Source organism: Bradyrhizobium sp. Ken51 (assembly GCF_055807435.1).
This window is the reverse complement of the sequence record NZ_JBVVPB010000029.1, coordinates 1-54099: the sequence shown is the minus strand read 5'-3', so window position 1 is coordinate 54099 and position 54099 is coordinate 1. Positions and strand designations below refer to the sequence as shown.

Annotated in this window: 58 protein-coding genes and 2 pseudogenes (1 of these 60 only partly in view); 27 read left to right on the top strand and 33 right to left on the bottom strand. The window is 64.1% G+C overall.

Annotation, left to right across the window (positions count from 1 at the left end):
• From rnr to rpmG, 5 genes and pseudogenes are all read left to right on the top strand, one after another.
• On the top strand, positions 1–1322 hold the 3' portion of the coding sequence (gene rnr / locus AC0L27_RS33165; protein ID WP_275167917.1) for a ribonuclease R. 1036 nt of this gene lie to the left of the window's left edge; 1322 of the gene's 2358 nt are visible here — the last part of the coding sequence; its start codon lies beyond the left edge, outside the window; its stop codon occupies positions 1320–1322.
• Entirely contained in the window at positions 1316–1750 is a 435-nt protein-coding gene (locus AC0L27_RS33160) for a DUF983 domain-containing protein (protein ID WP_275167918.1), read from the top strand. Before rnr ends, AC0L27_RS33160 begins: the two co-directional genes overlap by 7 nt.
• Positions 1751–1782: 32 nt before the next feature.
• Entirely contained in the window at positions 1783–2529 is a 747-nt protein-coding gene (locus tag AC0L27_RS33155) for an NUDIX hydrolase (protein ID WP_354210721.1), read from the top strand.
• 245 nt (positions 2530–2774) lie between these two features.
• Positions 2775–4099 (top strand): annotated as a pseudogene (locus AC0L27_RS33150) (LLM class flavin-dependent oxidoreductase).
• 124 nt (positions 4100–4223) lie between these two features.
• Positions 4224–4391 carry a 50S ribosomal protein L33 gene (rpmG, locus tag AC0L27_RS33145; RefSeq protein ID WP_007603295.1) on the top strand — a complete coding sequence of 56 codons (168 nt, stop codon included), beginning with the start codon at positions 4224–4226 and terminating at the stop codon, positions 4389–4391.
• A 95-nt stretch (positions 4392–4486) separates the two neighbouring features.
• On the opposite strand, the gene AC0L27_RS33140 is transcribed toward rpmG, so the two are convergent.
• Both AC0L27_RS33140 and AC0L27_RS33135 read right to left on the bottom strand, forming a co-directional pair.
• Positions 4487–5131: a hypothetical protein gene (locus AC0L27_RS33140; protein ID WP_275167921.1), complete on the bottom strand. Its 645-nt coding sequence runs from the start codon at positions 5129–5131 to the stop codon at positions 4487–4489.
• Positions 5132–5141: 10 nt separating this feature from the next.
• Positions 5142–5381, bottom strand: a complete 240-nt coding sequence (locus AC0L27_RS33135; protein ID WP_275167922.1) for a DUF378 domain-containing protein — start codon at positions 5379–5381, stop codon at positions 5142–5144.
• A 176-nt stretch (positions 5382–5557) separates the two neighbouring features.
• On the opposite strand from AC0L27_RS33135, the gene AC0L27_RS33130 reads away from it, so the two are divergent.
• From AC0L27_RS33130 to AC0L27_RS33120, 3 genes are all read left to right on the top strand, one after another.
• Entirely contained in the window at positions 5558–5788 is a 231-nt protein-coding gene (locus AC0L27_RS33130) for a hypothetical protein (RefSeq protein ID WP_354210719.1), read from the top strand.
• A gap of 955 nt (positions 5789–6743) precedes the next feature.
• Positions 6744–7361, top strand: a complete 618-nt coding sequence (locus tag AC0L27_RS33125; RefSeq protein WP_473321880.1) for a helix-turn-helix domain-containing protein — start codon at positions 6744–6746, stop codon at positions 7359–7361.
• A 130-nt stretch (positions 7362–7491) separates the two neighbouring features.
• On the top strand, positions 7492–8715 hold the full coding sequence (locus AC0L27_RS33120; RefSeq protein ID WP_354210718.1) for an acyltransferase family protein: 1224 nt from the start codon (positions 7492–7494) through the stop codon (positions 8713–8715).
• Positions 8716–8754: 39 nt separating this feature from the next.
• Here the strand turns inward: AC0L27_RS33120 and plsY are convergent.
• The 3 genes and pseudogenes from plsY to AC0L27_RS33105 all read right to left on the bottom strand — a co-directional run.
• A pseudogene (plsY, locus tag AC0L27_RS33115) lies at positions 8755–9375 on the bottom strand (glycerol-3-phosphate 1-O-acyltransferase PlsY); the annotation flags it as partial.
• 76 nt (positions 9376–9451) lie between these two features.
• On the bottom strand, positions 9452–9829 hold the full coding sequence (locus tag AC0L27_RS33110; protein ID WP_354254979.1) for a hypothetical protein: 378 nt from the start codon (positions 9827–9829) through the stop codon (positions 9452–9454).
• Positions 9830–10003: 174 nt separating this feature from the next.
• Positions 10004–11242 (bottom strand): MFS transporter, encoded by a 1239-nt coding sequence (locus AC0L27_RS33105; RefSeq protein WP_473321853.1) that lies wholly within the window; start codon positions 11240–11242, stop codon positions 10004–10006.
• Between the two features lie 129 nt (positions 11243–11371).
• On the opposite strand from AC0L27_RS33105, the gene AC0L27_RS33100 reads away from it, so the two are divergent.
• A complete protein-coding gene (locus tag AC0L27_RS33100) occupies positions 11372–11980 on the top strand; it encodes a TetR/AcrR family transcriptional regulator (RefSeq protein ID WP_354058853.1) in 609 nt (202 codons plus the stop codon).
• A 417-nt stretch (positions 11981–12397) separates the two neighbouring features.
• Here AC0L27_RS33100 and AC0L27_RS33095 read toward each other — a convergent pair whose 3' ends face one another.
• Positions 12398–12595: a hypothetical protein gene (locus tag AC0L27_RS33095; protein WP_354209405.1), complete on the bottom strand. Its 198-nt coding sequence runs from the start codon at positions 12593–12595 to the stop codon at positions 12398–12400.
• 284 nt (positions 12596–12879) lie between these two features.
• Between AC0L27_RS33095 and AC0L27_RS33090 the strand changes: the two genes are divergently transcribed.
• Positions 12880–13251, top strand: a complete 372-nt coding sequence (locus AC0L27_RS33090; protein WP_354218050.1) for a hypothetical protein — start codon at positions 12880–12882, stop codon at positions 13249–13251.
• Positions 13252–13499: 248 nt separating this feature from the next.
• Here the strand turns inward: AC0L27_RS33090 and AC0L27_RS33085 are convergent, their stop codons facing one another.
• Together AC0L27_RS33085 and AC0L27_RS33080 are read right to left on the bottom strand one after the other, a co-directional pair.
• The gene (locus tag AC0L27_RS33085; RefSeq protein WP_018455158.1) at positions 13500–14873 is read right to left on the bottom strand and encodes a PleD family two-component system response regulator; all 1374 of its coding nucleotides are present in this window, start codon (positions 14871–14873) and stop codon (positions 13500–13502) included.
• Positions 14874–14887: 14 nt separating this feature from the next.
• Positions 14888–15253: a response regulator gene (locus AC0L27_RS33080; RefSeq protein WP_007603272.1), complete on the bottom strand. Its 366-nt coding sequence runs from the start codon at positions 15251–15253 to the stop codon at positions 14888–14890.
• Positions 15254–15494: 241 nt separating this feature from the next.
• On the opposite strand from AC0L27_RS33080, the gene AC0L27_RS33075 reads away from it, so the two are divergent.
• Genes AC0L27_RS33075 through AC0L27_RS33065 form a run of 3 tightly spaced genes read left to right on the top strand, consistent with a single transcriptional unit; the run spans position 15495 to position 17499 of the window.
• Positions 15495–15806, top strand: a complete 312-nt coding sequence (locus AC0L27_RS33075; protein WP_275167934.1) for a DUF3572 domain-containing protein — start codon at positions 15495–15497, stop codon at positions 15804–15806.
• On the top strand, positions 15803–17092 hold the full coding sequence (locus AC0L27_RS33070; protein ID WP_354209403.1) for a DNA polymerase IV: 1290 nt from the start codon (positions 15803–15805) through the stop codon (positions 17090–17092). The genes AC0L27_RS33075 and AC0L27_RS33070 overlap by 4 nt, the downstream gene beginning before the upstream one ends.
• Entirely contained in the window at positions 17092–17499 is a 408-nt protein-coding gene (locus tag AC0L27_RS33065) for an ACT domain-containing protein (RefSeq protein WP_354255076.1), read from the top strand. Before AC0L27_RS33070 ends, AC0L27_RS33065 begins: the two co-directional genes overlap by 1 nt.
• A gap of 41 nt (positions 17500–17540) precedes the next feature.
• Here AC0L27_RS33065 and AC0L27_RS33060 read toward each other — a convergent pair whose 3' ends face one another.
• Both AC0L27_RS33060 and AC0L27_RS33055 read right to left on the bottom strand, forming a co-directional pair.
• Entirely contained in the window at positions 17541–17942 is a 402-nt protein-coding gene (locus AC0L27_RS33060) for a RidA family protein (protein ID WP_085351382.1), read from the bottom strand.
• A gap of 66 nt (positions 17943–18008) precedes the next feature.
• Entirely contained in the window at positions 18009–18854 is an 846-nt protein-coding gene (locus tag AC0L27_RS33055; protein WP_354209402.1) for a cell envelope integrity EipB family protein, read from the bottom strand.
• Positions 18855–19089: 235 nt separating this feature from the next.
• Between AC0L27_RS33055 and AC0L27_RS33050 the strand changes: the two genes are divergently transcribed.
• Genes AC0L27_RS33050 through AC0L27_RS33035 form a run of 4 tightly spaced genes read left to right on the top strand, consistent with a single transcriptional unit; the run spans position 19090 to position 22086 of the window.
• Entirely contained in the window at positions 19090–19557 is a 468-nt protein-coding gene (locus AC0L27_RS33050; RefSeq protein WP_007611287.1) for a RidA family protein, read from the top strand.
• Positions 19558–19562: 5 nt separating this feature from the next.
• Positions 19563–20309 (top strand): glycerophosphodiester phosphodiesterase, encoded by a 747-nt coding sequence (locus AC0L27_RS33045; RefSeq protein WP_275167940.1) that lies wholly within the window; start codon positions 19563–19565, stop codon positions 20307–20309.
• A 54-nt stretch (positions 20310–20363) separates the two neighbouring features.
• Positions 20364–21605 carry a GNAT family N-acetyltransferase gene (locus AC0L27_RS33040; protein ID WP_354209410.1) on the top strand — a complete coding sequence of 414 codons (1242 nt, stop codon included), beginning with the start codon at positions 20364–20366 and terminating at the stop codon, positions 21603–21605.
• A gap of 52 nt (positions 21606–21657) precedes the next feature.
• Positions 21658–22086, top strand: coding sequence for an HIT domain-containing protein (locus AC0L27_RS33035; RefSeq protein WP_354209401.1), 429 nt, complete (start codon positions 21658–21660; stop codon positions 22084–22086).
• A gap of 117 nt (positions 22087–22203) precedes the next feature.
• Here AC0L27_RS33035 and tsaA read toward each other — a convergent pair whose 3' ends face one another.
• The 5 genes from tsaA to AC0L27_RS33010 all read right to left on the bottom strand — a co-directional run bounded on the left by tsaA (position 22204) and on the right by AC0L27_RS33010 (position 25545).
• Positions 22204–22695 carry a tRNA (N6-threonylcarbamoyladenosine(37)-N6)-methyltransferase TrmO gene (gene tsaA, locus AC0L27_RS33030; protein WP_354058846.1) on the bottom strand — a complete coding sequence of 164 codons (492 nt, stop codon included), beginning with the start codon at positions 22693–22695 and terminating at the stop codon, positions 22204–22206.
• A gap of 31 nt (positions 22696–22726) precedes the next feature.
• Positions 22727–23077: an AzlD domain-containing protein gene (locus tag AC0L27_RS33025; RefSeq protein ID WP_007603256.1), complete on the bottom strand. Its 351-nt coding sequence runs from the start codon at positions 23075–23077 to the stop codon at positions 22727–22729.
• Entirely contained in the window at positions 23074–23814 is a 741-nt protein-coding gene (locus tag AC0L27_RS33020; protein WP_275167943.1) for an AzlC family ABC transporter permease, read from the bottom strand. The genes AC0L27_RS33025 and AC0L27_RS33020 overlap by 4 nt, the downstream gene beginning before the upstream one ends.
• A gap of 99 nt (positions 23815–23913) precedes the next feature.
• On the bottom strand, positions 23914–24468 hold the full coding sequence (locus AC0L27_RS33015) for a hypothetical protein (RefSeq protein WP_354058843.1): 555 nt from the start codon (positions 24466–24468) through the stop codon (positions 23914–23916).
• A gap of 129 nt (positions 24469–24597) precedes the next feature.
• Complete coding sequence (locus tag AC0L27_RS33010; protein WP_354209399.1) at positions 24598–25545, bottom strand: lytic transglycosylase domain-containing protein; 948 nt, start codon at positions 25543–25545, stop codon at positions 24598–24600.
• A gap of 114 nt (positions 25546–25659) precedes the next feature.
• Here AC0L27_RS33010 and AC0L27_RS33005 point away from each other — a divergent pair, with 114 nt between their 5' ends.
• Positions 25660–26712: a TRAP transporter substrate-binding protein gene (locus AC0L27_RS33005; protein ID WP_354254981.1), complete on the top strand. Its 1053-nt coding sequence runs from the start codon at positions 25660–25662 to the stop codon at positions 26710–26712.
• Between the two features lie 55 nt (positions 26713–26767).
• Here AC0L27_RS33005 and AC0L27_RS33000 read toward each other — a convergent pair whose 3' ends face one another.
• Complete coding sequence (locus tag AC0L27_RS33000) at positions 26768–26968, bottom strand: hypothetical protein (RefSeq protein WP_354209397.1); 201 nt, start codon at positions 26966–26968, stop codon at positions 26768–26770.
• Between the two features lie 606 nt (positions 26969–27574).
• Here AC0L27_RS33000 and AC0L27_RS32995 point away from each other — a divergent pair.
• Positions 27575–28213: an HAD family hydrolase gene (locus AC0L27_RS32995; RefSeq protein ID WP_354254982.1), complete on the top strand. Its 639-nt coding sequence runs from the start codon at positions 27575–27577 to the stop codon at positions 28211–28213.
• Between the two features lie 4 nt (positions 28214–28217).
• Here the strand turns inward: AC0L27_RS32995 and AC0L27_RS32990 are convergent, their stop codons facing one another.
• A complete protein-coding gene (locus tag AC0L27_RS32990; RefSeq protein ID WP_473321846.1) occupies positions 28218–29258 on the bottom strand; it encodes a phenylacetaldoxime dehydratase family protein in 1041 nt (346 codons plus the stop codon).
• Between the two features lie 26 nt (positions 29259–29284).
• A complete protein-coding gene (locus AC0L27_RS32985) occupies positions 29285–30301 on the bottom strand; it encodes a carbon-nitrogen hydrolase family protein (RefSeq protein ID WP_354209394.1) in 1017 nt (338 codons plus the stop codon).
• A 195-nt stretch (positions 30302–30496) separates the two neighbouring features.
• Here AC0L27_RS32985 and AC0L27_RS32980 point away from each other — a divergent pair, with 195 nt between their 5' ends.
• Positions 30497–31453 carry an AraC-like ligand-binding domain-containing protein gene (locus AC0L27_RS32980; protein WP_354209393.1) on the top strand — a complete coding sequence of 319 codons (957 nt, stop codon included), beginning with the start codon at positions 30497–30499 and terminating at the stop codon, positions 31451–31453.
• A gap of 24 nt (positions 31454–31477) precedes the next feature.
• Here AC0L27_RS32980 and AC0L27_RS32975 read toward each other — a convergent pair whose 3' ends face one another.
• Together AC0L27_RS32975 and AC0L27_RS32970 are read right to left on the bottom strand one after the other, a co-directional pair.
• On the bottom strand, positions 31478–32380 hold the full coding sequence (locus AC0L27_RS32975) for an amino acid ABC transporter substrate-binding protein (protein ID WP_354209392.1): 903 nt from the start codon (positions 32378–32380) through the stop codon (positions 31478–31480).
• A 19-nt stretch (positions 32381–32399) separates the two neighbouring features.
• The gene (locus AC0L27_RS32970; RefSeq protein ID WP_354209391.1) at positions 32400–33722 is read right to left on the bottom strand and encodes an aspartate aminotransferase family protein; all 1323 of its coding nucleotides are present in this window, start codon (positions 33720–33722) and stop codon (positions 32400–32402) included.
• Between the two features lie 221 nt (positions 33723–33943).
• Here AC0L27_RS32970 and AC0L27_RS32965 point away from each other — a divergent pair, with 221 nt between their 5' ends.
• The 4 genes from AC0L27_RS32965 (at position 33944) to AC0L27_RS32950 (ending at position 37815) form a co-directional block, all read left to right on the top strand.
• Entirely contained in the window at positions 33944–34849 is a 906-nt protein-coding gene (locus AC0L27_RS32965; RefSeq protein WP_473321843.1) for a LysR substrate-binding domain-containing protein, read from the top strand.
• Between the two features lie 119 nt (positions 34850–34968).
• Positions 34969–35994 carry an aldo/keto reductase gene (locus AC0L27_RS32960; RefSeq protein ID WP_354209388.1) on the top strand — a complete coding sequence of 342 codons (1026 nt, stop codon included), beginning with the start codon at positions 34969–34971 and terminating at the stop codon, positions 35992–35994.
• Positions 35995–36083: 89 nt separating this feature from the next.
• On the top strand, positions 36084–36245 hold the full coding sequence (locus AC0L27_RS32955; RefSeq protein ID WP_275167956.1) for a hypothetical protein: 162 nt from the start codon (positions 36084–36086) through the stop codon (positions 36243–36245).
• A 148-nt stretch (positions 36246–36393) separates the two neighbouring features.
• The gene (locus AC0L27_RS32950; protein ID WP_354254983.1) at positions 36394–37815 is read left to right on the top strand and encodes an MFS transporter; all 1422 of its coding nucleotides are present in this window, start codon (positions 36394–36396) and stop codon (positions 37813–37815) included.
• A gap of 46 nt (positions 37816–37861) precedes the next feature.
• Here AC0L27_RS32950 and AC0L27_RS32945 read toward each other — a convergent pair whose 3' ends face one another.
• The 5 genes from AC0L27_RS32945 to AC0L27_RS32925 form a co-directional block, all read right to left on the bottom strand.
• Positions 37862–38407 (bottom strand): cupin domain-containing protein, encoded by a 546-nt coding sequence (locus AC0L27_RS32945; RefSeq protein ID WP_354209386.1) that lies wholly within the window; start codon positions 38405–38407, stop codon positions 37862–37864.
• A gap of 81 nt (positions 38408–38488) precedes the next feature.
• On the bottom strand, positions 38489–40894 hold the full coding sequence (gene clpA / locus AC0L27_RS32940) for an ATP-dependent Clp protease ATP-binding subunit ClpA (RefSeq protein WP_275167959.1): 2406 nt from the start codon (positions 40892–40894) through the stop codon (positions 38489–38491).
• A gap of 293 nt (positions 40895–41187) precedes the next feature.
• Entirely contained in the window at positions 41188–41520 is a 333-nt protein-coding gene (gene clpS, locus AC0L27_RS32935; protein ID WP_018455182.1) for an ATP-dependent Clp protease adapter ClpS, read from the bottom strand.
• A gap of 479 nt (positions 41521–41999) precedes the next feature.
• Positions 42000–42143 carry a hypothetical protein gene (locus AC0L27_RS32930; protein ID WP_354058829.1) on the bottom strand — a complete coding sequence of 48 codons (144 nt, stop codon included), beginning with the start codon at positions 42141–42143 and terminating at the stop codon, positions 42000–42002.
• A 161-nt stretch (positions 42144–42304) separates the two neighbouring features.
• Positions 42305–42643 carry a phasin family protein gene (locus tag AC0L27_RS32925; protein WP_275167961.1) on the bottom strand — a complete coding sequence of 113 codons (339 nt, stop codon included), beginning with the start codon at positions 42641–42643 and terminating at the stop codon, positions 42305–42307.
• 388 nt (positions 42644–43031) lie between these two features.
• Here AC0L27_RS32925 and AC0L27_RS32920 point away from each other — a divergent pair, with 388 nt between their 5' ends.
• A complete protein-coding gene (locus AC0L27_RS32920) occupies positions 43032–44876 on the top strand; it encodes a D-alanyl-D-alanine carboxypeptidase (RefSeq protein ID WP_275167962.1) in 1845 nt (614 codons plus the stop codon).
• Positions 44877–45099: 223 nt separating this feature from the next.
• Here AC0L27_RS32920 and AC0L27_RS32915 read toward each other — a convergent pair whose 3' ends face one another.
• The 4 genes from AC0L27_RS32915 to AC0L27_RS32900 all read right to left on the bottom strand — a co-directional run bounded on the left by AC0L27_RS32915 (position 45100) and on the right by AC0L27_RS32900 (position 48894).
• Positions 45100–45825 (bottom strand): DnaJ domain-containing protein, encoded by a 726-nt coding sequence (locus AC0L27_RS32915; RefSeq protein WP_473321841.1) that lies wholly within the window; start codon positions 45823–45825, stop codon positions 45100–45102.
• 70 nt (positions 45826–45895) lie between these two features.
• Complete coding sequence (locus AC0L27_RS32910) at positions 45896–46645, bottom strand: vWA domain-containing protein (RefSeq protein WP_354209385.1); 750 nt, start codon at positions 46643–46645, stop codon at positions 45896–45898.
• 120 nt (positions 46646–46765) lie between these two features.
• On the bottom strand, positions 46766–47626 hold the full coding sequence (locus AC0L27_RS32905; protein ID WP_354209384.1) for an alpha/beta fold hydrolase: 861 nt from the start codon (positions 47624–47626) through the stop codon (positions 46766–46768).
• A 344-nt stretch (positions 47627–47970) separates the two neighbouring features.
• Positions 47971–48894: a division plane positioning ATPase MipZ gene (locus tag AC0L27_RS32900; protein ID WP_018455186.1), complete on the bottom strand. Its 924-nt coding sequence runs from the start codon at positions 48892–48894 to the stop codon at positions 47971–47973.
• A gap of 274 nt (positions 48895–49168) precedes the next feature.
• Between AC0L27_RS32900 and panC the strand changes: the two genes are divergently transcribed.
• Positions 49169–50020, top strand: coding sequence for a pantoate--beta-alanine ligase (gene panC / locus AC0L27_RS32895; protein WP_473321836.1), 852 nt, complete (start codon positions 49169–49171; stop codon positions 50018–50020).
• Here the strand turns inward: panC and AC0L27_RS32890 are convergent.
• The 4 genes from AC0L27_RS32890 to AC0L27_RS32875 form a co-directional block, all read right to left on the bottom strand.
• Positions 50017–50457, bottom strand: coding sequence for a DUF1489 family protein (locus tag AC0L27_RS32890; protein ID WP_275167966.1), 441 nt, complete (start codon positions 50455–50457; stop codon positions 50017–50019). The two genes, panC and AC0L27_RS32890, sit on opposite strands and share 4 nt — an antisense overlap.
• 42 nt (positions 50458–50499) lie before the next feature.
• Positions 50500–51468: a hypothetical protein gene (locus tag AC0L27_RS32885; RefSeq protein ID WP_354209381.1), complete on the bottom strand. Its 969-nt coding sequence runs from the start codon at positions 51466–51468 to the stop codon at positions 50500–50502.
• A 159-nt stretch (positions 51469–51627) separates the two neighbouring features.
• Positions 51628–51831 (bottom strand): hypothetical protein, encoded by a 204-nt coding sequence (locus AC0L27_RS32880; RefSeq protein ID WP_007611353.1) that lies wholly within the window; start codon positions 51829–51831, stop codon positions 51628–51630.
• Between the two features lie 386 nt (positions 51832–52217).
• Positions 52218–52880, bottom strand: a complete 663-nt coding sequence (locus AC0L27_RS32875) for a glutathione S-transferase family protein (RefSeq protein ID WP_354209380.1) — start codon at positions 52878–52880, stop codon at positions 52218–52220.
• A 124-nt stretch (positions 52881–53004) separates the two neighbouring features.
• On the opposite strand from AC0L27_RS32875, the gene AC0L27_RS32870 reads away from it, so the two are divergent.
• A complete protein-coding gene (locus AC0L27_RS32870; protein ID WP_354058823.1) occupies positions 53005–53721 on the top strand; it encodes a DUF599 domain-containing protein in 717 nt (238 codons plus the stop codon).
• Positions 53722–54099: the final 378 nt, after the last annotated feature.

Genomic DNA, 54099 nt, shown 5'->3' with positions numbered 1-54099 from the left:
TGTGCTCGCTGGTGCCGGGCGAGCCGCGCGGCGCGCTCGCAGTGCGGATGATCATCGGCCCCGACGGGCGGAAACGCTCGCACAGCTTCCATCGCATCCTGATGCGCTCCGCAGCCAAGTTGAACTATGCCCAGGCGCAGGCCGCGATCGACGGCCGGCCGGACGACACCACGGGCCCCCTGCTCGATCCGATCCTGCGGCCGCTCTATGCCGCCTATGCCTGCGTCAAGCGCGCACGAGACGAACGCGATCCGCTCAATCTCGACCTGCCCGAGCGCAAGATCCTGTTGAAGAGCGACGGCACCGTCGACCGCGTCGTCGTCCCCGACAGGCTCGACGCGCACAAGCTGATCGAGGAGTTCATGATCCTCGCCAATGTCGCGGCAGCCGAGATGCTCGAGAAGAAGTCGCTGCCGCTGATCTACCGCGTGCATGACGAGCCGACCCTGGAAAAGGTCCACGCGCTTGCGGAATTCCTGGAGACGCTGGACGTTCCGTTCGCGAAAGGCGGCGCGCTGCGCCCCGCTCTGTTCAACCGCGTACTGGCGCAGCTCGAAGGCCACGACCACTTTCCGCTGGTGAGCGAGGTCGTGCTGCGCGCCCAGGCGCAGGCCGAATATTCCTCGGAGAACTACGGTCATTTCGGCCTGAACCTGCGCCGCTATGCGCATTTCACCTCGCCGATCCGCCGCTATGCCGATCTCGTCGTGCACCGTGCGCTGGTTCGCGCGCTCGGGCTCGGCGAAGGCGCGCTGCCCGACACCGAGACGCCGGAAACCTTAAGCGAGGTCGCAGCCCACATCTCGGTCACCGAGCGGCGCGCGATGAAAGCGGAGCGCGAGACCGTCGACCGCCTGATCGCGCACCATCTCGCCGACCGCATCGGTTCGAGCTTCCAGGGCCGCGTCTCCGGCGTCACGCGCGCCGGCCTGTTCGTCAAGCTCGCCGAGACCGGCGCCGACGGCCTGATCCCGATCCGCTCCCTCGGCACGGAATATTTCAACTATGACGAGGGCCGCCATGCCCTGGTCGGCACGCGCAGCGGCACCATGCATCAGCTCGGTGACGTCGTTGACGTCCGCTTGATTGAAGCAGCCCCCATCGCAGGCGCGCTACGCTTCGAGCTGCTGTCGTCATCGTCCGGCGAGACCGCGCCGCGGGGCCGCAGGTCATCCGGTCCGCAGCGCCGCCCCTCGTTCAAGGCGCACCCCGGGCGCAGTCCCGACAAGAAGCGCAAGCCGGACAAGCCGAAGAAACCCGGCAAGGGCAAAAAGGCCAAGGGAAAAAGCAAGGGCAAGGGCCAGAAGGGCAAGGCATGGTGAGCGCAGCCCCGAAGATCTGGACGCGCGAGACCGGCCTCGTCGAGAAGCGTGACGTCTTTGCTGCGATGAGGCGCGGCTTTCGCGGCCGCTGCCCGCGCTGCGGCGAGGGAAAGCTGTTCCGCGCCTTCCTGAAGACCGCGGACAATTGCTCGGTCTGCGGCCTCGATTTCACGCCGCATCGCGCCGACGATTTGCCCGCCTATCTCGTCATCGTCATCGTCGGGCACATCGTGGTGCCGGCTATTCTGTGGATCGAGACCAACTACACCACGCCGGTCTGGATCAGCTTCGCGGCCTATCTGCCCTTCACCTTCGTCGCCTCGCTCGCCCTGCTGCAGCCGGTGAAGGGAGCCGTGGTAGGATTGCAATGGGCTCTGCGCATGCATGGGTTTGACGAGAACCCGACCGATGGTATTCCGCCGGTGTAAGCAAAATAAGCAAAAGTGGTTTGGGTGAGGACATGACGGATACGGCGCAGGCAGAAAAGGCGAAGATCCACGAGGGCAAGGAAGCCGACCATCATCCCTATTTCCGCCCGCGGGATGCGGCGACACTGATCCTGGTCGATCGCAGCGGCACAACTCCAAAAGTCCTGGTCGGCAAGCGCCACGACAACGTGGTGTTCATGCCCGGAAAGTTCGTCTTCCCCGGCGGCCGTGTCGACAAGGACGATTATCGCGTGCCGTGCGCGGCGCCGGTCACCGCCGAGTTGGAAGCCAATCTCGCCAAGGGCAGTCCGAAGACGCCGGCCTCGCGCGCGAAGTCGCTCGCGGTTGCCGCGATCCGCGAGGCCTGCGAGGAAACGGGTCTCTGCCTGGGACGCAAGGCGGAGATGAAGGCCAAGCTCGAAGGCCCCTGGAAGCCGTTCGCGGATGCGGGACTGTTGCCCGATCCCTCCAGCCTGTTCCTGATCGCGCGCGCGATCACCCCGCCCGGCCGCGTCAAGCGGTTCGACACGCGCTTCTTCACGGCGGACGCCTCCGCGATCGCTCATCGCGTCGACGGCGTGATCCATGCCGATGCCGAGCTGGTCGAACTGGTCTGGGTCGAGCTCGGCTCGAAGCCACTCGCCGACCTGCATCCGATGACGCGCAACGTGCTCAACGAGCTCGACGCGCGCCTTGCCACCGGCCCGCTCCGCCATGATGCGCCGGTGCCGTTCTTCCATTTCTACGGCGGCAAGATGCAGAAGGATATTTTGAGCTGACTGGCCGCGCGGGCCCACGTCTCTCCTCCGTCATTCCGGGGCGCGCGAAGCGCGAACCCGGAATCCATTCATCACCGTCCTTGCTGCTCGATGATTCCGGGTTCGCCGCTACGCGGCGCCCCGGAATGACGGGAATGTGCTGAGCGGCCACTCAAAAACAAAATAATCTTCCCGCCTCCCCCGATGGCGGAGTTCCAGGGCATGCCTATGTCTTCCGGAACGACACCAAGAACGGACACCGGGCGATGGCACAACGGCAACTCAAGCTTGGCGCGTTCATGCGCCCGATCAGCATCCACACCGGCGCCTGGCGCTATCCCGGGGCCTGGCCGGACGCCAATTTCAACTTCGGCCACATCAAGACGCTGATCCAGAAGCTGAGGCCGGCAAGTTCGACGCCTTCTTCATGGCCGATCACCTCGCCGTCTTGAACATGCCGGTCAATGCGCTCAAGCGCAGCCACACGGTCACCTCGTTCGAACCTTTCACGCTGTTGTCGGCGCTCTCCGCCGTCACCGAGCGGATCGGCCTGATCGCGACGGGCTCGACCACATTCGACGAGCCCTATCACGTCGCGCGGCGCTTCGCCTCGCTCGACCATCTCAGCGGCGGCCGTGCGGGCTGGAACATCGTCACCACATCGAACCCGGATGCGGCGCTGAATTTCGGTCTCGACGACCACATGGAGCACGCCGAGCGCTACAAGCGCGCCCGCGAGTTCTACGACGTCGTCACCGGCCTGTGGGATTCCTTCGCCGACGACGCCTTCGTGCGCGACGTCGAAAGCGGCGTGTTCGTCGATCCCGCCAAGATGCATGTGCTCGACCACCAAGGCAAATATTTGAAAGTGCGCGGTCCCCTCAACATCGCCCGGCCGGTCCAGGGCTGGCCGGTGATTGTGCAGGCTGGCGCCTCCGAGGACGGCCGGCAGCTCGCCGCCGAGACCGCGGAAGCCGTCTTCACCGGCGGCGGCAGCCTTGCCGACAGCCAAAAGCTTTATGCCGACGTCAAGGGCCGCATGGCGCAGATCGGCCGCGACCCTGAGCACCTCAAGATCCTGCCCGGCGCCTTCGTCGTGGTCGGCGACAGCGTCGACGAGGCCAGGGAGAAGCGCGCGCTGCTCGACAGCCGCGTGCACTACGACAGCGCCATCGCCTCGCTTTCGGTCGTTCTCGGCACCGATGCCTCCGGCTTCGATCCGGATGGACCGCTTCCCGAAATCCCCGAGACCAATGCCAGCAAGAGCGGCCGGCAGCGCATGGTCGACCTCGCCGCCCGCGACAAGCTCACCGTGCGCCAGCTCGCCCAGCGCGTCGGCGGCTATGGCGGGCTGTCCTTCGTCGGCACGGCCAAAACCATCGCCGACCAGATGGAGGAATGGCTGGTCGGGCGCGGCTCCGACGGCTTCAACATCATGTTCCCGTTCCTGCCCGCCGGCCTCGACGATTTCGTCGACAAGGTGGTCCCGGAGCTGCAGCGCCGCGGGATTTTCCGGAAAGAGTACGAAGGGCCCACTTTGAGAGAGAATCTGGGCCTGCCCCGGCCTAAAAACCGGTTCTTCGAGGCGTAATCGGGCCGATTTGAGCGGTTTCCGACCCCTAAAATCTTGACATCAAGCCGTTTCTGGCTAGGTTGCCGGCCAACGCGGGCCATTTGGCCGGCTCCAGATTCCCTTCATTCCTGAGGTTCTGAACATGGCCAAAGCGGTCACCATCAAGGTCAAGCTCGTGTCCTCGGCCGACACCGGCTTCTACTACGTCGCCAAGAAGAATTCGCGCACCATGACCGACAAGCTGGTCAAGAAGAAGTACGACCCCGTCGCGCGCAAGCACGTCGAATTCCGCGAAGCCAAGATCAAGTAAGCAAGATCGCGGAACGTAGAAGACTTTCGCGGGGCCCTTTCGGGCCCCGTTTCATTTTGCGCCCAGCCTCTCGGGTGCCGGACGCGCTGCGGCCGTTACCCGGCCATCCATCGTCGCTGCAACCACGGGCTCAGCCCGAGCACGCCGAGGTGACCAAGCGGCAGTTCGACGACGTTCTTCGTAGGCAGGTATCGACGCGCCCTCTCCGCTAACGCCTGGCTGCGGGCTCGCGGAACGAGACGGTCAAAACGTCCAACGACAATCCGGCTATCCCGGTGGACACTGTGGATCGAATCGATCGGGTTGAGATTCCTGAGCGCGATAGAGAAATCATTCCGCGAAAATCCCATGCGCACCGCATCGCGCTGGACCGTACGCGCAGCCGGGCTCGACCATATCATGAGGTCCCCCCTGTCAGCCGACGCGAAGCTCCAGAGCGGTACGCCGAGCGCTGCAGCGACAAGCGTCGCCGGAACTGTCCCCATGCTGTAGCCCACGACGGCCCGCGGCAGGTCATGCAAACGTGCACGCCGAACCGCAATGTCGACCATGTCGCCGATGCGAGCCGCACAGATCAGGGGATTTGGGCAGACCACATCGTCTGGCAGGCGGTAACAGGCGGCGAACGCGGAGTTCGGAATTAATCCGACCTTCTGCGCCAGCCCAAACCCCGTTCGCCACGGCAGGAAGTAGATCGGCCCTGTCCGGGCGCTGCCTTCCAGAATTGCGAACTGGTCCACCGGCCCGCGTTCACCGATAACTGACTTGTCGGTCCGCCGACGCTGTACGTGCGAGCGCTCCAATCTGCCAGATCGCCGAGAGCGCCACGACCACATAGATCACGCGGGATGCTGCCGACGATGTCGCGGTCTCTGCCGCGCCGTTGCCGAAGATGGCACTCACGAGATCAAAGTCGAAAAGTCCGACCAGGCCCCAGTTCACACCGCCGACGATAACCAGAAGCAAAGAGATGATGTTGACTGCGCGCATTATTGACCTCCGAGCTAAAAAACACGCGCAGTCAAAGCACCCGGCCAGCCACCGTTCCTGAGAACACCAACGCGCATTAACTTGGATCAAGCAAGAACCTGGATCAAAGGACCTGCTTCAGCGGTCTTGCCTCGGCCATTTTGTTCCTGCTGACGATGATCGCGGGTGGGCTGGATGTGATCATTCCCCACAATGCAGTGCTCGCGTTGTTCGGAACGGCAACAGCGTTCGGCGGATTCGGTCTCGTCATTGCCGCCACTGTGCTCGTGATCTTCGACGCGTCCTACAGCCAGCGCCAGCTCGACACCGAATTGCTGGACGTGCCTGATCTTGCAAACAAGACCGGACAGAAGCCCGGCAAGGTTGCGCGTCAGCAGCCTCGGAATATCGCCAAGGTGCGCGACTGACCAGCTGACCTCAGATTGGCAAGCCCAAAAACCTCGCCGATCTGTTGGCCACGATGCCGGCTCTCGCGTGTCGACAGGAATATCCTCTCTACCCCCGGTTGCTCGGCGCAAAATGTATGTTACCGTGCACTTGCCGGGCAGAATGTCCGTCCCGGCTTTGGAAGGACATGGTCATGAGATTCTCATCAAGCCTTGTCGTGCCTTCAGCCGTCGCTGCCTTGTCAACAATCTTGCTGTGCGCGCCGGCAGCGTCGCAAATCCCAACCGGCTCCGCCGCCACGATTCCCCCTGTCACGGTCGACGCGCCGAAACAGGTGGCAAGGCCGCACGTGCTGGTGCGGGGTGCAAACACAATTGCGCCGCGTCGGACTGCGCCAACAGCTCAAACGTCAGCCGCGCGCACGCCTTCTTACGCGCCGGGTTCTGTGATGGGGAGAATTGCCAGCCTGGAGAAAGTCGCCAGCAGCTGCAACGGTGGCTGTGCATCGAGCTTTCCGAAAGGCAAGGAGCCTTGGATCGGATGTAGCGAGTCGGGCGGCCAACTAGACTACGGACCCTTCTCACCAACCTGCCGAGACACCATCACCCACACATCTTACCTGGGTTGCGTCGAAACAAAGACGTTCTTGGGCGAAGGCCGCAACAAGGCCCACTGGTTGTGCAGCAGCCTGGCCGCCGGCAACAGGTTTAAGGTCGCCGATCTCAAGCGGTCAGGACGCACGCGTTAGTTCATACCGCTGGCGTAGCGAACAACGAGCCGCCAGCCTGCCCAAAAGCTGGCGGCTTTTCATTTTGCCTTGCTGCAGTACCGCTGCGCTCATTGCATCGAATTTGATCTCCCTCAATCTTGCTTGCCGATTTTTCCCATAGCCTCAGTTGGGTTCCGCGCAAGCGGGGGAGGAACGATGCTCGTAAGAAAGCAACAAATTGTGCCTCAACGGCCAAGCTCGAGCGAATTGAATGCGCTCGCCGGGCACGCTGTGTTTTGCAGCGAATTCAATATCGACGCGGCACCGAGATCTTCGGAGAGGCGGAGCCGATCCAATATCTTTACCAGGTCAAGAGCGGGGCGGTTCGAAGCTATAAATTGTTGGCCGACGGTCGGCGGCAGATTATGGCCTTTCATCTGCCGGGTGACATCTTCGGCGTCGAGAACGGTGCAGTTCACCGATTTACCGCCGAGGCGATTGTGGAAACGATTGTCCGCCTGACCGACCGCCAGAATGTCGCCGAGCACGAGCGTGGCAGTGCGACCGTGACCAACAACGTGCTCAGGCTCGTCACCGGCAGCCTTCAACATGCCGAAACTCACATGCTGTTACTCGGGAGGAAAACGGCAATCGAGAAGGTCGCGGCTTTCTTGATCGAGATGGACGTCCGCTTGACTGCGGCCGGAATTATGAGCCTCCCCATGAACCGTCGCGATATCGCCGACTATTTGGGGCTGACGCTGGAGACGGTGTCACGTGCTCTGTCACAACTCAGGGATCGTGACATTCTCAGCTTCATCGGGCAGTCCCAGCGACAAATCATATTGCGGGATCGAGCAAAATTGACCGAGTTCGATCAATGAGCGGAATTGATGCATTTGGCCCGGGACAGACCAAGTGTGACCCACCTCGCAGAGCGCCGTGACCGGTTTCAATATCTCCAGCGGGATCGTTGCATGAACCTGGTCCATTCCCGTGAAGAGCCATTTGCCGTTGCTGGATCCGCTGCGCTTCGCCGCCGCCCTCGGCGTCGCCATGTTTCACCAGATGTTCTGGTCCTGGGCTTGGACCTCGATCGGCGTCCCGGGTTTCGAGCGCACCGTCGCCGCCGATGTTCTCTACCCGTCCGCCGCGCCCTACACATGGTTCGGCTGGGTCGGCGTTGAAATCTTCTTTGTCATTTCCGGTTTCGTCATCGCGAATTCCGCGAGCACATCTTCGCCGGGCGAGTTTCTCCTTGGCCGCGCGCTCAGGATTTATCCGGCGGTCTGGGTTTGCGCCACCGCGACCTTCCTCGTTCTGCTCCTCTTCGGAAGCGGACCCGCATCCGAATTCATTCTGCCCTATATCCACGCCATGCTGATGGTCCCGAAGGGCGTCACAGGCCAATGGCTTGACGAGGTCTACTGGACGCTGGCCGCCGAGACGGCATTTTATGGTCTCGTGTTCTGCGCGATGCTCACGAAGAGGATCACCCTGCGGCACCTGGCCTGGGGGCTCACCATCTACAGCGCAATCTTCAATGCCGTCGCGCTGCTCGTGCTGTCTTGCACGACGCCGTCCGACTTGCCTTATCTGGTCATTCTCATGTTCCGGGTGCCGTGCGCGGCGTTCCTGCTGACGCATGGCTGCTTCTTTGCGCTGGGGATCTGGCTGTTCATCTCCGCGAACAGACAATTGACGGTGCTCGAACAGATCGCAATTGCCATCACGTGCCTTTCGGGCGCGGCGGAAATCTGCTTCTTTGCCTCGTTTTTCTTGACGTCCATCCCCGCCATCGCGGATCAATCAGCCCTAGTGCCGATCATGGTGTGGGCGGCTGCGGTGCTCCTCATTGCCCTCGCCGCGAACCGGCACCGGCGCTCTGCGGGCATCGCGTCCCCCAAGACGCCAGCCTATCTGAGAACGCTCGGACTGATCACCTATCCGCTCTATCTCACGCACAACGTCATTGGCACCGCGATCATTCGGGCTCTGGTCGATGCCGGGCTGGATGCCACCTCGGCCGTCTGGATCGCGCTGGGCCTGCTTGTTCTGGTCTGCTGGGCTATTTGCGCGAAGATCGAGCCCGCCGTCAGAGGCGCGCTGATGCAAACTCTTTCGTATTTCGGAAAGCTGCCGGAAAGGCAGCCGGCATCGCGCCGCCCGGCACTGGCGCGGGGACTGCGACTGTACCCCGCACGTTCCCTCTCCCGTCCCGGACGCGCTGCAGCGTGAAACGCTGCTGCGCAGAGCCGACCCCAAACAAGTCCCGTGCTAAACTTGCGCCTCCGCTTTCGCACCTTGGCCATTTCGAACCAAACGGGGCTCCGTCCCGGCCAACAGCCTTTGTATGTTCGCACGATGGCGGATGATCACGTAGAGGCCGCCTCCGATCACCAGCAACCGGTACGGGAATGGGTGCTCGACCGCGCAGACAAGAACGATTGCCGTCAACGCCGCGAGCATCGAGCTCAAGGAAACGATCCGGGTGATAGCCAGCACGAAGCCAAAGGCGGCTGCAGCCCCCAATCCAACGGGCCAGGACATCGCCAGCAACACACCGAGTCCGGCGGCAGCCGACTTGCCGCCCGTGAAGTTCAGCCAGATCGATCGGCTATGTCCCAACAGCACGGCAATTCCAGCCAGACAAACAGCCCACGGCACCCACAGCTGCAGATCAGACGCTGTCGGCGGCGTGGCTAATTCTGCATAGAGCCAAGGACAGAACGAGCGCGCGACGATGATGGCCCCCACGCCCTTCAGCACATCGCCGACGAGCACGAACAAGGCAGGCCCTTTGCCGAGAGTGCGCAAGACATTCGTTGCCCCGGTGGACTTGGAGCCATGCCTTCGGATGTCGATACCCCTGAGCAGTTTCCCCGCCAGATGTCCGGTTTACCGCCAACATCGGCCGCAGACCTGAAGGCCTTCGAGGTCGCAGATGGGCCAAATGCAGACCTCGCCGGGTTACTTAACCTAAGGCGACCTGTTGCCTTTTGCGGAAATAGAACCAAGCCGCCTTCACAGCAGCGCTTGCCATGAATAACGATCCGCCAAGAATCACTGTCCAGAAATTTATCGCATACCCGAGCAGGACATCGAGACTTTCATTTGGCTTAGCGGCCTCAATATCGACCGCCTCTCCCATGACCCAAACCGCCGCGCCAATGAGCACGACCGCGAGCAAAACCACACGGAACAGCCATCTAAAATTCGGGACCATCATCGCGACCAATGGCGATAACAGCCCGGCGCACAGTACAGCTTTTGCAATTGTGTTTGGAGAGGGCACAACATTCCTCGCAAAGAGAACCCAAAACAGCCGGTTCAGGCCACAATCGAGCGTCACCGTAGCTGCCCCAGAGCATCCAACGATAACCGAACGTGTCAACGACAGACCTCAGTCAAACGCTAAATTTTGATCAAATGGTGAGGTCAGCTACGGGCCACAAGCGGCCGATCACGGCCAAGCAGCGCGGCGTCCGCTGTAAACTCCAAAGCGGACGCTCATGAGGACGCGTCCCTACGCAGTCCGCAACACCGGCGTCGGCGGCTGCGACGGCCGGATCAGCGCGAACGCCACCTGCACGATGCCGCCGGCCAGCCCCAGCGCGACGCCGATGCGCCAGGCCATCGTATATGAGCCGAGCGCGTCGTAGAGCACCCCTCCCCCATACGCTCCGAGGAAGCTGCCGATCTGGTGGCTCATGAAAGCGAGGCCCTGGATCATCGCCTGCCAGCGCAGGCCGAACATCTCGGCGACCGCGCCCGCGACCAGCGGGCCGACACCCATCCACAGGAAGCCCATGATCGCGCCGAACAGCAAGGTCGAGGCAGGCGTCGCCGGCAGCATGAAGTACCAGGCCAGCGCGAGTGAGCGGAAGATGTAGATTCCGCCGAGCAGCGCGAGCTTGTTCCAGCGCTGGCCGGCCCAGCCGAAAAACAGCGAGCCGAGCACGTTGAAGCCGCCGATCATGCCGAGCGTCTGCGCGCTCAGCATCGGATCGAGGCCGCAGATCGCGAGATAGGACGGCAGATGCGTGGTGAGGAACACGAGCTGCATGCCGCAGACCAGATAGGCGCAGGTCATCACCACGAATGACGCGTTGCCGAACGCGGTCTTCGCCGCGATCATGGCCGTGGCATCGACGATCTCGTCAGTCGCGGGCTTCGGCAGCGGGACCGCGTCGACGCGCCCGGCATACCAGGCCGCCGGGATCATCAGCACCGACATCACCACGAAGCCGGCGAGCCCGACGCGCCAGCCGAATCCCTCGTTGAGCATCTGCCCGATCGGCGCCGATAGCAGCGCACCGAGCGAGCCCGCGCCCGAGACGATGCCGAGCACGGTGGAACGCACCGTTGCGGGCACTGCGCGCGCCGCCACCGACATCGCGATCACCGCCGCGGTGCAGGCCAGCGACGTCCCGATCAGCACGCCGGCGCCGATCATGATGGCGACGAGGCCGTTCGCGGTTGCCATCAGCACCAGGCCCGCGATGTACATGAACGAGCCTGCGATCATGATGGGACGGAAGCCGTAGCGCGTGGTCATCGCGCCGGCGAGCGGCTGAAGAAAGCCCCAGGCGAGGTTTTGCACGGCGAGCGCCAGTGTGAAGTCGGAGATTGACAAATGGATGTCGTGGGTCAGCGGCTGCATGAAGATGCCGAGGCTCTGCCGCAGCCCCATGCTCAGCGTCAGCATGATCGAGGCGCCGATCAGGATAGGCAATGTCGGGCGCAGGACCTGCAACAGGGGCATTTTCTTCTCCCTCATCGGCGCGGCGGGGGCGCCGTCGTCTGCAATATCGGTTGATTTTGGTTACACAGACCTGTGTACTTAGGCTATGGATAGCGTGCGCTGTCAAGCGAACAGGACATTCACCGCCGCATGGCTCCCCCGCCCGCCCCACAGACGATGAAAGAGCGGATCCTCGAGACCGCCGACAGGCTGTTCTATCTGCAGGGCATTCGCGCCATCGGCGTCGACACCATCGCGGCCGAGATCGGCATCTCCAAGCGCACGCTCTACAACCACTTCCCCTCCAAGGACGCGCTGATCGCGGCCTATCTGGAGCGCCGCTTCGTGCAGCCCCGCCCCTCCGACAAGCCTCCGGCCGAGCAGATCCTCGCAACATTCGATTCGCTGGAGCGCCGCTTCGCCGCAAAAGACTTTCGCGGCTGTCCGTTCGTGAATGCGGTCGCCGAGCTTGGCCCGGCCGACCGCGCCGTGAAGAAGATCGCAATCGCCTTCAAGGAAAGCCGCCGCATCTGGTTTCGCGACCGCCTCAACGAGCTCGGCGTTGCGAACGCGGAGGCGCTCGCAACGCAGCTCGTGCTGCTGGTCGACGGCTCGATCGCGCAGGACCTCGTCCGCGACGACCCCGCAATGGCCCGCGCCGCCAAGGAAGCGGCGACGGTGTTATTGCGGAATGCGGGGGTGGATGTGGGCAATGAGGCTGCGGTGAAGCCAGGGGAGCGGGCGGCCCGGCATCCCTGACGCAGCCGAAGGACCAGAACCCGATCCGCTCGCCGCAAAAAGGCCGGAGGCGAGCACGCACCGCAATGTCTGTTGAAGGAAGTGAACTGAAAGGAACCATCGCCATTTCGGCGTAGTTGACCTTCTTTACATGGAGAAGGTCATGAATCGAAAAACGCTTCTTCTTACAGCCGCGCTGTCCTTCGCTGTTGCCGCCCCCGTCCTCGCACAAGGCGGCGGAGGAGGAGGTGGTGGTGCCGGCGGCGGCGCGGGTGGCGCGGCCGCGAGCGGCGGCGCGTCCGGATCATCCGCGAGCTCAGGCGCAGGTACTGGCACGTCTGGCGCCGCTAGTGGAGGCCCCTCGGCGCCATCCGGCATGGGCACAAACGGAACCTCAACCGGCGCTCACACCAACAACTCTCCAACCAACCCGAACGTTCAGCCCCCGACGCCGAACGGCAATACCGCGAGCACACCGGCCGCACCGGGCAGCTCGGGCACGAGCGGCACCGCGTCCGGGTCGACACAGACGGGCACGCAAAACGGGAGCGACAGGTCCGGCATCACGGCGACCAACGGTGCCAACAGCGACAACAGGGGCCAGATGAGCCCCGCCGAGCAAGCAAGGACGGGCATCAAGACGCTTCCGCAAGATCAAACTCCTGGAGCCGTCAGTGCGCCGGGCGTTGGCGTCGGTCATGCGGCGAACGGCTTGCCGATCGGTACGCCAGGTTCGGGGACCAGCAACGTCGATCAGAAGTAATCCGGACTTTGTCCATCTCCACAGGGCCCGCTACGGCGGGCCTTTTCTGTGACGTGCTGAAGGGAGTGGAAGGCCAAGGGCTGCGAGGGGGAGACATGGGGTAAACTTGGCATCAGGCGGCCCTGCCGATACACTGGTTTCTTTTTGGGGCGTGCCCATGATTAGATTTTCGTCGTTGCTACCAATTTCATTTCTGATCATCGGCACCCAGGCCTGGGCCGACGAGATGAATATCCAATTCACGTTTGGACCTCCGCGGCCCTGCACCACCGTCTTTCCAAATCCCGAAATCAAGATGAAAAGTGTTCCGCCCGGCACGCGCACGATCGTCGTCAAGTTTCGCAGAGAGAAGAACTACGAGATGGGGGGCCAGGAGATCCCATTTCCTTCAGATAACATCGTGAAGCCGGAGAGCTTACGAACCTGGGGCCCCTGCAATTCCGGCCTGTACACTTACGAAATCATCGCAAAGTCCAGCACCGGCGCGGCCCTGGCCAAGGCAGAATGGTCGGAGCCGTATCCTGCCTGACTTGAAGGGTGGACGCCCGCTTGTCCCGCCGTGGCGTGCTGGATTCCTCGCCTGCGCGGGGAATGACGGCGGAGTTTTTGGGATGTTCGGGATGCTACCAGCATGCTCCTGTTTTGCCCGACGAGTCAAACGGCCTGCCGCCTGCTTCAGCCGTTTTGCCACCCGCGTAAGCTATTGACTTAGCTGGCGTCTGCTACTGTGCATGGGGTTGTTTTCGCGTTTTTTTGCGCCGGCCTGTGCGAGCGGCCTCACGCCGCGTGCGACACCACGCGATTGCGGCCGTCGTGCTTGGCACGATAGAGCGCGGTGTCGGCGCGCTTGAGGACGTCGCCAACCGCCTCGCCCTTCTGCTCCAGCGTGGTCAGGCCGATCGAGATCGTGACCTCGATGCGCTTGGTGCCCTTGTGGATCGCAAAGGGCTCGCCGGCGATCGAGCGGCGCAGGCGCTCGGCCACCATGCCGGCGACGTGGAGATCGGTCTCCGGCATCACGATCACGAATTCCTCGCCGCCGTAGCGGCAGGCCAGGTCGATGCCGCGGATCGACTTGCGCACCCGCACGGCGAATTCTCGCAGCACGTCGTCGCCGGCGTCGTGGCCGTAATTGTCGTTGATCGATTTGAAGTAGTCGATGTCCAGGATCATCAGCGCCAGCGGCTTGCCGCGGGTCGCGGCCTGCTCGGCCAGCGTCGCCAGATGGCTCTCCATGTAGCGGCGATTGTGCAGCCCGGTGAGCGCATCCGTGATCGCCATCTCGATCGAGTTCTGCACGTTGTCGCGCAAATGGTCGGTGTAGCGGCGGCGGCGGATCTGGGTGCGGGCACGCGCCAGCAGCTCGATCTTGTCGATGGGACGCAGCAGATAGTCGTTGACCCCGATTTCGAGCCCACGCAGCAGCCGCGTCGCGTTCTCGGGGTCGGCGATCGCCAGGATCGGCACATGCCGCGTGCGCTCCAGCGAGCGCGCCTGGCTGCACAGCCGCAGGCCGTCGAAATTGTTGAGGTCGAGCGAGACGATCAGCAGGTCGTAGTTGCCCTCGGCGGCGTGGAACAGCGCCTCCGTCGGGTTCGGCTCGACGTCGATGGTGTGCTCGGCGGCGAGGATCGTCGCCAGCCGCTCATAGGAAGACTGGCGGTCGTCGACCAGCAGGATGCGGCCGCCCTTGCCGGTGTCCGAGATTGCACTGCGCTCGGGCGCCTGCATACCGATCTCGAGCGAGGTGATGGCGCGCATGCGCAGCTCGTCGGTCATCATCTTCAGCCGGGTCAGCGAGCGCACGCGCGCGATCAGCACGACATCGGAGACGGGTTTTGTCAGGAAATCGTCGGCACCGGCCTCCAGCCCGCGGTTGCGGTCGGACGGGCTGTCGAGCGCGGTGACCATCACGACCGGAATGTGATGGGTGGCCGGATCGGTCTTGAGGCGGCGGCAGACCTCGAAACCGTCCATGTCCGGCATCATGACGTCGAGCAGGATGATGTCGCATTCGGCGCGGGCGCAGATCGCCAGCGCCTCGGTGCCGTTTGCGGCGGTCATCACGTCGAAGTATTCGGCGGATAGGCGGGCTTCGAGCAGCTTGACGTTGGCTGGGACGTCGTCGACGACGAGGATACGCGCGGACACTGTGAACTCACTTCCTATCCGATGAAACGTCGGACCGTCTCAATGAATTTGCCGACCGAGATCGGCTTGGACAAATAGGCTTCGCAGCCGCCCTCGCGGATGCGCTCTTCGTCGCCCTTCATCGCGAACGCCGTGACGGCGACGACGGGAATACTGCGCAGCTCCGGATCGTCCTTGATCCAGCGCGTCACCTCCAGGCCCGAGACCTGCGGCAATTGGATATCCATCAGCACGAGGTCGGGCCGCATCTTGCGAACGAGGTCGAGCGCCTCGTAGCCGTTGCTGGTACCGGTGGTCTGGTAGCCGTGCGCCTCCAACAGGTCGCGGAAGAGCTTCATGTTGAGCTCGTTGTCTTCCACGATCAGGACGGTCTTAGCCATCCCGCCCTCCTGATTGGTCCGCAGACCGATGCATGTGACGCCTCAGGCGCCGGTCGCCGGCGCTTCGAAAACTGGATTCAAACTAGCCTCGAATTCGCTTGAGTTTCGTTAAACCCGAGGGCCGACTTTCTGCGATGTGGTTTCCAGTTGCTTGTCGGGGGTCGCAAGACTCAGGAACGAGACTCGGGCATGGTGGCCCCAAAGTAGACACCGAAAGTTAACGGAAAGGCAAACCGGCCACGTGAAAAAGCCTGTTCACAACCCCCGCGAAGTCGCTGAAATCGTTGCGCTTCAGGCGCTGTCTTTCGTCGCGGCCGAACCCGAGCGGCTGGGCCTGTTCCTGGCCGAGACAGGGGTCGGCCCCGAGATGCTGCGCAATGCCGCCTCGGACCCCAATTTCCTCCTCAGCGTGCTCGATTTCGTGATGCGCGATGACGCCACGGTGAAGGCCTTTGCCTCGTCCGCGGAACTGCATCCGACCAACGTTGCCGCAGCGCGGCAGGTTCTCGGCGACGCGCTCGGCGACCCCAATTGGGAGCGCGACGTGCCGTGACCTCCCTGCAGACGGCCGGGCCCCGCTGCTTCTGCCGGGATTGTTCGGCCGATCTGGATATGGGCGTGCGGCGCTGTTCCGCCTGCGGTTCCCCCCGCCTCGCCCGCCACCGCGCGCTCGCAAGCCTGACCATCGCCCATATCGACTGCGACGCCTTCTACGCGACCGTCGAGAAACGCGACAATCCCGACATCGCCGACAAGCCCGTCATCATCGGCGGGGGCAAGCGCGGCGTGGTGTCGGCTGCCTGCTATATCGCGCGCACCTACGGCGTGCGCTCGGCCATGCCGATGTACAAGGCGCTGGAAGCCTGCCCGCATGCCGCTGTGATCCCGCCGGACATGGCGAAATATGTCCGGGTCGGGCGCGAGGTGCGCCAGGCCATGCAGGCGCTGACGCCGTTGGTCGAGCCGCTCTCGATCGACGAGGCGTTCCTCGATCTCTCCGGCACCGAGCGGGTGCACGGCATGATCCCGGCCAAGGTGCTGGCGCGGTTCGCACGCAACATCGAGCACGACATCGGCATCAGCGTCTCGGTCGGCCTCTCCTGCAACAAGTTCCTGGCGAAGATCGCCTCCGACCTCGACAAGCCGCGCGGGTTTGCCGCGCTCGACCAGGAGGAAGCGCGCGCGATGCTGGCTTCGAGGCCGGTCGGTTTCATTTTCGGCGTCGGCCCCGCGACGCAGGAGCGTCTGGTGCAACGCGGCTTCCGCATCATCGCCGACCTGCAGAAGGCCGACGAGATCGAGATGATGCGGCAGTTCCCGAGCGACGGCCGCAGGCTGTGGCGGCTGGCGCGCGGCATCGACGACCGCCGCGTCGAGCCCGATCGGGGCGCCAAAACGATTTCGAGCGAGACGACGTTCGAGACCGACATCCGGGATTTTGCGACGCTGGAGAAGATCCTGTGGCGGCTGTGCGAAAAGACGTCGTCTCGCCTCAAGAGCAGCGAGCTCGCCGGCCTGACCGTCACGCTGAAGCTGAAGACCGCGGATTTCCGCCAGCGCACGCGCTCGCAGTCGATCACGGCCCCGACGCAGCTTGCCGCGAAGATCTTCTCGATCTGCCGCGAGATGCTGGCGAAAGAGATCGACGGCACCGCCTTCCGCCTGATGGGCGCCGGCGTCAGCGCCCTGCGCGAGGGCTCGGTTGCCGACGACACCGACATGCTCGACCGCCGCGCCGCCCATGCCGAGCGCGCGGTGGACAGCCTGCGCAAGAAGTTCGGCAGCGCCGCAGTGATCCGCGGCATCGCGTATGAGGGGCCAGAAAAGGCGCAGGAGTGATGAAAGGCGAATGCGATCTCGACGCGCTGCTGAGAGACATGAAGCCGGATCGGCGGCCGGGCATTTTCGTGTTCTGCGCCATCCCGACAAACCAGCCGATCCCCGCGGCGCTCAGCCCTTTGCTGACGTTCCGCGAGCAGGAAGGAACGACGCTCGTGATCCCACGCGAACAGGCCGAAGCGGCGGGACTACGGTACGCATTCGCATCGTGCCTGATCACCCTGACGGTTCACTCCGCACTCGATGCGGTGGGCTTCCTGGCGGCGATCACGGCGCGTCTCGCCACAGCCGGCATCAGCGTGAACGCCGTTTCGGCGTTCCACCACGATCATCTGTTTGTGCCGGCTGACAGGGCGGACGACGCGATGGCTGTCCTGCAAGAGATGTCCAAGAAGACTTACTCGTAACCCGGATTACGCTTCGCTCCATCCGGGCTACGGGAAAGACCTCAATCCGCGACCGCGACCGCCTCGATCTCGATCATCCATTCCGGCGCGGCGAGCGCCGAGACGCCGACGAGCGTCGAGGCCGGCGGCTCCATGCCTTCGAAGAAGGCCGAGCGTGCCTTGCCGATGATCGGGCGCAGCTCCGGCTTGTAGTTCACGACGAAGGTCGTGATCTTCACGATATTAGCGTAGCTCGCGCCGGCTGCTTTCAGCGCGTGCCCGAGATTCTGCATCACCTGCGTGGTCTGCGCGGCGATGTCGCCCTCGCCGACGATCCGCCCCTCCTCGTCCACCGACACCTGGCCGGAGATGTAGATCGTCCGCGCACCGGTGGCGGTGACGACATGCGAATAGGCGGGATTGTGATGCAGGCCGCTGGGGCGGAGATGATCGAGCTTGGGCATGATGAGCCTCCCGGTTGTTTGTGTTTGGGAGGGAGCGTAGCCAGAGACCGCGTTGCAGACCAGCCCTCAATTGCAGGGCTTGCTGTCCTTCGCGTCGAACTTGCCCATCGCGCCCGAAATCACAAAATCGTTGTAATCGAGCACAAGCTGGCGCGAGACACCGTTCTCGTAGAGCTCGAACGCCATCGCGTAGACCGGCGTCTGCTCGCCTTCCTTCCGCTGGGCCTCGCGGTCGAAATAGCTGACGGTGACGGGCCAGCGCTTGAGCGCCTTCATGTGCTCGTCGGATGTCGACGGATCGGGCGGGCCGGCGCGCTCAGCGGGGATCGGCTGGCCGATCACGGTCAGCGTGTTGTAGACCTTCTGGCCATCGTCGGAGCCGTCATAGACGGAGAGCTCGAGCAGCGACTTGCCGTCCTTGGCAGCGGCAATGATGCGCTGGATCTGTTCGGTCGGGAATACGATCTTGCCGTCGAGCGTAAAGCTCTTCGGCGCCGGCAGCTTCAGCTTGACGTTGATGTGGTCGCCGTCGCGCTCCGCCGAGCCGTCGACCCGGCCGGCATCCGCCTCGTTCATCCGCGTCTCGATCTTGAAGCGGTAGCTTTTGCCGCCGGCGTCCTCCCAGGAATTGGAGCGGAGGTCGCTGAGCGTGACCTTGCCCTCGCCGCTGTCGAGCTCGGAGACCTGGCGGAATTCGGAGGTGTAGCCCTCGCACGAACTTCCGGTGAAATTGTAGAGGATGCGGCCGCGCGCGCTGTTGATCGAATTGGAGCGCGATTTCACCAGGCTCAAATCATAGAGCGCCTGATGCGCGAGGAACGGACCGTTCGCGGCCAGCGCCCCGCCTCCGGGGCCGAGAGCGGCCGCCGCGAGCGCCGTCACACCGAGCGAAGTCCGGAAAAGGTGCAGCATGTCTGGTCCCTTGGGGAAAGCGCAGATTCGACATTTTAATGACCGTTCCATTGCGTCGCAACTGAGGCCGTTTCACGTAAAGTTGCGGCCCCTGGGTTGAACCTTCTGCCCCGCCTCAACAAATTGCCACCCCCGAGGGTTGCTTGCATGTGGCGGCACGATGGGCGAAACAGGGCTCGCCCGCGCTGCAACAGATGCGCCCGGGCGGATGGATTTTGGACAACGAGGGTCGGACATGGCGGGCACGGTCGAGCAGAAGCTGGCGGAACAGGGCATCAAGCTACACGAGGCCCCCACCCCGGTAGCCAATTACGTGCCGTTTGTGCGCACCGGTAATCTGCTGTTCGTCTCGGGCCAGGTTTGCTTCGATCCCGCCGGCAAGCTGATCGCCAAGGGCAAGCTCGGCGCCGGCGTGACCATCGAAGACGGCGCCGCAGCCGCCCGCGGCTGCGCCGTCAACCTGCTGGCCCAGGTCAAGGCGGCGCTCGGCGACCTCGACAAGGTCGTGCGCGTGGTGCGCCTCGGCGGCTTCATCAACTCGGCGCCGGACTTCCTGGACGGGCCGAAGGTCCTCAACGGCGCCTCCGACCTGATGGTCGCTGCCTTCGGTGACAAGGGCCGCCATGCCCGCACCACCGTCGGCGTCGCCTCCCTGCCCGCGGATGCGGCGGTCGAGGTCGAAGGCGTGTTCGAGGTCGCCTGAGGCGAATGCGCGCTCCTGATTGGCTGACAGCCCGCCCGGTCGCCCATCGCGGCCTGCACGACATTGCCCGCGGCATCGTCGAGAACATGCCGGGCGCGGTACAGGCCGCGATTGCGGGCAATTTCTCGATCGAGGTCGACATCCAGCTCTCCGCCGACGGCGAGGCCATGGTGCATCACGATCATGCGCTCGGCCGCCTCACCGAAACCACCGGGCCGCTGGTCGACAAGACCGCCGCCGAGCTGAAGGCGCTCACCTTCAAGGACACGGCCGAGCGGATGATGTCGCTCAGCGATCTCTGCGGCCTGGTCGCCGGCCGCGTGCCGCTGGTGATCGAGGTCAAGAGCCATTTTGACGGCGACCGCAAGCTGGTGAAGCGGATGGCCGAGGTGCTGGCATCCTATGACGGCCCCGCCGTCGGCATGTCCTTCGACCCGGACCAGGTACTGGCGCTGCGCGAGCTGTTGCCCTCCCGCCCCCGCGGCATCGTCGCGCAGCGGAGCTATGAGGACGAATACTGGGCTTACCTGACCCAGCAGCAGCGCGACAGCATGCTGTACCTGCGCCACGGCTTCCAGACCCAGCCGGATTTCGTCGCCTTCAGGGTCGACGACCTGCCCGCCCCCGCCCCCTGGATCGCCCGCAATGTGTTCGGCTGCGCTCTGCTCGGCTGGACCGTGCGTACGACCGAGCAACGGACGCGGGTCACACAATATGCGGATCAGATGATCTTCGAGGGCTTCGTGCCGTAGGCTTGATGTTCCCCACTCTTGAAGTCGCTGCTGCAATGCACGATCTTGGGCATGATGGCACCATCCGAAATCACCCTTGAGGCCGTACCTTCCATTGGCGAAGTATCGCCGGACGACTGGGACGCCTGCGCCAATCCCGGCAAGTCCTGTAACGGGCATGGCAAGGGAACCTCATCCGGGCTTCCAGGCGATTCCCTCGGCCTCTCAAAGCCTGCCTATAACCCTTTCGTCTCCCACGCGTTTTTATCCGCCGTTGAGAAATCGGGTTCGGCAACGATCCGCACCGGCTGGGGGCCGCGGCACCTCGTGGCCAAGATCGACGGCCGCGTCGCCGGCGTCGTGCCCTGCTATCTGAAATCGCACTCGCAAGGCGAATACGTCTTCGACCGCGGCTGGGCGGACGCCTACGAGCGCGCCGGCGGGCGTTACTATCCGAAGCTGCAGGTTTCAGTTCCCTTCACGCCGGCGACGGGACCGCGGCTGCTGGTTCGCGACGGCGTCGACGGCGAGCGCATCACGGAGGCGCTGGCGAGCGGGCTGGTGGCGCTGTGCGGCGTCAGCAAGGCTTCCTCGGTGCACGTCACTTTCGCGCGCGAGGCGGAGTGGAAGCTGCTCGCCGAGCACGGCTTCCTCCAGCGCACCGACCAGCAGTTCCATTGGCACAACGAGGGCTTTGCGAGTTTCGACGATTTCCTGGCGACGCTGAACTCCCGCCACCGCAAATCGATCAAGCGCGAGCGGCGCGATGCGCTGGCTGCCGGGATCACCATCCACTGCCTCACGGGCAAGGACATCACCGAAGACGCATGGGATGCGTTTTTCATGTTCTACATGGAGACCGGCTCGCGCAAATGGGGCCGGCCATATCTGACGCGGGAATTCTTTTCGCTGATCGGCGAGACCATGAGCCAGGACGTGCTGCTGGTCATGGCACGCCGCAACGATCGCTGGATCGCGGGCGCGATCAACTTCATCGGTTCGGACACGCTGTTCGGCCGCAACTGGGGTGCGGTCGAGCATCATCCCTTCCTGCATTTCGAGGTCTGCTATTATCAGGCGATCGACTTCGCCATCAAACGCGGCCTGGGGAATGTCGAGGCCGGCGCGCAGGGCGAGCACAAGATCGCACGCGGCTACCTGCCGCGGACCACCCACTCCGCTCATTTCATCGCCGATCCGGGCTTGCGCCGCGCCATCGACGATTACCTCAAGCGCGAGCGCGCCTATGTTGCGGAAGCCGGATGGGAGCTGGCCGAGCTCGGCCCGTTCCGCAAAGGCGCCGACGAGGCGCCTTGACGGTTCGTTGCGGCTGGTGACAGTAAGCGCAAAATTCCAGGGAGCCGCCGCCATGACAGCCTACGACCCCAACAACATCTTCGCGAAGATCCTGCGCGGCGAGTTCTCCTGCCACAAGGTTTACGAGGATGAGCACGTGCTCGCGTTCCTCGACATCATGCCGCGGGTACCGGGCCACACGCTGGTGATTCCAAAAGCTCCTGCCCGCAACATCCTCGACATCAAGCCTGATGACTACGCCCATGTCGCCCGCGGCGCGCACAAGATCGCTGCCGCAGCGATGACGGCGTTCAGGGCCAACGGCATCACCGTGCAGCAGTTCAACGAGGCGGCCGGCGGACAGGTGGTGTTTCATCTCCACATGCACGTGATGCCGCGCCACGACGGCGTGGCGATGCTTCCGCCCGCCAGCCGCAAGGAAGACGTCAAGGTGCTGGAAGAGAACGCGACCAAGCTGATCGCAGCGTTGAAGGCGGGCTGACGCTCTCCACCCGTCATTGCGAGCGCAGCGAAGCAATCCAGACTGCCTCCGCGGCTACAGTCTGGATTGCTTCGTCGCAAGAGCTCCTCGCAATGACGGTGGGGCGGAGCGCGCCTCTCATTCCGTCTGGAAATCCCCCGGCTGCGGCGCGGCAAGCGGCGTGAACTCGCAACGATCCGGCTTGATGTCGATCAGCGGCGTGTTGTCGAGGCAATCGAGCCCGCGCACCAGAATCGCGTTGCCCTCAATGCCGACCAGCTTCACGATCGAGGTGCCGATCGGATTGGGGCGCACCGGCGAGCGCAGAGAAAACGTGCCGCGGGTCTTCTCGTTGTTCTTCGGGCTTTGCAAGATGATGTCACGGCGCGACTTGTCGAGCCAGTAGAGCACTTCGAGATTGCTGTAGAAATCGACACCCTTGATCGCCGGCACGAACGGCTCGAAGATCTCGAGGCGGCATATCGGGCCGTCTGTCCGGCCCTGGCGCGGGGTCTCCATCCGCGAGCTCCAGGGCGTGCGGATGCGGCCGATGAAGACGAGGCCGGCATCCTGCGTCGGCGGCAGCTCGATAGAGACTTCACCCTCGCGGAGCTCGTTTTCGCGAACCATATTTCCAATTCCCTGCTGTTCGCCGGCGGTTTTAGCCCAACCACCACTTGCCGGCCAGCATGAAGACTTCACCCGCGACCACGCCCGCGAAGATCGAGCGGCGGGTCAATAGGAAGACGACGAGGCCGGCGCCGACCGCACCGTAGCGTAAGGCATCCGGCACACTCGCAAGCGCCCCGGGCGGCTCCACCACGATCTGGGCGATGACGCCGGCCAGGATCGCGGTGGCGACCGCCCGCACCCAGACCAGAAGCTCGGAGCCCTCGTCGATGCCGCCCCCGAACCACAGGCCCAGCATGCGCCATATCTGGTTGGGAACAACGCCGGCGACGAACAGCACCGCCAGCGCGTGCCAGTCGCCAATGAGTTGCGCAAAGCTCATGCGCGCACCTCCCGCCACCAATGCACGCCATAGGCGATCGTGCCAGCCACGAGGCCGCTGACGAGAATGTCGAGGCCGGAGTTCATCTTCGCGGCCAGTGGATAGAGCAGGATCCCGAGCGTCAGCGCGACGACGTCGGCGACCTCACGGCTGTTGCGTGCGGTCGAGAACAGGAACGACAACGGCGTCAGCAAAAGGATCGCCGCGCCAAGCGTCTGGGTCAGGTTGGCGGCGAGGAAATAGCCGACCGTGTTGGCGGTGAGACACACCGAGACAAGACCGAAGCCAAGTCCGTTGACGAAGGCGATCCGGCGTTCACGCGGCACCTGCGGCAGGAAGCGATGGCATTCGACCCACAGTGTCACCGCGGTGAGATGCGCCGCAAAAAACAGCTCGCGCCGTTTCGTCGTGGGCGTGCGCATCAGCGGCAGCACCGAAACCACCATCGGAAACAGCCGGATCGCACTGACGGTGACCGCGATCGCGGACTGGACGATTGTTGCACCGGAGCCAAGCGTGGTGATCAGGATGATCTGCGCCGGACCTGCCCAGACGAACAGCGTCGAGCAGAGCGCCCATAGCAGGCTGAAATGGGTATCGTGCGCGAGCGCGCCAATGCCGAGATAGGTCGCGAACAGGACCAGAGTGAGGATCGTCTGCGTGATCGAGCGCAGCCCCCACGCAAAGGCGCGCCACGGACTTTGCCATTGAGGTGAATCGAGCGGAGGAAGCGCCACGGGAGTCTTGGCTGGGAGGAATCGTGCCCCATAACGGGCAATACAGCGGTTCGCGTCAAGAAAGCGTGCGGCGGGGCTGGCATGCACCGTCAACGTTGCCTAGCGCCAGGCGATGCCCGGAGAGATCACATCGAACAAGCCGGTCCACACCATGATCGCACACGGGCCCAATGAGCCTGCCAAGGATAGCCGTTCAAAAGCATGAATGGACGCCCGCCTGGTCACGATGAAATATGCGAGAGCGATGGCGATCAATGGCAGCTTGAAAGTGTACAACAGCGTAAGCGGCACCGACTGGACAATCAGTTTGGCGACGGGCAGATCAAAAAACTTGATGTCGACAACGCTGGAGCCGATCCAGGCAACGAGAGTGACCGCCAACAGCGCCAAAACGGCGGTCATTCTTATCTGGTACCGGTGGCAGATGAGCCAGAACGCCAACGAGCTCCAGCCGAGGCAGATGACGACCTTGCTCACCCCGACGGTTCCGCTGATCGGATGCCCTTCCAGCTTCGCAGCCCACAATAGAGCGTTGGAGAAGTCTGCATTCAAGGCAAGCCAGAGCACTAGGCTCGCCACACAAGCGCACGCCAGAGCAATTCTTTGGACCGTTCCGGCGGAATCTGCGGGTGTTGCGTCGCCGATCACCTGCATCAGGTTCCGAAGCTCCACTCTCCGCGGTCTGTTCGCGCGTCGATTGTCCTTTCACACGGTTGCATCCAACGCGCAAGATCAAGCAATGCTTGACCTCGCTCCTCACCACGGAGCAGCTCCAGCTCTCTCCTACCCGCTCACACCGCGGTTCTTCAGCACGAAGCACGCCCCGCCAGCCTTGCGGATGCGACCGCAGAGTTCATCCGCCTCGCTCCGCGTATCGGCGCCGATGCGCACCTGGTAGAAGGCGCGCGTGCCGCGGCTGCGCATCACTGAGCTGAGCAGGCTCGGATCACGTGCGCCGATCACGGCGCTCAGCCGCGTGACCGCACGGGAATACATCGCCAGCGCCCGGTTGCGGTCAAAGCCCGCGGCGAGCTGCACGCCCCAGATCTTAGCGGCCGCGAGCTCCACATGCTGCTCGAGCTCGGCGACGAAGGCATTCGGCGCGCGCTTCAAAAGCGCCATCAGATCGCGGCAGCTCGTCGGTGGCGCACTCGGCGGCCCCTTGCCGGTCGCGCCCGCCTTGGCCCAGGCATCGACGCTCGTGCCAGTGATGGCAAGAACGTAATTGCGGGTCTGCTCCGGCATGCCGCCGGTGCCGGCGAGCCATTCCTGCACCCGGCGCGGCCCGGCATTGTAGGCGGCGGCGGCCAGGCCGAGATTGCCGAACTGGTTGCGCAGCTCGTTCAGGAATTCCGCCGATTTCGGCAGCGCCTGCACCGGATTGAAGGGATTGAGCAGCCCGCGCTCGCTCGCGGTGCCCGGCATGAACTGCGCGATCCCCTGCGCCCGCTCACCGCTGCGCGTCACCGGCCCGACCGCATCGGTCTGGAAGCGGCTCTCCTGCCAGATCACGCGGGCGAAGAACTCCAGCGGCAGATTGGCATCGCGCGCCGCGGCCTCGATAATCAGGCAGATCGACTCCCGCGTGTCGCTCTCGCGCGCATCCGCGGGCTTCGCCGGCGGCATCGCGAGCTCTTCGACGCTGGGGACGGCGACATCGGTCTTGGCGGGCGAACTGTCCCACGCCGCCGCCCGTGTCACCGAGACAAGCAACGCGGGGATGATGCACATCGCAATCTGCACCCATCCTGTGCAGGCATGGCGGTGGCGCGCCTCGGCGCGGCATGCGACAGTGCGTTCAACAATGTTGTGGCATTGTGCCATGGTTTGACGAGTCGCCAATATATGCTGCCTGACCTGTTTCTCCCAATGCGTTACCCCGCCAAACGGATCCGCGCGATCCTTGTCCTCGCCGCACTCATCCTGAACGTCGCGCCAGCGGCCGCGCAGGTGACGTCTCAAGTCGCGTCTCAAGTCACATCCCAGGTCACCTGGCGGATGACCACGGAATACCCCGAGAATAACATCTCCGGGATTGGACTCACGACCTTCGCCAGCCGCGTCTCCGAGCGTACCCACGGTTTCGTGACCGTGATGAACGCCTTCGACAACCAGCTCAAGATCAACTCGGGCGAGATGCCGCGCGCGACGCTGGACGGCCGGATCGCGGGCGGCGATGCCTTCGCGGGCGCGCTCTCGGGCCTCGACCCTGTGTTCGGATTGTCTACCCTGCCCTTTCTGGTGCAATCGGTCGATCTCGCCCGCGCTACCAATCTGCGGGCGCGCCCGCTCTATGAGAAGGCGCTCGCGGCGCGCGGCCTCAAGCTGCTCTATGTGACGATCTGGCCGGCCACGGGCCTCTGGTCGGAACGGTGGCTCGATGGTGCCGACGATTTGCCGAAACTGAATTTGCGAACCTACGATGCCAATTCCACCGAGGTCATGCGCGCGGCCGGCGCGAACGCGCAATTCCTGCCGATGGACGCGGCGCTCGCCGGACTGAAGGAGCACCGGCTGAATGCCTTCCTCACCTCCGGCGACGGCGGCGCGGGGCGCAAATTGTGGGACTTCCTGCCGCATTTCACGGCCATCAACTACGCGATGCCAATCTCGATCGCCTTCGTCCGCAGCGATGCCTTTGCCGAACTGTCCGAGCCGATGCAGCGCGAGGTGCTGGCCGCGGCGGCCGAGACAGAACAGAGCCAGCTCGCACTACTGACCCACCGCACCATCGAGAACTATGCGCGCATGCGCGACAATGGCGTCCATATCGCCGAGCCGGCGCCTGCGTTCCTTGTCACGGAGCTGCGGAAGGCAGCAAAGGACGCGATCGCCGCCTGGGAAACCCGGGCAGGCGCGGAGGCGACCGCCATCGTCGAATGGGCGAGACAGCAATGAGGGAGCGCTAGCGGCATCAGCAATGAACGCTCCGCCGGTGTCGCTGCCTACTGCCTTAGTTTTTGACCGGAACCGGGACTTCGCCCCGGATGGCGCGGTCGAGGGAATCGATCAGCGCCTGGATCTCGATGAACTTGTTACGCGCTCGCTCGGCGGTGTCGCGCACAAAGGGGGCGGCCAGCACCTTCGCATGCGCGTCCCTGTCCTCGATCATGCGATCACGGGCCTTCTTCAGAGTTTCAAGTCGCTCGCTCATCCGGCCTCTCCTGAAAATTGTCTCGATCTCTCGTCCGGGTTCGCCGATCAACGAGAACGCGGCGAACGAGCAACCCTCAACAGCCGCGGCAGATGTTCTTCAGCTTCGCTGCCGTTCTGGCCTCTTCCGCCACGAACGGGTCCTTGTAGGCAGCACGGGACCCATCGCCCTCCGCAGCAGCGGGCTTTTTTTCCTTCGGAGGAAACGCAGCATCGTAGCAGGCGAGACGTCCGCTCGTGCTTTCGATCGCCCGGCAGTCCGGTCCTGCCGCGACAGCGCCTTGCAACAATGTGCCAAGTATCAATGTGCCAAGTATCAATGCGAGAAGAAGCGCTCTCCGGCGGATCCAGTCGACCAGACGAACTCGAGTCATGCACGCTCCTGCTCAGTCGGCGGGAGCGCTGGTGACCCTCAGTCACCGGTCGATGCCAATGGAAGGCGGTGATGGCGCCACTCTACGCTTCCCTCCCGCGAATAGCGAGCTTTAAGGGATAGGCCATATCAGGAGGGCCGGATTTCGGCGTGACAATGGTTGCGCGTTTGCCTTGGTCCGCGGCCTCGTTTAGGTCTGGCAATAGGCGGCGGTATCAACACAGGCGCGGCAATATGGTGACACTCTATTTCGATCTCGACGGCACGCTGACCGACCCCAAGCCAGGGATCACGCGCTCGATCCAGTACGCTCTGGAGCGGCTCGACGTCGCGGTGCCGAGCGAGGACGAACTGACCTGGTGCATCGGGCCGCCGCTGCATGCCAGCCTGCAAAAGCTCACGGGCAGCGCGGAACTCGCCGACCGGGCGCTGCTGCTCTATCGCGAACGCTTCAGCGATGTCGGCTTGTTCGAGAACGAGGCCTATGCCGGCATCATGGATACGCTGACAACGCTTGCCGCGACAACACCGCGCATGTTCGTGGCGACCAGCAAGCCCGCGGTCTACGCCACCCGTATCGTCGAGCATTTTGGCCTAAAACCGTATTTCGAGCGCGTATTCGGCTCCGAGCTCGACGGCACGCGCGTCGACAAGCGCGACCTGCTGCGCTACGCGCTCGACGAAACCAAGGTCGATCCCGCCAGCGCGATCATGATCGGCGACCGCAGCCATGACGTGGTCGGCGCCCGCACCAACGGCATGACCGCGATCGGCGTGCTCTATGGCTACGGCAGCGAGGCCGAACTGCGGGACGCCGGCGCGCATCACATCTGCGCGGCGCATCCCGAGCTGCTCGGCCACTGCGTCATTTAGTCGATCAAGCGTGGGCTGTCTCCACCGCCGCCAGCATGCCGGTCTTGGCGTGACAATTCAGATATTCGAAGAGCTGCTCGTCGGCAGTTGCCACGGTGACCTCGTGATAGAGCCGCAGTTTTGCCGAGGGGCCGAGCGTCGACAGGTACTTCATCGCGGCGCCGAATATCCTGACGTGGGTCGGATGCGATTCCGCCCACCGCTCCAGCGCAGCCAGGCTCTTCCACCAGCTTTGACCGTAGGATTTTTCACTCGCGTCCCCGTCGGCTGCAAGCACGCGCATGTAACGGTTGGCGTAGCAGCCGATGCCGAGGCCGTCATCGCGCAGGAAGTCCATGCCCTCGCGCAACACCGGTTCGACCTCGTCCAGATAGAGCTTTCGCTCCGACGACTCGGTATCGCTCCAATCCTGGCCTGATCGGATCAGGCAGAGATTGTCGTGCGCCTTCACGCGCAGCCGCGCGCCGTCGCGGATCAATTCGGGATTGCCGCCGGGCGACATCGGATCGGTCTGCGACAGCGGGATGCGGTCGCGCATGCCGCCCCAATAGGCGTGCTCCTGCACCTCGCCGCTCATGCCGCCGGCGATTGCGGCGACGCCCTCGGGCCGGTCGAGCGAGGAAAACAGCGTCTCGTGCCGGGCCACCGTGGGGCGCAGCACCTCGATGAACGTGCCGATACCCTCGGTCGCCTTTCCGGTCCAGGCCTCGCGCGCCGGTGCAAACCATTTGTCGAACCGCGCAATGTCGTCCCAATAGGCCACCGAGACGACGTTCTCATAGCCAGCCTGATCAACATATTGCGCGCGGTCCCAATGTGAAGGACCGCCTTCAGCGGCAAACCGCACCGCGATGTCAGAGAGCGCGTCCGTCGCAGCCGCCGGCGCCGTGCCGCGATACTGCAGGCCGAAATAGGCCATCACGACGCGGTTCACGGCAGGCTTATAGCGCGCCACGAAGGACGGGTATGGCGGCTGATAATCGTCCGGCACGCGCTTGTGGCGCGTGCGGGGGCTCTCGAGATGCAGAGGAATTGCGGATTCCATGAGCGTGCCTCCCTCGATTGCGGCGATCAGCTCGCCGCCGCGGCAATGTCCGTGGGCTCGACGGTGTCGACCGGCAACGCAAACTGCTCGACGCGCTGATATCGCTTCTTGTTGAGCAGGAGCCGGGTCACGTCGGGGCGCGAATAGTGCCCGGCCGGATCAGCGGCGTTCTTGGCGACACCGATGGCGCCAAGATCGATCTCGGCGATCAAGAGGCCTTCCTGGTCCGGCGCGAGCTTGTCGCCAATCTGGCTGCCATCGGGACCGTAGATCGCAGCGAAGCCACCGCCGGCATGCAGCAGCGCGTGCTTGTCCGGCCGGTCACACAGCTCGTCGATCATCGCTTGCGAGACCGTTGCGCAAGGCGCGAGCACGAAGCAGGAGCCCTCCACCGCATAAACGCGCGAGGCGGCGTTGTTCACCTCGGCGCCGAGCGCCGGCGCGAAGGGATCGTAGAGCGAAAAGCTCGGCCAGGCCGCGACATGGACCTGCTCGTTCTGGGCGTACATGGCGTATTTCGACAGCGGCTGGAGATGCTCCCAGCAGCACAGTGCGCCGATGCGGCCGATGTCGGACCGCGCGTGCACGGCGAGATCGCTGCCGTCGCCCTCGCCATAGACCGTGCGCTCGGCATGGGTCGGCCGCAGCTTGCGGCGCTTTGCGATGGTCTCGCCATCGGGCCCGATCAGCCATTGCGCCAGATAAAGACTGCCGCCCTCGCGCTCGGAGAGGCCCAACACGGCGGTGAGCCCTGCCTTGCGCACGGCATCGCGCAGCCGCTCGGCCTGCGGACTGTCATAGGACAGCGAATTGTCGAAATAGCGCTGCACGAAGCCGCGGCCGATGGCCCAGGCGGGCGAATCCATCCAGATGTGCCAGGGGTAACCGGGGATGAAGGCTTCCGGAAAGGCGATCAGCTTGGCGCCCTTCTCGGCGGCGTCCCTGATCAGGGCGATCGACTTCTCGATCGAGGCGTCGAGATCGAGCCAGGCGGGCGCCGCCTGCACCACGGCGACCTTGTATTTCGGATGTTCGATGCCCATTGCCACCTCTTGCCGGTTGATCGAAAGCCAGGTCCGATGCAGTCTATTTGACCCAGTCGGGCGACGGGCGCTCGACCGCGGCGGAACAAAAACTCGACCGGACGGGATCGCCGGCCCGGTACGGGATTTGCCTCCGGTCAGACGAGACCTGCGCCAACACGCGATGTTGCGGGATGTGAAAGGGAGGCTCTGCAGATGCCAATCCAGTTCACCACGGACGACAGCCCAGGCCATCGCCGCCTTGCGCTCTGGCAGGATATCGTCTGCGACGTCTTCGTCGGGCTCGACTGCAAGTCCGATCTCGGCAGCGCCTTTCGTGGCTCGGTCACCCGGGCACCACTGGGCAAGGCGGAATGCTCCGAGGTCTGCTCCGACCGTCAGCACGTGTTGCGCACGCCCTCGCGCATCGCGCGCTCGGATCAGGATTTCATCCTGATCGCGCTCGGCAATCGCGGCACCGGCGGCGTGGTGCAGGACGGCCGCGAGGCCGTGGTGCATCCGGGAGAGTTTGCGCTCTATGACACCACGCGGCCGTACGAGCTTAAATTCGACGGCACCTTCACGCAGACCATCTTCAAGGTGCCGCGCGAGATGCTGCAGCGCCGGCTCGGCGCGACCGAAAACCTGACTGCCAGCTCTTTCGGACCAGACTCGCCGCTGCAGAGGATCGCCTACGATTTCATCTACCGGCTCTGCCAGAGCGCAGATCAGATCGATCCGCACCACGCCGCCGCTCTGTCGGAACAGGCCGTCGATGTCCTGGCGATGGCACTGGGCGAGCGGCTAGGCAAGACGCCGCTGCCGTCCTCGACCCATCGCTCCGCCCTGCTCTACCGGCTGAAGGCGCATATCCGGGCTCATCTTGCCGATCCCGACCTCTCGCTGTCCGAGACCGCCGCGGCGCTCGGCATCTCCTCCCGCTATGTCAACGATCTCCTCGCCGACGCCGACACCTCGTTCCAGCGCTACGTCCTCGGTGAGCGCCTCACTCAATGTCGGCGCGACCTCGCCTCCCCCGTACTCGCCCACCGCCACATCAGCGAAATCGCCTTTGCCTGGGGCTTCAACGACGTCTCGCATTTCGGCCGCGTCTTCCGCGAGCATTTCGGGATGTCACCGCGCGACTTCCGGCAGAGCCAGTCGCGGCATTGACGCAAGGTTTGCCGAGAGCATCGCCTACGGCACAAGCGCATCGCTGGGGGATGCGACGCGGGCCTTCATCGCTTCGCTCATGGGAAGCTGGAGGTTCTGCCCTTTCGGCGGAATCGGCGACTCGAACCACTTCGCGTAGAGCCTCCCGAATTCACCGGACACCATCTTCTCCTTGATCGCGGCATCGACGACGGCCTTGAACTCGGGATCTTCCCTGCGGGTCACTAGCCCATAGTAAGAAGGCGCATAGGTGGCCGCCAACATCCGGAAAGCCCTGGGATCGGAGGCGTTCGCGACGAGACCGGCAACCAGGATATCGTCCTCGAACCACGCGGTGGCGCGACCCGTTCCCAGCATGAGGAGCGACTCGGCGTGGTCCTTGGCCTGCACGATCGTCACATTCAGCTTCTGGTCATCGAGGAGCTTCTTGGCGACCCCGAAATTCAGCGAACCCTGCGTGATGACGACCGTCTGCCCGTCAAGTCCTTTCGGCTCCATCAGCTGCGACGAGGCCGACACCAGCCAGCGCGGCGATGCCACATAGGTCGCAACGGAGAACGCCACCTGCTTTTGCCGTTCGGCCGTATTGGTCGTGCTGCCGCACTCGACGTCGATGGTACTGTTCTGGAGCAGCGGGATGCGATTGGACGCATTCACCGGAACGTATTCGATCTCCAGCTCGAGCCGCTGCAACATGACCTTGACCTTGTCGGCCACTGCGGCACAGAGGTCGAGCGAGAGCCCGGTCGGTTTCTGATCTGCTCCGAGAAAGGCGAACGGAATCGACGCCTCGCGGTAGCCGAAGCTGATCTTGCCGACCTCCCTGATCTTTTCCAAAGTCGGACTCGCCGCTTGTGCGGCCCCCACCTCGAGCAGCGCGAGTGATGCGGCGGCAATCGCGAGCTTCGGCGCGTGTACGCGGATCATGTCAGCCTCCAACCAGTTGCTAAGCAGTTGGATTTCGCGACAGCTCGTCGAGACTTTCTCTCAAAGCCCGATCAAGTATCTCAACGGCCCGGTCGATCTCCTCGGTCGAGACGGTCAGCGGCGGCGCGATACGCCACACCGATCCGCGCTCGGGGCGGCGGCGGATGTTCATGCTCAGCCCGTACTCGAAGCACTTCTTCGTGGTGAGGCCGCCAAGCTGGTGGGCTGGGCGTCGGCTGTTGCGATCACTGACCAGCTCGACGCCAAGCAGAAGGCCCATGCCCCTGATGTCGCCGATCTGCTCGTATTTCTGCTGGAGCCCTTCGAACCGGCCTCGCAGGTAGGCACCCATCTCGTTGGCGCGTGCGACAAGTTTCTCCTCAGTGATCACGCGCAGCACCGCGAGCCCGACCTCGGCAAGCAAGGGATCGGAGACGTGGCTGGTGTAATAAGTAAAGTGATCCTCGTGGAGGTTGCTCTCGATCGCCTCGGTGGTCGATACCGCCGCAAGCGGAAGCCCACCGCCGAGCGTCTTCGACATGGTCATGATATCCGGAACGACCCCGAAATATTCGGATCCCGTCTTCTTGCCGATACGCCCGAAAGCAGTCTGGGCCTCGTCGAAGATCAGCAGCATGCCGCGTTCATCAGCCGCCTTTCGCAGGGCCTCCATGAACGCCTTCGGCGGCACCAGCACGCCGCCGGCGCTGATCACGGGCTCCGCGATGATCGCAGCACCCCTCCCGCTCGACTGCATGTCGAACATCTTCAGGGCGAGTTCGAGATTGGCGAGCGCAGACTCGTCTTCGCTGCCCTTCGCGATGTAGGGCCGGAAGGCGTTCGGCTCCGGGATGACGAACACGCCGGGCGGCGGCACGCCATATCCCTTGCGGTCGCTTGCCATCGAGACCGATGCGGCACCGCCGGTGATGCCGTGCCACGAGCCGCCGAGAACGAGCACCTCGTAGCCGCCGGTGTACATCTTGGCCATGCGTAGCGCGACTTCCGTTGCCTCCGAACCGGTATTGATGAAGATCGAGCGTTTGAGATCGCCGGGCAGCCAATCCCTCGCCAGCACCTGGGCGAGTTCGGCGACCACTTCGGGGATCATCCCGCTGAAGAGATGGAAGGCCTTCTTCCCTGCACTCTCCACCGCCGCGACGATAGCCGGGTGGTTGTGGCCGATGGTGGCGCACATCTGGCCCGAGGTGAAATCGAGATAATCGCGCCCATCGCTGTCGGTCACAATCGTCCCCTTCGCCAAGGTGAAGAGGTTCGGAAACACGTCTCCGCCATAGCGGACGAGGAATTCGTCGGCGGCCTGTTTCAGCGCTGAAGTCATGGGTTCTCCTCGGGCAAGCGGCATCCGCCGCACAGCCGTGCGGTGTGGCGATGCACTCGCCGTTGTCGGGTCGGTCTTTTGGGGCACGAAGCTGTTGCTTCAGGGCGTTTGCGGTACAAGAATTGCCTGAGCAACGGATGAATTCGTACCGGGCAGACATGATGGGCGCCAGTTCAAAAAACTCAGCAGCCGATGAGGCGGAGTCAACACCGCGGTCGCGAATGCCGCCGCTCAAGGCGCTATCGGCATTCGAAGCCGCTTCGCGCCACGGCAGCTTCAGCCGCGCCGCAGAGGAGCTCGGGGTTACGCCCTCCGCGATCAGCCACCACATCCAGAAGTTGGAGGATTTCCTCGGCATTCGTGTTTTTTCGCGGCACGCCGGCCGCGCGGTGCTCACCAATGCCGGCCGCGTCTATGCCGCCGAGATCGAGCGCGCATTCGGAATGATCATGGGCGCGACGCGGCTGGTCGCGCCGCAGTCGCAGCGCAATCATCTGTTCATCGCGAGCGGCCCGAGCTTTGCCGCCAAATGGCTTCAGCCGCGGATCGGGAATTTCATCGGCGAGCATCCGGAGATCGGGATCAGGCTGTCAACTATCGCCGACTTGCGCGAGCTCGATACCATTCGCTTCGATCTCGCCATCGCCTATGGACGCCCGCCCGTCCTCAACGACCGGCAGATCGAGCCGCTCCTGGCTGAGCGTCTGCGTCCGCTGTGTAGCCCGCTTCTGATCGAGCAACTCGGACTTCACGAGCCCGGCGATCTTGCCCGCGCCACGTTGATTCATTCGTCGAACGCGCTGACCTGGACCGACTATCTGAGAAAGGTCGTCGGCACGACGATCAAGGCACGCCACGAATTATGGTTCGATCGATCCACCATGGCCATCGACGCCGCTGTCGAAGGTCTCGGCGTCGTCCTGGAGAGCGAGATCCTCGCCGCCGACGAGCTGGAAAAGGGCACCCTAGTCGCGCCGTTCCGTCAGCCCCAATTCGAGGTCGAGACCGTGTCTTATTATCTCGTGCGGTCCGCCGAGGCCAAAGGCCGCGGCCATGTCGACGCGTTCGAAGCCTGGCTGCGCGCGAAGATCACGGCTGCGAATTTGAAGGGGACAATCGTGGCGTAACGCGTGCGGCCCCAGCAGAGCCGCTATGTGAGCACGCAATAGGACACGGCGCGTGCTTGCTCTACCATCCGGCACAGGGGCCGCGGGGATCGATCAGCGGCCAGCCGAGGAGCATATTGATGGAATACCGACGCTTGGGCCGCTCGGGCCTGATGGTGCCCGCCTTGAGCCTTGGGACCGGTACCTTCGGCGGCGTTGGCCGCCTCGCTGCGTGGGGCACGACTGACGCGACCGAAGCGCGGCGCCTTCTGGATATCTGCCTGGATGCCGGCGTGTCGATGTTCGACACCGCGAACGTCTATTCGCTCGGCGAGTCCGAGCGCGTGCTCGGCGAAGCCATCAAGGGCCGTCGCGACAAGGTTTTGATCTCGACCAAGGCGACGTTCCGCTTCGGCGACGGCCCCAACGACATCGGGTCGTCGCGGCAGCATCTGCTCTCGGCCATCGATGCTTCGCTGAGCCGACTCGGCACTGATTACGTCGACCTGTTCCAGCTCCACGGCTTCGACGCCTTCACCCCGCCTGAAGAGGTGCTCGCGACTCTCGACGTGCTCGTGCGCGCCGGCAAGATCCGCTACGTCGGCGTGTCGAACTTTTCGGGTTGGCACCTGATGAAATCGCTCGGCGTTGCCGACAAGCATGGCTTCCCGCGCTACGTCGCCAACCAGACCTATTACTCACTGATCGGACGCGACTACGAATGGGAGCTGATGCCGCTCGGCCTCGACCAGGGCCTCGGCGCAGTGGTCTGGTCGCCGCTCGGATGGGGACGCCTCACCGGAAAGATCCGCCGCGGCCAGCCAAAGCCTGACGTAAGCCGCTTGCCCAAGACGGCCGAGTTCGGCCCGCCCGTGCCGGACGAGCACGTCTATCGCGTCGTCGATGCGATCGACGAGGTCGCCAAGGAAACCGGCAAGAGCGTCTCGCAGATCGCGCTGAACTGGCTGCTGCAGCGTCCGACCGTCTCGACGCTGATCATCGGCGCGCGCAACGAGACGCAGCTGCGCGAAAATCTCGGCGCAGTCGGCTGGTCATTGACCCAGGACCAGATCGCAAAGCTCGATGCGGCGAGCAAGGTGACGCTGCCCTATCCTTACTGGCACCAGCGCACGGCCTTTAGTGACCGCAATCCGCCGCCGGTTTAGCGACCGGGCGCACGGCGCAGGGCCGGCTTGAGCTGCATCAAGCCGGTCCGCGCCGACGGTGGCATCATGCGCACCCGCGAGGCAGCCCGATGCGCCGATTTGCCATGAAGGCCCTGTTCACCGCTCTCAATCTCAAGCGCGCCGAGCGGAGCGGGATCGATCGGGATCGGACCATCCTGATCGTCTCGACCGCGGTGACGGTTGGGCTCGTCGCGCTCTATGTGTTCGGGAAGTCGACCTCGCGCTGGTGAGCCCGCGAGAGCCGTCCCGACCCATGCCCGCGGTGCCGGGAGACCCGCTCCTGGCGCAGGAACCGCCCGTATCCTGCCGGGTTGCGATGCATCTCGCAATTTTCTAGTCCGGAGACGAACCACGGCTCGAATCAAGCACGCCGCCATCATGTCGCCAGCCCAAATGGAGCACGCCGACGGCCTGCCGCAGCCGCAGCGCAGCCAGGCGGTCCTGACCATTGCGCTCGGCATCATTATGGCAGTGGTCGACAGCGCCATCGCCAATGTCGCGCTGCCGACGATCGCGGCCGACCTCGACGCCAGCCCGGCGTTCTCGATCTGGATCGTCAACGGCTACCAGCTCGCGATCACGATCTCGCTGCTGCCGCTGGCTTCGCTCGGCGAGATCGTCGGCTATCGCCGCGTCTATCTGGTCGGCCTGGTGCTGTTCACGCTTGCCTCCGCATTCTGCGCGCTGGCGCATACGCTGCCGCTCCTCACGATTGCCCGCATCGTGCAGGGGTTCGGCGCGGCCGGCATTATGAGCGTCAACGCAGCGCTGGTGCGCTTCACCTACCCCCGCAGCCAGCTCGGCCGCGGCATCGGACTCAACGCTCTCGTCGTCGCCTTCTCGGCCGCGGTCGGCCCGACGCTCGCCGCCGGCATCCTGGCATTCGGCAGCTGGCCCTGGCTGTTCGCCATCAACGTCCCGCTCGGCGCGGTGACATTGGTACTGGGCCTGCGCAGCCTGCCGCACACCAGGCCTGCGAGCCATTCCTTCGACTGGCAGAGCGCGGGACTGTCCGCGATCACTTTCGGCGTCGGCATCGCGGCCGTCGATAGCGTCGGTCATGGCGAAGCGGCGATCACCTGCCTCGTGCAGTTCGCCGTAGCTCTCGTCGCCGGCGCACTGCTGATCTACCGCGAGACCCACATGGCCTCGCCGCTCTTGCCGGTCGACCTGTTGCGCATCCCGGTGTTCGCCCTGTCGATTGCGACCTCGATCGCCTCGTTCTGCGGGCAGATGCTGGCCTTCGTTGCGATCCCCTTCTACCTCCAGAGCCGCTTCGGCTATTCGGCGGTGCATATGGGTCTCTTGATCACGCCGTGGCCGATCGCGGTGGCGTTCGCAGCACCCCTCGCCGGTCGCCTGGTCGAGCATTATCCGGCCGGCCTGCTCGGCGGCATCGGGCTCACGCTGTTCGCCTGCGGCCTCGCTGCGCTCGCCTTGTTGCCGGCGGCGCCCACACCGCTCGACGTGATCTGGCGGATGGCGCTGGCTGGCGCCGGCTTCGGCCTGTTCCAGACCCCCAACAACCGCACCATGATCGCGGCCGCCCCGCGCGAGCGTGCCGGCGGTGCCAGCGGCATGCTCGGGACGGCGCGGCTGCTTGGGCAGACCACCGGCGCAGCGCTGGTCGCGCTGTTCCTCGGCCGCTATCCGATCGAGGGAACCAGGATCGCGTTGCTGACCGGCGTCGGCTTCGCGCTCTGCGGCGCGGCGCTGAGCATGTTGCGGCTGTCGCCCGCGGGCGCGCGCGGCGCCGAGCATGTTCGCGTGCAAGACGACCAGCGCCTGCGCGGCGAATAGCGCGTAACCATTTGGGAAGGCCGATTTCGGCTGCGTCCGCCGCGCCTCACATCTTCACCATCTCGGTGCGATATTTCGGCAGCAGTGCTGCGATCAGCTTACCCTTCTCAGCCATTTCTTCCGGGGTCGGCTTCGGCGGTGGCGATGTGCGGCTTTCGACGGGAAAGCCAACCGCCAGGAAGAATTCGTCCTGTCCCGCTGGCGTGCACATGCAGAGCATACGGGCTGTCTTGCTGGAAACGTTCTTGAACGCGTGCGGCGCGTTGGCCGGAACGTTGACGGTCGCCCCCGCACTTACGGTATGGGACTTACCGCGAAAGGTGAATTCAAGTTCGCCTTCGAGCAGCGTGAACATTTCCTCGAAGTCGTGGCGGTGCGGCGGGGGCCCGCCGCCGGCGGGCACCAGCATGTCGACCAGGCAATAGCGTCCTGCGGTCTGCGCGCCCGACACCAGGACCGTGTAGGTGCCGCCGGCCACAGAGATATGCGGCACGTCAGCGCCGTCGGGATCGGCGACCGTCAGGGCGCGGCCGGGATCGTCGGCGGGGATCGAGGAAGCTGACGACGAGTCTGCAGAAGGCGTGTTGGTCATACCGGATCTTCTTGCTTATATTTGACTGCCCATAAGAAAGGCCGGCTTCTCAGCCGGCCTTCTCAATTCTTCGCGTGCAGATCAAACCTTGACCAGCGGGCTCTTGGTCGGCCCCTTCGAGCCGCCGGGGCCACCGGGCTTAGACTTGCCCGGCGGGCGCTTGCGGGCACCCGGGAGCTTCTCCTGCTTCGGCGTGACCGGACCCTCGACGAACTCGAAGCCGATCTTGTCCTTGGTCTCGTCGGCCTCGTCCTTGACCAGAACGACGCGGACATGGCCGCCACCCTTGAGCTTGCCGAACAGCACCTCGTCGGCCAGCGGCTTCTTGATGTGCTCCTGGATCACACGAGCCATGGGACGTGCGCCCATCTGCTCGTCGTAACCATGCTTCACCAGCCAGGTCTTGGCGGGTTCCGACAGCTCGATAGTGACGTCGCGATCGCCGAGTTGCGCTTCGAGCTGAAGCACGAACTTCTCGACCACCGTACCGATCACCTCGACGCTGAGATGGCCGAACGACACGACGGCATCGAGACGGTTGCGGAATTCCGGCGCGAACTGCCGGTTGATCGCCTCGTGGTCGTCGCCTTCCCGCTTCGAACGCGTGAAGCCGAACGCCTGCTTGGCGAGATCGGACGCGCCCGCATTCGTGGTCATGATCAGGATCACGTTGCGGAAGTTGACCTGCTTGCCGTTGTGGTCGGTGAGCCGGCCGTGATCCATGATCTGGAGCAGAACGTTGTAGAGATCGGGATGCGCCTTCTCGATCTCGTCGAGCAGCACCACGCAATGCGGATGCTGATCGACGCCGTCAGTGAGCAGGCCGCCCTGATCGAAGCCGACATAGCCGGGAGGCGCGCCGATCAGACGCGACACGGTGTGCCGCTCCATGTATTCGGACATGTCGAAGCGCAACAGCTCGACGCCGAGCGACGCCGCAAGCTGCTTTGCGACCTCGGTCTTGCCAACGCCGGTCGGACCCGAGAACAGATAGCAGCCGATCGGCTTCTCCGGCTCGCGCAGGCCGGCTCGCGCCAGCTTGATCGAAGCGGCGAGCGACTCGATCGCCTTGTCCTGACCGAACACGGTACGCTTCAGGGTCTGCTCGAGATGCTTGAGCACCTCGGCATCGTCCTTCGACACGCTCTTCGGCGGGATCCGCGCCATCGAGGCGATCGTGGTCTCGATCTCCTTGATGCCGATGGTCTTCTTGCGCTTGTTCTCGGCGACCAGCATCTGCGCTGCGCCGGATTCGTCGATCACGTCGATCGCCTTATCCGGCAGCTTGCGGTCGTGGATGTAGCGCGAAGAGAGCTGCACCGCAGCCTCGATCGCCTCATTGGTGTATTTCAGCCGGTGGTAGTCTTCGAAATACGGCTTGAGGCCCTTGAGGATTGCGATCGCATCCTCGACAGTCGGCTCGTTGACGTCGATCTTCTGGAAGCGCCGCACCAGCGCGCGGTCCTTCTCGAAGTGCTGGCGGTATTCCTTGTAGGTGGTCGAGCCCATGCAGCGGATGGTGCCGGAAGCGAGCGCGGGCTTGAGCAGGTTCGAGGCATCCATCGCCCCGCCCGACGTCGCGCCCGCACCGATCACGGTGTGGATCTCATCGATGAACAGGATGGCGTTGGGATGCGCCTCGAGCTCCTTCAGCACCTGCTTCAAACGTTCCTCGAAGTCGCCGCGATAGCGCGTGCCGGCGAGCAGCGTGCCCATGTCGAGCGAGAACACGGTCGCAGCCGCCAGAACCTCCGGCACCTCGCTGTCGACGATGCGCTTGGCCAGGCCCTCCGCAATCGCGGTCTTGCCGACCCCGGCTTCGCCCACGAACAGCGGATTGTTCTTCTGCCGGCGGCACAGCACCTGGATCGCACGGTTGATCTCGGAATTGCGTCCGATCACCGGATCGATCTTGCCGTCGCGCGCCTTCTTGTTGAGGTTGACGCAATAGGTCTCGAGCGCCTCGCCCTTCTTCTTGGCGTCCTCGCTGCCCTTGGTCTCGGTCTCCTCGTCGACACCGCGCACCGGCCGCGCCTCGGAGACACCCGGCCGCTTGGCGATACCGTGGCTGATATAGTTGACGGCGTCGTAGCGCGTCATGTCCTGCTCCTGCAGGAAATACGCGGCATGGCTCTCGCGCTCGGCAAAGATCGCGATCAGCACGTTGGCGCCGGTCACCTCTTCGCGACCGGACGACTGCACGTGGATCACCGCGCGCTGGATCACGCGCTGGAAACCTGCGGTCGGCTTGGCGTCGTCGGCGCCGTCCGTCACCAGGTTCTCGAATTCGGTCTCAAGATAATTGACGAGGCTCGTACGGAGCTTGTCGAGGTCGACGCTACAGGCGCGCATGACGGCGGCTGCATCGGAGTCGTCGATCAGGGAGAGCAAAAGATGCTCGAGCGTCGCGTATTGGTGATGACGCTCGTTTGCGATCGCCAGTGCACGATGCAGGGATTGTTCAAGGCTTTGGGAAAAAGTCGGCATTCGCGTCCTCTATGGCCCCCACCATCATGATCGTCATCGCCCGGTCAGGCAACAACAACCTTTGTCACATATAGTTATACAAGATCGCGGCGAAAGACCGGTTCCGCGACTCAGGCGGCTGCACAGCTGCGGTACTTTTCGATGCAAAACCCGTTCCGATTGGGGCACGATCCGCACCGGTCCGAAATTCCGTAGTTTTGCCGTCTGCAACGAACATCACGCGCAGACATCACGCGGCAATCACTGCGACATGTCCAAGCACCGGCTTCAAACGTGCCGTAACGTGTGGTGTTTTACTTCTTTTCCATCACGCATTGCAGGGGATGCTGGTGCTTGCGAGCGAAATCCATCACCTGCGTCACCTTGGTCTCGGCGATCTCGTAGGTGAACACGCCGCACTCCCCGATCCCGTGATGATGAACGTGCAGCATGATCTTGGTTGCGGCCTCGGCGTCCTTCTGGAAGAATTTCTCCAGCACATGAACGACGAATTCCATCGGCGTGTAATCGTCGTTCAGGATCAGCACACGGTACAGGTTCGGCCGCTTGGTCTTCGGCTTGACCTTGGTGATGACGGACGTGTTTGGCGCAGAGGGACCGCCGGAACGGTTCTCGTCGTTGCTCATCAGGGGAGCGTGGGCGGCGGCGGCCGCGGACAGGTCTGGTCTGGAAGACAGTTGCGGCATGGCTCAGGCGTTCAAATTCCCCACGGAAGCGTATGGCGGTTCGCCGCGCAGCCCCGGCCTTCGGAGTTCGCACAGGCGCACCGCCTTGTTGGATCGCCGCTTCCAACCGGTCCGGTCCAAGCCAGATCGGCTTCACCGAATATGGGCCTGACCCCGGCTCGCCGCAAGCGTGCGACAGCTCGGCCGAGGCGGCCATGGCGGTCCCGATTCCCGGGTCGGGCGATCCTCGCCAAGGTTAGTCAATCCGGACTGATTTGACAAAACCTTCCGCCCCGCCCGTTTAGAAGATGTTGACCAGGAACCCGGCCGGTCACGCGGCTGCGGCGGTTTCGAGCGGGATATCTCCGGTTTTCTACGGACCAATTGACCCTCAATGGCGTGACGCGAAAAGGGGCAAAGGCACAGATTTCCGGGGATCGTCACGCCTCGCAGATCGACGCGCGGCAGAAGAAGCTGTGCGATAACGCCAAGGCGGCGAACATCACGATCCATACGGTGCAGGTGAACACCGGCAGCGACCCGACCTCCAGCGTGCTGCAATATTGCGCGAACGGCACCGACAAGTTCTATCGAGTGACGAAGGCAGATCAGACGTCTCGGTGTTCCAGGACATCGGCACGTCCCCGTCGAAGCTGCGCGCGGCGCGCTGAGACCACACCCCGCGATAAACAAAAAAGCCCGGCTGCTTCAGCCGGGCCTTTGATTCCAGGACGTCGAGGAAACGTTAGTTCGTCGCCGGAGTGAACTTCGACACGATGGTCTCGACCGGCTTGAACGCCTGCTTGGCGAGGTCGCTGTAGAGGCCGGCGATCTTCTGCGATTCCGCGACGAAGGTCTCGTAGGCGGAACGGGCGAAATCGGTCTGCGCTTCCATCGCCTTGTCCAGCGACTTCACGCCGGAAAGCTTCTCGACAAAGGACTTGGTGTCTTCGAACGACTTCTTGGTGTAGTCGCCGTAGGCGCTGGCGATCGCCTGAAGGCCGTGCTGCATCGAGGTCGCGGAGGCGACGTACTGCTCGAAGTGCTCTTTCCCGTAGCCTTGAAAGTCTTCAACCTTGAACATTCGGAATCCTTTTCCCTAGCTCTCGTCGGGAAGCCCCGGCTCCCTGACTCTGCTCACAATTAGTGCAACGCACAAAAAAGTCAAGAATTTTGTGCGTCGCACAAATTACATACAAAATTCGCCACGATTACCGGGGTTTCCCGCAATGGTTCCTTAAGCTTTTGGAAACCGCGGCGCCCTACCTTGATTCCCTGGACGTGTTCAACTTCCACAAGCGGCCAAAAGCCGTTGGAGAACATCACCTTAGCCAGAACAGCGGCTCAGGCCCAACGTCCCCCGCGGCGAACATCTGCGGAGGGCCAGCCTGAGCAGGTAATGATCCCGGGTCCATTGGGCACAATTTCGCCTCACGAGCCGGTGATCAAGTCAGAAACGGGGACGGGGTTTCATGCTTCGTAAAAACTTGTCTTCCTCGCGCTTGGCGCGGGTTGGCGTTTTTGGGCTTCTTGCGGTCACCACTGCAGTCATCTTCACCACAGATGCTGCCGAGGCGCGGCGCCACCGGCGTCACACTGCGCACCACCGCGTGCAGCGCGATGTGTCCGAGAGTTCCAGCCCGAAATTCGCGTCGATCATCGTCGACGGCAATTCCGGCTCCGTGCTTCAGGCCACGAGTCCCGACGGGATCCGCCATCCGGCCTCGCTGACCAAGATCATGACGCTCTATCTGCTGTTCGAGCGCCTCGAGTCAGGGAAGATGAAGCTCGATACCGAGATGCCGGTGTCGCAGCACGCCGCCGATCAGGATCCGACCAAGCTGAACCTGCGTGCCGGCCAGACCATTCGCGTCGAGGACGCGATCAAGGGTCTCGTCACTCGCTCCGCCAACGACGCAGCCGTTGTGATCGCGGAAGCGATTGGCGGCGACGAGGACGACTTCGCCCAGATGATGACGCGCAAGGCGCGTTCGCTCGGCATGTCCAGGACGGTTTACCGCAACGCCAACGGCCTTCCCAACGACGAGCAGGTCACGACCGCCCGCGACCAGGCCACGCTCGGCCGCGCCATCCAGGAGCGCTTCCCGCGCTACTATCGTTATTTTGCGACCTCGACGTTCAACTGGCGCGGACAGTCGATCCGGAACCACAATCATCTGCTCGGTAATGTCGAGGGCGTGGACGGCATCAAGACCGGCTACACCCGTGCCTCCGGCTTCAATCTCGTGACCTCGATGCGCCGCGGCAATCGCCACCTGATCGGCGTGGTGCTGGGCGGCCGCAGCGGCGGCTCGCGGGACGCCATCATGCGTAACCTGCTCGCGGAGAACCTCGATAAGGCCGCGACCACCCACACCGTCGCGGCGGTCACCGAGCGCAACGGCTCCGACGCCGCTGCCGAGGTTGCCGATGCGTCGGACACCCCGGCCCGCTCCGCTCCGCAGGTCCAGGCTGCCCCTGCTCCCGAAGCAGCCCCGTCGCGTCTCGCCGCGCGCCTGGCGACGCTTGCGGCTGCGACCGCCGCGGTGCCGCCGGCTCAGCCCAGATCTGAAGCCAACAAGCCTGAAGTTCGGCCGACTGAATCCAAGATCGAGCCTGCGCCGCTCACCAATGGCGTGATCTCGAGCCAGCCGCTCTCGATCATCCCCGGCTCGTCCGAGCCGATGAAGCCGGTCCGGGTCAAGACCGTCCAGGTCAAGGCCGGCGCCGTGAAGGTCGCCTCGGCCGCCCCGGCTCAGATCGCACCGCAGGTCACGAGCACGATTGCGGCTCGCTCCGACATCGCCGAAACCTCCGGCGCCGTCGTCGCCCGGGCAGACCTCATCAACAAGCACGAGATCGTCAGCCAACCGGAAGCGCCGAAGGCCGAGATTGCCCGTGCCGAGCTGCCGCGGCAGCCGGCGGGCTTCGGCACTGGCAACGGCATCCTCGGCGTATTGCCGGCCGCAACCGCCGCTGCGCCCGCCCCGGCTGCTCCGAAGCTCGCGTCAGCCGACCCGGCGCTGCAGCCGATCCAGATGAGCGCCACCACGAAGCCGGTCGTCACCCACAGCGGCTGGATCGTCCAGGTCGGCGCGCTCGAGAGCGAGAACGAAGCCCAGCAGCGCATCGACGCCGCACGCAGCTCGGCCCGCGGCCTGCTCAGCAAGGCCGACCCGTTCACCGAGCCGGTCGTCGCGAAAGACAATCGCAAGCTCTACCGCGCCCGCTTCGCCGGGCTCGACCGAGACCAGGCCGAAGCCGTCTGCCGCACCCTGAAGCGCGCCGATATCTCCTGCATGACCGTCCGCAACTGATCTTTCGCACCGCTCCAATGAAAATGCCCGCGCCTCGCGCGGGCATTTTCATTTTTGGGATGCGGTGACCGACGAGGCTGTTCCACGACAACCTCTCGTCAAGGATTTACGGTTAAAACTTTACGCAAGGGATCGACCACGCCGACAACGGCGGGCATCGGGCGACGGCAAACAGAGCAAACGGAGCTCACACGGGACGAGCGTTTGTAGCGTGGTGCCGGAGTTAGCCGTTATGCGTGCGAAGCAGAGTATCCTTGGCCTCGTTTACACGGGCAGCGAGATAAGTCGGGCCCCCCTGGTCGGGATGCAGTTTCTTCATCAGGGACTTGTGAGCCCGGCTGATGTCGTCACGCCCCGCCCCCGGCTGCAGGCCAAGGATCTGATAGGCCTCCTCCGTCGTCATTTTGCCGGTCGCCACCGTGCGGCGCTGCCCCCCTGCCGCGTCGCCCTGCGCGTTCTGACGCCAAGCGGGAAACCGGCGGTCCAGATAGCTTTCAAGTAGGGCCACGCTCTCGGCGTCGAACGCCGGGACCATTGCCAGCAGGGCCGCGAGATCGAACTCATCGAGATCGCGCCCGGCGTGAGGCCCGGCGACGATCCGGCCTCCGAGCTGGCCGGAATCGTGATCGAGCCGCATATCGAGGAATTGCGAGCGCACGCGCGAGGCCTGACCGGCCGGGCGCGTCGCGCCCCCGCCGAACAGCCCGCCGATATTGCCGAAACCGGCGTTTGCCATCGGTGTCCAGCCCAGGAGGCCGGCACCGAATATCCCGAGCGGGATCGCCACCACCAGTTCGCCCTTCAAGCCCGTGAACGCTGCGACAGCCAGCGCGACCACGCCGCCGCCGAACCTGATCGCGCGTGCCAGCACGGCCGGATTGGCGGAACGGAACATCTGGAGCAGCAGATAAAGGGTGATAACAGCGATAGCGCCGGCGATCAGGGTCATGGCCGGAATATAGTCGGCCTACCGCCAAAAAGCATCGTGTCCTTGTGCCACCGCCGGCCGCGCGCCAGCGCTACTTCATCTGGCCGATCAGCCTGGCCGCGCCACTGGCGGTCTTCGCCAATTGCAACAGCGCCTCGCGTCCGCCGGCCGCGTAGGCGGCGGCTGCGCGCAACAGCTCGCGCAACTGCGCCGCCGCGCCCGGATCAAACCGGCACCAGGCGCCGCCGGTCAGGCGCGCGATCTCGCGAAAGGTCTGCTCGGCCACCGCGTCATGGCCTTCCTGAAATACGAACACAGGCACTTTGAGCATGCCTAGCTCGCCGGCCTTGGCGCAGAGCTCGTCGACGTTCTCCTCCATGGCGTCGCCGACGAAGACAACGGCGCGCACGCCGGATGCGACCGCCTCGCGCCGCGCCTCGCTCAGCACCTTGCCGATCTGGGTGTCGCCGCCACGGCAATCGATCTTGCTCATCAGCGCCGCAAGCCTGGCGCTGTCGGAGATCCATCCCGTGGCGCGGCACTCGTTGAAGCCGCGATAGTAGACGAGCCGGATGTCGAGACTGCCGAGTGCGGCGGTCTCACGGAACATGTCGGCCTGAAGCGCACAGGCCATGTCCCAGGTCGGCTGCCGGCTCATCGTCGCATCCAGCGCGAAGATCAGCCGTCCTTTCGCACCGGGCGCATGCGGTGACAGCGCGCGCGCGTTGGCGACGAAGGCGGCAATGTCCTCCGAGGTCGAGGTCCCCGCCTGCGGCACAGCGCCGCCTGGTTGCGCCGAGATGGCATCGCGGCCGCGCGGTTTGATGGGTTCGCCCGACATTCCTTGACCCTTGCGTGAGCGACTAATGTGGTCAGCGGATCAAGCCCGGTCAATGTACAAAGCCCCCGCAGGCGGTAGCCGGCGGAGGCTTTGAAATCGGTACCGACGACGAGGAAGGGGTCAGCTCTTGGCAGGCGCCATCAACGCGACCGGCCCGGGCTCGAGAATCTTGGGCGGGGACGATTGCGTGTCGACCGGCGCCACTTCGCTGTCGGTCGCGCTCAGGAACTTGTCGAGCATGCCCTGGATCGAGTTCTTGGCAGCGTCGGGACCGGTGTCACGCATGTCGTTGTGCTGGAATTCGGTCTTCACGACCTGGATGCCGGCCTTCTCGCATTCCTCGTCGGTCGGGATCACGCCCGCATCGGCCTTGAACTGCGGATCGGTGGAGCGGAACGACAGGATCTTGAACTTGCCGGCGGTGACGAAGGGCACGCGAAGATTGTCGAGCGTGACGACCTTCTTGACCTCATCCGGATACTGCTTTGCGAAATACATCGTGATGTCGCCGCCCATGGAGTGGCCGACCATGGTCACCTTGTCGTAGTCGGCGTTGGGCTGGACCTTCTTCATCTCCTGCATGGCGAGATGGATGTTGGCGACGCCGCGCAGGATCTGCGGCAGCCGGCCGACATAGATCTCGCCGGGCTTGGTCACCATCGGAGGATCGGTCGGCAAATCATGCTGCGGGCTGACGACGAGGTAGCCGCGCGCCGCGAAAATGTTGGCGAGGAAGCCGTACTCGGTGTTCTTGACGGTGTTGCCGTGGTTGATCACGGCGACCGGCATCGTGATCATGCCGGCATTGGCCTGCATTTCCTTGTCACGACGGATCGCGATATCGACGGGCACCGCACGGTTGTCGCGCGAGGCATCGTAGAAGGTGATGGTCTCGTGCCTGATTGCCCACTTGCTCGCCGTGAAATAGGCGACGCCACAGAGGGCACTGACCGAAACCAGAACGGCAATTCCACGCTTCATTTTCGTCCTCAGCCTCAGGCTCTTGCGGCCTGAATCCCTGTTGAAAATCGTGTTCTTCCGGAGCTCTTCGGCCCCTGGTCGCCTATTCCCTAATATATGTCACAGGCGCGTGACAGGAAGGCTAAATATTGTGAACCATCAGCCCTTTCATTGTGCGGCGCACACGTTTCTTGGGCACCTCGCTCTCACGCGGCTACGCCAGGTGCACCTCACCTTCCGACGCAACCTGTCTCGATCGGGTTCAATTTTGCAGTAAACGCTGGGTGAAAACGGCTGAGCGCGGGCTCGGTTCCCGCGGGAGACCGTCCGCTTTGATCGTCCGGAAGTAGCGATATACCGCCACCTCAGGCGCCGAGGATGTCGTGAACCTCGAGCGGCTTGTCGACCTGATTGAACCACTCGGCGCGGTTGGCCGCGCGGCGGCGTCCGCGCTCGTCGAGCGGAAGCTTGAGCTGGCGGAGCAGGCTCGTCACCTCCTCCCGCGCGGTGAGATGGCCGAGATTGGGCCGCATGCCGAGGGTGGCCTCGTCGATCTCGTCCAGCGCGGTCAGGCCGCGCGGGAAGAACTCGCGATAGACGACGCGTTCGGCGAAGCCGTCGACGTAGCGGAAGCCGAGCCGCAGCGACAAATCCTTCAACCCGTCGGCAACGAGCTGCTTGTTGCGGGAGCCGAGCATCGAGAGGCGGTTGCGCACCACGATCCAGTCGGTGGTCGCGCCGTCGAGCTGGCGGCGCTTGCGCCTGACATCCCGCACCATCTCGGCGTAGTGGCTCTCGCCCGTCACCGCGTAATTGGCGGGATCGACGGTGCCGAGCACATCGAAATCGAGGAAGCTGTCGTTGATCGGGGTCACCAGCGTGTCGGCCATCGAGTGCGCAAGCCGCATCAGGTAGCTGTCGGTGCCGGGCGTATCGATGACGATGAAGTCGAAGCTGCTCTCGACCGCCGAGACCGCCTCCATGAACTGAAGGAACTCCGAATTCTCGTTCTCGGCGACCTGCATGGTCTCGCCGAGCTTGATGCAGCGATGCAGCGGCAGTTCGAGGTCGAGCTTGGTGCGGCGCGCCCAGGCGGATCGGTTGTTGATGTAGTGAGTAAAGCTCTGCTGACGGCAGTCGAGGTCGATGGTGGCGACGCGCTGGCCGGCTTTCAGAAGCGCGACTGCAATGTGCAAGGCGGTGGTCGACTTGCCGGAGCCGCCCTTCTCGTTGCCGAGCACGACAACATGCGCCGAGCCGGACTGGCCTTGGCTAGCTTGCACAAGCATCGCGATCCTCAACACCCCTAACTAATATCTTCAAGTTGGCCGCGTCTGCGGTCAAGTGAAATGCGTGACAGGCAATACAATTCGCGGCGCACCGTCCTTCATCATGAATCGTCGCGCCGCTTCGCGTCTGTGATCCAGCCCACAATGTCGCGACCTCTTGCGCGCGGGATGCTGTGCCGCATCCGGATGCGTGGCGTCCATGGTCGCCGCTTGTTAAGGTTAGCCTGCCGGGCGCCGGGACGCGCCCGTCGATTCCCAACCGCGTCGAGTTCTGATGTCACGCAGCCCCTTGATCGCCCGCACGGTCCCCAACTTGCGACGCGCCGTCGACAATCTTCGCAAGCGAAAGGCCACGATCGCGCTGGTCCCGACCATGGGAGCGCTCCATCACGGCCATGTGTCGCTGGTGCGCCTGGCCCGACGGCGCGCGAGCCGCGTCGTGGTGTCGATCTTCGTCAATCCGACCCAGTTCGCTCCGACCGAGGATTTTGGCGCCTATCCGCGAACCTGGAAGGCCGATCTCGCCAGGCTCGCCGCCGAGGACGTCGATATCGTCTGGCATCCCGGCGCCGAGGCCATGTATCCGGAGGGCTTTGCGACCCGCATCGTGCCGGAGGGACCGGCGCTGGCCGGCCTTGAGGACCGCTTCCGCCCGCATTTCTTCGGCGGCGTCGCCACCGTCGTCGGCAAGCTGTTCACGCAGTGCCGGCCGGATGTCGCGATCTTCGGCGAGAAGGATTTTCAGCAGTTGCGAGTGGTGGCGCAGATGGCCCGCGACCTCGACCTCGGCGTCAAGGTGATCGGTTCCCGCACCGTGCGCGAGCGCGACGGGCTCGCGATGTCCTCGCGCAACGTCTATTTGTCGCCACAGGAGCGGCAGACCGCAACCACACTGTACCGCGCCATGAAGGAGAGCGCCGGGCGCATCCGCGCTGGCGAGGCGGTCGCGGCCGCAATGGCGCGCGCAGCCGCGATGATCATGGCGGCCGGCTTTGAGCTCGACTATTTCGAGGTCCGCCATGCAGCGACCTTGGCGCCTGTCACCTCGCGCAAGGACGGCCCCTTGCGCATCCTAGTCGCGGCCAAGCTCGGCACGACCCGGCTGATCGACAATATCGCGGTTTAGAGCAGCCCGAGATCGCGCAGCTCGCGCCGCATCGGCTCCGGCATCGCCGCGATCGAGCCGGCGGCGGACTTGCCGAGATCGGGCGGCACCGAATCGTCGGCAAGGTAGCGCCAGCCCTGGAACGGGCGCATCGGCCGCGGCGACACGGGGATCACCTTCGGCTGCATCACGATCCGGCAGCGCCCGATGCCGTCCTTGTCGCGGAACGGCTCGATGCCGATGATCTTTTCGCGCGCGGCGACCTCGCCCTTGATCACCCAATAGAGCGACCCGCCCGACAGGATCTCGGCGTCGCGCTTGGGCATCATGCGGGTGATGTGGATGTGATGTTGCGGCAGACCCTTCTTCTTGGCGGTCTGCATCCGTTCGGCGGTCCACTCCTTCAATTCCTTGACGGATTCGCAGCCGACGGCGAGCTTGATCAGATGTAGTGGCATGCCCCAGCATTAGCCGGGCAGCCACCCATTTGGAATGCCGATCTACTCGTTATCCGCAGCCGGAGGAGCGGCGGGCGGCGGCGTGAGCGGAACCGGTGCTGCCGCCGGCGCCCGCGCAGCCTTCGGCGCTGGCGGCCTCTTCGCGGCTGGAGCTGCGGCCTGTGCCGAAGCGGCTGCCGGGGCGCGCGGAGCCGGCGCGGCCGCTGCGTTCGCGGCGGGCGCCGTGTGGCGCGTCGGCTCCGGATTCATGATGCTGACCGGCGGCGTCGACGAGGCGCTCGGGAATTCCGCATTGGTCGGCTTGCCCGTCGGCATCGACGGCGGCAGTCCGGCGAGCGCGGCCGTGGCCGGCAACGATTGCGCCGCTGCAGGCGCATTCCAGGTCGGGGCGTAGCGCGCGACCAGCGTGTCGTAGAGATGGGAATCCATGTTGGCGGCGACCTGCTGCTGATCGGTCAGCGAGCGGAAGGCCGCGCAGTCGAACTGCGTGCAGCCGTCGCGCACGACCAGCACTTGCGCGACCAGGCCGTAGCGATCACGCTCCAGCGACTTGCGCAGCACCTTGATGTCGGGCGTCAGGCTGTTCTCGGCGGTCGCGGCATCGCCGAGAGCCGTCAGCCGGTCGATCCTGGCCGCGGTGGTGGAGACAGCCGCCGCCGCCGCGTCAGGCGCGCCGAACAGCGCCTTCTCGCAGCCAATGGCCACGGCATCGCCAGCGAGTTCGTCAAGGCAGGACAGCGCCGGCAGGCTCGCGATCATCGCGGCCTGTGCGCGCGCCTCGGTCGGCGTGGTCTGCCCCGGTCCATCGACGCGCACGACGGCAGCCAGCGCGATGGCAATGGCGAACAGCGTAATGACGCTCAGCGCACCGTTGGCGACCGACCTCTCGGCGCGCAGCAGCGTGACCAGGAGGATCAGTCCGAAGAAGCCGGCAGCCGCCAACATCATCCACATTGGAAGGGCCGGCGAGCGCCAGATTTGGTCGAGCGACGAGGCCCATGCCCAGTTCATGCGCGACGTCCCCTCACGCGAGCAGAGAGCGAATGGTCAAAGCGAGCACCGAGAGTCGGCAACTGCCCCCGGCCCACCTTTTGAAGGTGAAGCGGGCCTTTTGACGGCGGCAGAATACAATTCCCCGAGGACGCGCCAATGCGCGGATAGCGTCGGCCTTCAGGACAGCGCGAGCTGGCTTTCCTTGGCGACGCGTTCGAAGGCTTCGGTCGAGCTCTTGATCCGGTACTGACAGTCGTCACCATCGGTCGGCAGGAGGCGGATGACCTCATACGAGCCGCTGGCAGCGGGGCGTGCGACATTGCTCGCGGTGAACAATACGCGCGCGCCAATAGGGAATTTGTGCTTCAACACCCTCTCCATCACTCAAACAACGCCTGCCACGCCCATGGTCCCACTGCGTCGGCCGGCCGGAAACCCGGCCGCTGTATAGCATGCAGCGGGCGTTTTTGGCCAGCAGTATGCAACATGGCAAACGTGCGAATTTTGCAGTTATTTCAGCGTGATGCCGCCAGCCGATGATACCGCTGGAACCGGTCCTTCAGGCGGTATGAAGCCAACGGCCGTCGGGGCTGGCGTGATCCACCGCCTTGCGCGGTTCCTGGGCCAGAATCTGGCCCAGCCGGTCAAGCAATGGGTCGACATTGTCGCTGCGGAACTGGTCGGCCGAGCAAGCCCAGGATTCCCGTGAGGTCCCTCTCCTTGCCGACCACTCGGGCGATCGAGCGAGGCCCGATCGCAACCACGGATTACACGTTCTCGAACTTTTCGATGACCAGCGTTTCGGCGAGCCCGTCCCGAGTCCATTCCTGGAACGCCGGCAGCGCCAGCATCGTGTCCATGTAGGCCTTGATCTCCGGCGTGACCTCGATTGCGTAGGTGCGGAAGCGGTGCACCACCGGGGCATACATCGCATCGGCCGCGCCGAAGCGCCCGAACAGGAACGGTCCATCGGCGCCATACCGGGTCCGGCACTCGCGCCAGATCTCCTGCACGCGCGCGATGTTGGCCTCGGCGTCCGCCGACAGCGTCACGGCGCCTACCGGGCGGTGCAGGTTCATGCCGCATTCGTTGCGAAGGGCCATGAAGCCGGAATGCATCTCGGCGCACACCGAACGGGCATGGGCGCGGGCGGCGGCGTCGTCCGGCCACAGCTTCACTTCCGGGTAGCGCTCGGCGATGTATTCGATGATGCTGAGCGAATCCCACACCGTGATGTCGCCATCGACCAGCACCGGCACCTTGCCCGCGCGGCTGAACGAGATGATCTGCTCCTTGTCCGCGGGATTGTCGGTGTAGAGCGGGATGAGGGTCTCCACGAACGGGATATCGTTGGCGCGGAGCGCGAGCCAGGGCCGCATCGACCATGACGAGTAATTCTTGTTGCCGATTGCGAGTTTCAGCGCAGCCATGTCATCCATCCTTCCCGATACGCCTTGAAGCGAGCCGCTTTTAACGTCATCGCCTGCCGCCAATCAATCGTTGCTGCACCTCGCCATGCGTGGCAAGCGTTGCGATCCTCGCCAGGAGACAGACATGAGCAGGCATTGGGTCGACATCACCGCCGTCGGCTTCTTCATCATCGAATGGCTGGTCTACGCGCTGACGCTGGAGCATTCGGCCTATGGCCGCGACAGCCTGTCGGCGCGCATGAACCGCTACCGCGAGGTGTGGGTGCGCCGGCTGCTCGACCGCGACGCGCGCATGGTCGACATGCAGATCATGGCCTCGCTGCAGAACGGCACCGCCTTCTTCGCCTCCACCAGCCTGATCGCGCTCGGCGGCGCGCTGGCGCTGCTGCACGCGACCAACGATGCGATCACGATCTTGAGCAAGCTGCCGGTCGATCTCAGTACCTCGCCGGCCATGTGGGAGCTGAAATGCGTCGGCCTCGTCCTGATCTGCGTCTATGCCTTCTTCAAATTCGCCTGGTCGTACCGCCTGTTCAACTATGTCGCGATCCTGTTCGGCGGCATGCCGGCGGCTTCGCAGCGTGACACGCCGGAGGCCGAAGCTCATGTGATCCGCACCTCGCGCCTGTTCGAATCCGCCGGCCGCCATTTCAACCGCGGCCAGCGTGCCTTCTTCTTCGCACTCGGCTATCTCGGCTGGTTCGTCAGCCCCTGGGTATTGTTCGTGACCACGGCAGCCGTGGTAATCGTGACCTGGCGACGGCAATTCGCCTCGAGCGCGTGGGAGGCCATGGCGCCGGAGGTGGTGGATGGCGAGGAGATGCGGAAGCGCGGTCGTTGACGCGCTCGTGTCCCGGACGCGCTGCAGCGCTCTTGCGCTGCGTCCGGGGCACGAGAGCGGGAGTGTGGCGGACAAGTCGCTGCGCTCGCATTGACGCAGTATGAGGCGGCAGCGCCACTTTTCCAGCTCGCATTTTGAATTGCAGATATAGCTTCGCACTCTCGCGGCGCATTTCGCCCGTATCTTTGCCTGGTCACTTCACCCTCTTATCCAAGAGGGCACAGGGAAGCCTGCGATCAAAGTCCTAAGCCGGCGGTCTCGGCCTGCTATGTGTAGCGATTGCCGCACGGGAAGTCCGTAAAGCCGCTTTGATCTATCTCAATTCTCTGACAGGAGCGGGCATCAGTTTGAGAGAGTCGCGTCCATCGCTTCGCCGCG

Excerpts from the sequence above, each read along its gene's own strand:
- AC0L27_RS32980 (WP_354209393.1), top strand. The coding sequence starts at position 30,497 with ATGCCAATCCAGTTCACCACGGACGACAGCCCAGGCCATCGCCGCCTT.
- AC0L27_RS33045 (WP_275167940.1), top strand. The coding sequence starts at position 19,563 with ATGCGCGCTCCTGATTGGCTGACAGCCCGCCCGGTCGCCCATCGCGGC.
- AC0L27_RS33160 (WP_275167918.1), top strand. The coding sequence starts at position 1,316 with ATGGTGAGCGCAGCCCCGAAGATCTGGACGCGCGAGACCGGCCTCGTC.
- AC0L27_RS32875 (WP_354209380.1), bottom strand. The coding sequence starts at position 52,880 with ATGGCTGCGCTGAAACTCGCAATCGGCAACAAGAATTACTCGTCATGG.
- AC0L27_RS32955 (WP_275167956.1), top strand. The coding sequence starts at position 36,084 with ATGCGCCGATTTGCCATGAAGGCCCTGTTCACCGCTCTCAATCTCAAG.
- AC0L27_RS32885 (WP_354209381.1), bottom strand. The coding sequence starts at position 51,468 with ATGAACTGGGCATGGGCCTCGTCGCTCGACCAAATCTGGCGCTCGCCG.
- AC0L27_RS32995 (WP_354254982.1), top strand. The coding sequence starts at position 27,575 with ATGGTGACACTCTATTTCGATCTCGACGGCACGCTGACCGACCCCAAG.
- AC0L27_RS32870 (WP_354058823.1), top strand. The coding sequence starts at position 53,005 with ATGAGCAGGCATTGGGTCGACATCACCGCCGTCGGCTTCTTCATCATC.
- AC0L27_RS32970 (WP_354209391.1), bottom strand. The coding sequence starts at position 33,722 with ATGACTTCAGCGCTGAAACAGGCCGCCGACGAATTCCTCGTCCGCTAT.
- panC (WP_473321836.1), top strand. The coding sequence starts at position 49,169 with ATGTCACGCAGCCCCTTGATCGCCCGCACGGTCCCCAACTTGCGACGC.
- AC0L27_RS32920 (WP_275167962.1), top strand. The coding sequence starts at position 43,032 with ATGCTTCGTAAAAACTTGTCTTCCTCGCGCTTGGCGCGGGTTGGCGTT.
- AC0L27_RS33065 (WP_354255076.1), top strand. The coding sequence starts at position 17,092 with ATGAAAGGCGAATGCGATCTCGACGCGCTGCTGAGAGACATGAAGCCG.
- AC0L27_RS33155 (WP_354210721.1), top strand. The coding sequence starts at position 1,783 with ATGACGGATACGGCGCAGGCAGAAAAGGCGAAGATCCACGAGGGCAAG.
- AC0L27_RS33005 (WP_354254981.1), top strand. The coding sequence starts at position 25,660 with ATGCTGCCTGACCTGTTTCTCCCAATGCGTTACCCCGCCAAACGGATC.
- tsaA (WP_354058846.1), bottom strand. The coding sequence starts at position 22,695 with ATGGTTCGCGAAAACGAGCTCCGCGAGGGTGAAGTCTCTATCGAGCTG.
- AC0L27_RS33060 (WP_085351382.1), bottom strand. The coding sequence starts at position 17,942 with ATGCCCAAGCTCGATCATCTCCGCCCCAGCGGCCTGCATCACAATCCC.
- AC0L27_RS33015 (WP_354058843.1), bottom strand. The coding sequence starts at position 24,468 with ATGCAGGTGATCGGCGACGCAACACCCGCAGATTCCGCCGGAACGGTC.
- AC0L27_RS33105 (WP_473321853.1), bottom strand. The coding sequence starts at position 11,242 with ATGCCCCTGTTGCAGGTCCTGCGCCCGACATTGCCTATCCTGATCGGC.
- AC0L27_RS32990 (WP_473321846.1), bottom strand. The coding sequence starts at position 29,258 with ATGGAATCCGCAATTCCTCTGCATCTCGAGAGCCCCCGCACGCGCCAC.
- AC0L27_RS32915 (WP_473321841.1), bottom strand. The coding sequence starts at position 45,825 with ATGACCCTGATCGCCGGCGCTATCGCTGTTATCACCCTTTATCTGCTG.
- AC0L27_RS33025 (WP_007603256.1), bottom strand. The coding sequence starts at position 23,077 with ATGAGCTTTGCGCAACTCATTGGCGACTGGCACGCGCTGGCGGTGCTG.
- AC0L27_RS32900 (WP_018455186.1), bottom strand. The coding sequence starts at position 48,894 with ATGCTTGTGCAAGCTAGCCAAGGCCAGTCCGGCTCGGCGCATGTTGTC.
- AC0L27_RS32925 (WP_275167961.1), bottom strand. The coding sequence starts at position 42,643 with ATGTTCAAGGTTGAAGACTTTCAAGGCTACGGGAAAGAGCACTTCGAG.
- AC0L27_RS33095 (WP_354209405.1), bottom strand. The coding sequence starts at position 12,595 with ATGCCCGTCCTTGCTTGCTCGGCGGGGCTCATCTGGCCCCTGTTGTCG.
- AC0L27_RS33035 (WP_354209401.1), top strand. The coding sequence starts at position 21,658 with ATGACAGCCTACGACCCCAACAACATCTTCGCGAAGATCCTGCGCGGC.
- AC0L27_RS32950 (WP_354254983.1), top strand. The coding sequence starts at position 36,394 with ATGTCGCCAGCCCAAATGGAGCACGCCGACGGCCTGCCGCAGCCGCAG.
- AC0L27_RS32965 (WP_473321843.1), top strand. The coding sequence starts at position 33,944 with ATGCCGCCGCTCAAGGCGCTATCGGCATTCGAAGCCGCTTCGCGCCAC.
- AC0L27_RS32975 (WP_354209392.1), bottom strand. The coding sequence starts at position 32,380 with ATGATCCGCGTACACGCGCCGAAGCTCGCGATTGCCGCCGCATCACTC.
- AC0L27_RS32890 (WP_275167966.1), bottom strand. The coding sequence starts at position 50,457 with ATGCCACTACATCTGATCAAGCTCGCCGTCGGCTGCGAATCCGTCAAG.
- AC0L27_RS33050 (WP_007611287.1), top strand. The coding sequence starts at position 19,090 with ATGGCGGGCACGGTCGAGCAGAAGCTGGCGGAACAGGGCATCAAGCTA.
- AC0L27_RS32945 (WP_354209386.1), bottom strand. The coding sequence starts at position 38,407 with ATGACCAACACGCCTTCTGCAGACTCGTCGTCAGCTTCCTCGATCCCC.
- AC0L27_RS33055 (WP_354209402.1), bottom strand. The coding sequence starts at position 18,854 with ATGCTGCACCTTTTCCGGACTTCGCTCGGTGTGACGGCGCTCGCGGCG.
- clpS (WP_018455182.1), bottom strand. The coding sequence starts at position 41,520 with ATGAGCAACGACGAGAACCGTTCCGGCGGTCCCTCTGCGCCAAACACG.
- AC0L27_RS32960 (WP_354209388.1), top strand. The coding sequence starts at position 34,969 with ATGGAATACCGACGCTTGGGCCGCTCGGGCCTGATGGTGCCCGCCTTG.
- rpmG (WP_007603295.1), top strand. The coding sequence starts at position 4,224 with ATGGCCAAAGCGGTCACCATCAAGGTCAAGCTCGTGTCCTCGGCCGAC.
- clpA (WP_275167959.1), bottom strand. The coding sequence starts at position 40,894 with ATGCCGACTTTTTCCCAAAGCCTTGAACAATCCCTGCATCGTGCACTG.
- AC0L27_RS32880 (WP_007611353.1), bottom strand. The coding sequence starts at position 51,831 with ATGGAGAGGGTGTTGAAGCACAAATTCCCTATTGGCGCGCGCGTATTG.
- AC0L27_RS32985 (WP_354209394.1), bottom strand. The coding sequence starts at position 30,301 with ATGGGCATCGAACATCCGAAATACAAGGTCGCCGTGGTGCAGGCGGCG.
- AC0L27_RS33040 (WP_354209410.1), top strand. The coding sequence starts at position 20,364 with ATGGCACCATCCGAAATCACCCTTGAGGCCGTACCTTCCATTGGCGAA.
- AC0L27_RS32905 (WP_354209384.1), bottom strand. The coding sequence starts at position 47,626 with ATGAAGCGTGGAATTGCCGTTCTGGTTTCGGTCAGTGCCCTCTGTGGC.
- AC0L27_RS33000 (WP_354209397.1), bottom strand. The coding sequence starts at position 26,968 with ATGAGCGAGCGACTTGAAACTCTGAAGAAGGCCCGTGATCGCATGATC.
- AC0L27_RS33100 (WP_354058853.1), top strand. The coding sequence starts at position 11,372 with ATGGCTCCCCCGCCCGCCCCACAGACGATGAAAGAGCGGATCCTCGAG.
- AC0L27_RS33080 (WP_007603272.1), bottom strand. The coding sequence starts at position 15,253 with ATGGCTAAGACCGTCCTGATCGTGGAAGACAACGAGCTCAACATGAAG.
- AC0L27_RS33010 (WP_354209399.1), bottom strand. The coding sequence starts at position 25,545 with ATGTGCATCATCCCCGCGTTGCTTGTCTCGGTGACACGGGCGGCGGCG.
- AC0L27_RS33090 (WP_354218050.1), top strand. The coding sequence starts at position 12,880 with ATGATTAGATTTTCGTCGTTGCTACCAATTTCATTTCTGATCATCGGC.
- AC0L27_RS32910 (WP_354209385.1), bottom strand. The coding sequence starts at position 46,645 with ATGTCGGGCGAACCCATCAAACCGCGCGGCCGCGATGCCATCTCGGCG.
- AC0L27_RS33135 (WP_275167922.1), bottom strand. The coding sequence starts at position 5,381 with ATGCGCGCAGTCAACATCATCTCTTTGCTTCTGGTTATCGTCGGCGGT.